This is a genomic window from Mesorhizobium sp. P3_A8 (assembly GCF_056402995.1).
In genome coordinates this window covers 169,478-225,049 of record NZ_JBFUGI010000004.1, presented here as the reverse complement: position 1 = coordinate 225,049, position 55,572 = coordinate 169,478, and the positions used below count along the sequence as shown (strand labels likewise).

57 protein-coding genes (2 of these 57 only partly in view) are annotated in these 55,572 nt (G+C 62.6%); 17 read left to right on the top strand and 40 right to left on the bottom strand.

Annotated elements, in window-relative coordinates; all coding sequences use genetic code 11:
* Positions 1-1,972, bottom strand: the 5' portion of a protein-coding gene (locus AC1DX4_RS11780; protein WP_477220472.1) for a ComEC/Rec2 family competence protein. It extends 479 nt beyond the left edge of the window; 1,972 of the gene's 2,451 nt are visible here — the first part of the coding sequence; the start codon lies at positions 1,970-1,972; its stop codon lies beyond the left edge, outside the window.
* 102 nt (positions 1,973-2,074) lie between these two features.
* Between AC1DX4_RS11780 and gltX the strand changes: the two genes are divergently transcribed.
* Together gltX and gltA are read left to right on the top strand one after the other, a co-directional pair.
* Positions 2,075-3,499: a glutamate--tRNA ligase gene (gene gltX, locus AC1DX4_RS11775; protein WP_477220471.1), complete on the top strand. Its 1,425-nt coding sequence runs from the start codon at positions 2,075-2,077 to the stop codon at positions 3,497-3,499.
* Positions 3,500-3,682: 183 nt separating this feature from the next.
* The gene (gene gltA, locus AC1DX4_RS11770; protein WP_095200166.1) at positions 3,683-5,011 is read left to right on the top strand and encodes a citrate synthase; all 1,329 of its coding nucleotides are present in this window, start codon (positions 3,683-3,685) and stop codon (positions 5,009-5,011) included.
* Positions 5,012-5,043: 32 nt separating this feature from the next.
* Here the strand turns inward: gltA and lpxB are convergent, their stop codons facing one another.
* The 13 genes from lpxB to AC1DX4_RS11705 form a co-directional block, all read right to left on the bottom strand.
* On the bottom strand, positions 5,044-6,216 hold the full coding sequence (gene lpxB / locus AC1DX4_RS11765; RefSeq protein WP_477220470.1) for a lipid-A-disaccharide synthase: 1,173 nt from the start codon (positions 6,214-6,216) through the stop codon (positions 5,044-5,046).
* Positions 6,209-7,123, bottom strand: a complete 915-nt coding sequence (locus AC1DX4_RS11760) for an LpxI family protein (RefSeq protein ID WP_477220469.1) — start codon at positions 7,121-7,123, stop codon at positions 6,209-6,211. Before AC1DX4_RS11760 ends, lpxB begins: the two co-directional genes overlap by 8 nt.
* Entirely contained in the window at positions 7,095-7,928 is an 834-nt protein-coding gene (lpxA, locus tag AC1DX4_RS11755; protein ID WP_477220468.1) for an acyl-ACP--UDP-N-acetylglucosamine O-acyltransferase, read from the bottom strand. Before lpxA ends, AC1DX4_RS11760 begins: the two co-directional genes overlap by 29 nt.
* Positions 7,929-7,941: 13 nt before the next feature.
* The gene (gene fabZ / locus AC1DX4_RS11750; RefSeq protein WP_477220467.1) at positions 7,942-8,409 is read right to left on the bottom strand and encodes a 3-hydroxyacyl-ACP dehydratase FabZ; all 468 of its coding nucleotides are present in this window, start codon (positions 8,407-8,409) and stop codon (positions 7,942-7,944) included.
* Positions 8,402-9,457, bottom strand: a complete 1,056-nt coding sequence (lpxD, locus tag AC1DX4_RS11745) for a UDP-3-O-(3-hydroxymyristoyl)glucosamine N-acyltransferase (protein ID WP_477220466.1) — start codon at positions 9,455-9,457, stop codon at positions 8,402-8,404. The genes fabZ and lpxD overlap by 8 nt, the downstream gene beginning before the upstream one ends.
* A gap of 75 nt (positions 9,458-9,532) precedes the next feature.
* On the bottom strand, positions 9,533-11,911 hold the full coding sequence (gene bamA / locus AC1DX4_RS11740) for an outer membrane protein assembly factor BamA (RefSeq protein WP_477220465.1): 2,379 nt from the start codon (positions 11,909-11,911) through the stop codon (positions 9,533-9,535).
* A 217-nt stretch (positions 11,912-12,128) separates the two neighbouring features.
* Positions 12,129-13,271, bottom strand: coding sequence for an RIP metalloprotease RseP (gene rseP / locus AC1DX4_RS11735; protein ID WP_477220464.1), 1,143 nt, complete (start codon positions 13,269-13,271; stop codon positions 12,129-12,131).
* A 97-nt stretch (positions 13,272-13,368) separates the two neighbouring features.
* Positions 13,369-14,184, bottom strand: a complete 816-nt coding sequence (locus tag AC1DX4_RS11730) for a phosphatidate cytidylyltransferase (RefSeq protein ID WP_477220463.1) — start codon at positions 14,182-14,184, stop codon at positions 13,369-13,371.
* Complete coding sequence (locus AC1DX4_RS11725; protein ID WP_477220462.1) at positions 14,181-14,915, bottom strand: isoprenyl transferase; 735 nt, start codon at positions 14,913-14,915, stop codon at positions 14,181-14,183. The genes AC1DX4_RS11730 and AC1DX4_RS11725 overlap by 4 nt, the downstream gene beginning before the upstream one ends.
* Positions 14,916-14,947: 32 nt before the next feature.
* Complete coding sequence (frr, locus tag AC1DX4_RS11720; protein WP_111546531.1) at positions 14,948-15,502, bottom strand: ribosome recycling factor; 555 nt, start codon at positions 15,500-15,502, stop codon at positions 14,948-14,950.
* 111 nt (positions 15,503-15,613) lie between these two features.
* A complete protein-coding gene (pyrH, locus tag AC1DX4_RS11715; protein WP_115143571.1) occupies positions 15,614-16,336 on the bottom strand; it encodes a UMP kinase in 723 nt (240 codons plus the stop codon).
* Between the two features lie 143 nt (positions 16,337-16,479).
* Entirely contained in the window at positions 16,480-17,589 is a 1,110-nt protein-coding gene (locus AC1DX4_RS11710; RefSeq protein WP_477220461.1) for an aldo/keto reductase, read from the bottom strand.
* Positions 17,590-17,641: 52 nt separating this feature from the next.
* Positions 17,642-18,169 carry a nuclear transport factor 2 family protein gene (locus AC1DX4_RS11705; RefSeq protein WP_477220460.1) on the bottom strand — a complete coding sequence of 176 codons (528 nt, stop codon included), beginning with the start codon at positions 18,167-18,169 and terminating at the stop codon, positions 17,642-17,644.
* Between the two features lie 129 nt (positions 18,170-18,298).
* Between AC1DX4_RS11705 and AC1DX4_RS11700 the strand changes: the two genes are divergently transcribed.
* Positions 18,299-19,234 (top strand): LysR family transcriptional regulator, encoded by a 936-nt coding sequence (locus tag AC1DX4_RS11700; protein WP_477220459.1) that lies wholly within the window; start codon positions 18,299-18,301, stop codon positions 19,232-19,234.
* Positions 19,235-19,247: 13 nt separating this feature from the next.
* Here the strand turns inward: AC1DX4_RS11700 and tsf are convergent, their stop codons facing one another.
* The 5 genes from tsf to AC1DX4_RS11675 all read right to left on the bottom strand — a co-directional run bounded on the left by tsf (position 19,248) and on the right by AC1DX4_RS11675 (position 22,988).
* A complete protein-coding gene (gene tsf / locus AC1DX4_RS11695) occupies positions 19,248-20,168 on the bottom strand; it encodes a translation elongation factor Ts (protein ID WP_027029039.1) in 921 nt (306 codons plus the stop codon).
* A gap of 107 nt (positions 20,169-20,275) precedes the next feature.
* Positions 20,276-21,058: a 30S ribosomal protein S2 gene (rpsB, locus tag AC1DX4_RS11690; protein WP_023777441.1), complete on the bottom strand. Its 783-nt coding sequence runs from the start codon at positions 21,056-21,058 to the stop codon at positions 20,276-20,278.
* A gap of 176 nt (positions 21,059-21,234) precedes the next feature.
* Complete coding sequence (locus tag AC1DX4_RS11685) at positions 21,235-21,846, bottom strand: LysE family translocator (protein WP_477220458.1); 612 nt, start codon at positions 21,844-21,846, stop codon at positions 21,235-21,237.
* Complete coding sequence (locus tag AC1DX4_RS11680; RefSeq protein WP_027044556.1) at positions 21,843-22,121, bottom strand: DUF4031 domain-containing protein; 279 nt, start codon at positions 22,119-22,121, stop codon at positions 21,843-21,845. Before AC1DX4_RS11680 ends, AC1DX4_RS11685 begins: the two co-directional genes overlap by 4 nt.
* A gap of 36 nt (positions 22,122-22,157) precedes the next feature.
* Positions 22,158-22,988: a cell envelope integrity EipB family protein gene (locus AC1DX4_RS11675; protein ID WP_477220457.1), complete on the bottom strand. Its 831-nt coding sequence runs from the start codon at positions 22,986-22,988 to the stop codon at positions 22,158-22,160.
* 138 nt (positions 22,989-23,126) lie between these two features.
* Here AC1DX4_RS11675 and AC1DX4_RS11670 point away from each other — a divergent pair, with 138 nt between their 5' ends.
* From AC1DX4_RS11670 to AC1DX4_RS11645, 6 genes are all read left to right on the top strand, one after another.
* Positions 23,127-23,591: a RidA family protein gene (locus AC1DX4_RS11670; RefSeq protein ID WP_477220456.1), complete on the top strand. Its 465-nt coding sequence runs from the start codon at positions 23,127-23,129 to the stop codon at positions 23,589-23,591.
* A gap of 13 nt (positions 23,592-23,604) precedes the next feature.
* Positions 23,605-24,333 carry a glycerophosphodiester phosphodiesterase gene (locus AC1DX4_RS11665; protein WP_477220455.1) on the top strand — a complete coding sequence of 243 codons (729 nt, stop codon included), beginning with the start codon at positions 23,605-23,607 and terminating at the stop codon, positions 24,331-24,333.
* 55 nt (positions 24,334-24,388) lie between these two features.
* On the top strand, positions 24,389-25,603 hold the full coding sequence (locus AC1DX4_RS11660; protein ID WP_477220454.1) for a GNAT family N-acetyltransferase: 1,215 nt from the start codon (positions 24,389-24,391) through the stop codon (positions 25,601-25,603).
* 97 nt (positions 25,604-25,700) lie between these two features.
* Positions 25,701-26,765: an LTA synthase family protein gene (locus AC1DX4_RS11655; RefSeq protein ID WP_477220453.1), complete on the top strand. Its 1,065-nt coding sequence runs from the start codon at positions 25,701-25,703 to the stop codon at positions 26,763-26,765.
* 93 nt (positions 26,766-26,858) lie between these two features.
* The gene (locus AC1DX4_RS11650) at positions 26,859-27,374 is read left to right on the top strand and encodes a hypothetical protein (protein ID WP_477220452.1); all 516 of its coding nucleotides are present in this window, start codon (positions 26,859-26,861) and stop codon (positions 27,372-27,374) included.
* Between the two features lie 77 nt (positions 27,375-27,451).
* A complete protein-coding gene (locus AC1DX4_RS11645; protein WP_477220451.1) occupies positions 27,452-27,883 on the top strand; it encodes an HIT family protein in 432 nt (143 codons plus the stop codon).
* A gap of 31 nt (positions 27,884-27,914) precedes the next feature.
* Here AC1DX4_RS11645 and AC1DX4_RS11640 read toward each other — a convergent pair whose 3' ends face one another.
* The 4 genes from AC1DX4_RS11640 to AC1DX4_RS11625 form a co-directional block, all read right to left on the bottom strand.
* On the bottom strand, positions 27,915-28,535 hold the full coding sequence (locus AC1DX4_RS11640; protein WP_477220450.1) for a chloramphenicol phosphotransferase CPT family protein: 621 nt from the start codon (positions 28,533-28,535) through the stop codon (positions 27,915-27,917).
* Between the two features lie 62 nt (positions 28,536-28,597).
* Positions 28,598-31,066: an ATP-dependent Clp protease ATP-binding subunit ClpA gene (clpA, locus tag AC1DX4_RS11635; protein ID WP_477220449.1), complete on the bottom strand. Its 2,469-nt coding sequence runs from the start codon at positions 31,064-31,066 to the stop codon at positions 28,598-28,600.
* A gap of 6 nt (positions 31,067-31,072) precedes the next feature.
* Positions 31,073-31,402, bottom strand: a complete 330-nt coding sequence (gene clpS, locus AC1DX4_RS11630; RefSeq protein ID WP_027029050.1) for an ATP-dependent Clp protease adapter ClpS — start codon at positions 31,400-31,402, stop codon at positions 31,073-31,075.
* 296 nt (positions 31,403-31,698) lie between these two features.
* Positions 31,699-32,028, bottom strand: a complete 330-nt coding sequence (locus AC1DX4_RS11625) for a phasin family protein (RefSeq protein WP_172228772.1) — start codon at positions 32,026-32,028, stop codon at positions 31,699-31,701.
* A gap of 288 nt (positions 32,029-32,316) precedes the next feature.
* On the opposite strand from AC1DX4_RS11625, the gene AC1DX4_RS11620 reads away from it, so the two are divergent.
* The gene (locus tag AC1DX4_RS11620; RefSeq protein ID WP_477220448.1) at positions 32,317-33,774 is read left to right on the top strand and encodes an SPOR domain-containing protein; all 1,458 of its coding nucleotides are present in this window, start codon (positions 32,317-32,319) and stop codon (positions 33,772-33,774) included.
* A 46-nt stretch (positions 33,775-33,820) separates the two neighbouring features.
* Here AC1DX4_RS11620 and AC1DX4_RS11615 read toward each other — a convergent pair whose 3' ends face one another.
* The 3 genes from AC1DX4_RS11615 to AC1DX4_RS11605 form a co-directional block, all read right to left on the bottom strand.
* Positions 33,821-34,522 carry a DnaJ domain-containing protein gene (locus tag AC1DX4_RS11615; protein ID WP_477220447.1) on the bottom strand — a complete coding sequence of 234 codons (702 nt, stop codon included), beginning with the start codon at positions 34,520-34,522 and terminating at the stop codon, positions 33,821-33,823.
* A gap of 276 nt (positions 34,523-34,798) precedes the next feature.
* Entirely contained in the window at positions 34,799-35,236 is a 438-nt protein-coding gene (locus tag AC1DX4_RS11610) for a DUF1489 family protein (protein WP_477220446.1), read from the bottom strand.
* Between the two features lie 78 nt (positions 35,237-35,314).
* Positions 35,315-36,718 (bottom strand): L-serine ammonia-lyase, encoded by a 1,404-nt coding sequence (locus tag AC1DX4_RS11605; protein ID WP_477220445.1) that lies wholly within the window; start codon positions 36,716-36,718, stop codon positions 35,315-35,317.
* 173 nt (positions 36,719-36,891) lie between these two features.
* Between AC1DX4_RS11605 and AC1DX4_RS11600 the strand changes: the two genes are divergently transcribed.
* A complete protein-coding gene (locus AC1DX4_RS11600; RefSeq protein ID WP_027044572.1) occupies positions 36,892-37,611 on the top strand; it encodes a DUF599 domain-containing protein in 720 nt (239 codons plus the stop codon).
* Here the strand turns inward: AC1DX4_RS11600 and AC1DX4_RS11595 are convergent.
* The 7 genes from AC1DX4_RS11595 to AC1DX4_RS11565 form a co-directional block, all read right to left on the bottom strand.
* Positions 37,584-38,381, bottom strand: coding sequence for a YdcF family protein (locus AC1DX4_RS11595; RefSeq protein WP_477220444.1), 798 nt, complete (start codon positions 38,379-38,381; stop codon positions 37,584-37,586). The genes AC1DX4_RS11600 and AC1DX4_RS11595 overlap by 28 nt on opposite strands.
* Positions 38,382-38,409: 28 nt before the next feature.
* Positions 38,410-39,975, bottom strand: coding sequence for an amidase (locus tag AC1DX4_RS11590; protein ID WP_477220443.1), 1,566 nt, complete (start codon positions 39,973-39,975; stop codon positions 38,410-38,412).
* The gene (locus AC1DX4_RS11585; RefSeq protein WP_477220442.1) at positions 39,975-40,430 is read right to left on the bottom strand and encodes a GNAT family N-acetyltransferase; all 456 of its coding nucleotides are present in this window, start codon (positions 40,428-40,430) and stop codon (positions 39,975-39,977) included. Before AC1DX4_RS11585 ends, AC1DX4_RS11590 begins: the two co-directional genes overlap by 1 nt.
* 7 nt (positions 40,431-40,437) lie before the next feature.
* Positions 40,438-40,725 (bottom strand): Asp-tRNA(Asn)/Glu-tRNA(Gln) amidotransferase subunit GatC, encoded by a 288-nt coding sequence (gatC, locus tag AC1DX4_RS11580; RefSeq protein WP_477220441.1) that lies wholly within the window; start codon positions 40,723-40,725, stop codon positions 40,438-40,440.
* Positions 40,726-40,800: 75 nt separating this feature from the next.
* The gene (locus AC1DX4_RS11575) at positions 40,801-41,658 is read right to left on the bottom strand and encodes a radical SAM protein (RefSeq protein WP_477220440.1); all 858 of its coding nucleotides are present in this window, start codon (positions 41,656-41,658) and stop codon (positions 40,801-40,803) included.
* The gene (locus AC1DX4_RS11570) at positions 41,655-42,071 is read right to left on the bottom strand and encodes a hypothetical protein (protein ID WP_477220439.1); all 417 of its coding nucleotides are present in this window, start codon (positions 42,069-42,071) and stop codon (positions 41,655-41,657) included. Before AC1DX4_RS11570 ends, AC1DX4_RS11575 begins: the two co-directional genes overlap by 4 nt.
* Before the next feature lie 24 nt (positions 42,072-42,095).
* Positions 42,096-42,803 carry a metal-dependent hydrolase gene (locus AC1DX4_RS11565; protein ID WP_477220438.1) on the bottom strand — a complete coding sequence of 236 codons (708 nt, stop codon included), beginning with the start codon at positions 42,801-42,803 and terminating at the stop codon, positions 42,096-42,098.
* Positions 42,804-42,927: 124 nt separating this feature from the next.
* Here AC1DX4_RS11565 and ruvX point away from each other — a divergent pair, with 124 nt between their 5' ends.
* Complete coding sequence (gene ruvX / locus AC1DX4_RS11560) at positions 42,928-43,434, top strand: Holliday junction resolvase RuvX (protein ID WP_477220437.1); 507 nt, start codon at positions 42,928-42,930, stop codon at positions 43,432-43,434.
* Here ruvX and AC1DX4_RS11555 read toward each other — a convergent pair.
* From AC1DX4_RS11555 to AC1DX4_RS11545, 3 genes are all read right to left on the bottom strand, one after another.
* Entirely contained in the window at positions 43,352-43,693 is a 342-nt protein-coding gene (locus AC1DX4_RS11555) for a DUF6105 family protein (RefSeq protein WP_477220436.1), read from the bottom strand. The two genes, ruvX and AC1DX4_RS11555, sit on opposite strands and share 83 nt — an antisense overlap.
* Complete coding sequence (locus AC1DX4_RS11550; RefSeq protein ID WP_477220435.1) at positions 43,693-44,271, bottom strand: hypothetical protein; 579 nt, start codon at positions 44,269-44,271, stop codon at positions 43,693-43,695. The genes AC1DX4_RS11555 and AC1DX4_RS11550 overlap by 1 nt, the downstream gene beginning before the upstream one ends.
* 161 nt (positions 44,272-44,432) lie before the next feature.
* A complete protein-coding gene (locus AC1DX4_RS11545; protein WP_477220434.1) occupies positions 44,433-46,061 on the bottom strand; it encodes a DNA alkylation response protein in 1,629 nt (542 codons plus the stop codon).
* A gap of 157 nt (positions 46,062-46,218) precedes the next feature.
* Between AC1DX4_RS11545 and AC1DX4_RS11540 the strand changes: the two genes are divergently transcribed.
* Genes AC1DX4_RS11540 through dprA form a run of 5 tightly spaced genes read left to right on the top strand, consistent with a single transcriptional unit; the run spans position 46,219 to position 51,023 of the window.
* The gene (locus AC1DX4_RS11540; protein WP_477220433.1) at positions 46,219-47,184 is read left to right on the top strand and encodes an aspartate carbamoyltransferase catalytic subunit; all 966 of its coding nucleotides are present in this window, start codon (positions 46,219-46,221) and stop codon (positions 47,182-47,184) included.
* On the top strand, positions 47,181-48,467 hold the full coding sequence (locus AC1DX4_RS11535; protein WP_477220432.1) for a dihydroorotase: 1,287 nt from the start codon (positions 47,181-47,183) through the stop codon (positions 48,465-48,467). The genes AC1DX4_RS11540 and AC1DX4_RS11535 overlap by 4 nt, the downstream gene beginning before the upstream one ends.
* Positions 48,468-48,519: 52 nt before the next feature.
* The gene (locus AC1DX4_RS11530; RefSeq protein ID WP_477220431.1) at positions 48,520-49,242 is read left to right on the top strand and encodes a class I SAM-dependent methyltransferase; all 723 of its coding nucleotides are present in this window, start codon (positions 48,520-48,522) and stop codon (positions 49,240-49,242) included.
* A 42-nt stretch (positions 49,243-49,284) separates the two neighbouring features.
* A complete protein-coding gene (gene plsY / locus AC1DX4_RS11525) occupies positions 49,285-49,872 on the top strand; it encodes a glycerol-3-phosphate 1-O-acyltransferase PlsY (RefSeq protein ID WP_477220430.1) in 588 nt (195 codons plus the stop codon).
* Positions 49,873-49,889: 17 nt separating this feature from the next.
* On the top strand, positions 49,890-51,023 hold the full coding sequence (gene dprA, locus AC1DX4_RS11520; protein ID WP_477220698.1) for a DNA-processing protein DprA: 1,134 nt from the start codon (positions 49,890-49,892) through the stop codon (positions 51,021-51,023).
* Positions 51,024-51,032: 9 nt separating this feature from the next.
* Here dprA and AC1DX4_RS11515 read toward each other — a convergent pair whose 3' ends face one another.
* The 4 genes from AC1DX4_RS11515 to AC1DX4_RS11500 all read right to left on the bottom strand — a co-directional run.
* Positions 51,033-51,245, bottom strand: a complete 213-nt coding sequence (locus AC1DX4_RS11515) for a hypothetical protein (RefSeq protein WP_477220429.1) — start codon at positions 51,243-51,245, stop codon at positions 51,033-51,035.
* Between the two features lie 46 nt (positions 51,246-51,291).
* Entirely contained in the window at positions 51,292-52,074 is a 783-nt protein-coding gene (otsB, locus tag AC1DX4_RS11510; RefSeq protein WP_477220428.1) for a trehalose-phosphatase, read from the bottom strand.
* A complete protein-coding gene (locus AC1DX4_RS11505; protein ID WP_477220427.1) occupies positions 52,074-53,840 on the bottom strand; it encodes an alpha,alpha-trehalose-phosphate synthase (UDP-forming) in 1,767 nt (588 codons plus the stop codon). The genes otsB and AC1DX4_RS11505 overlap by 1 nt, the downstream gene beginning before the upstream one ends.
* Before the next feature lie 106 nt (positions 53,841-53,946).
* Positions 53,947-55,572 carry the 3' portion of an amylo-alpha-1,6-glucosidase gene (locus tag AC1DX4_RS11500; protein WP_477220697.1) on the bottom strand. The gene runs 537 nt beyond the window's last position, so 1,626 of the gene's 2,163 nt are visible here — the last part of the coding sequence; its start codon lies off the right edge, out of view — the gene reads right to left on this strand; it ends in the stop codon at positions 53,947-53,949.

Below are 55,572 nucleotides of genomic sequence, written 5' to 3'. Positions count from 1 at the left end.
CGGTGAATTCGTTCGGACGAGCCCGGCTGACCGCGAGTTCTCCACCGCCGATCGGCAGCGCGACCAGCCGCGCATCTTCCGAGATCAGCACATCCGGCGTGCGTGTATCGGACACCGTCAACAGGCCGGCAAGCGCGAATGGCAGCGCTGCAAGCCGCAGCCAGGTCGTCGCCATCGTCGCGATGACCAGGGCGACGGTCACCAGCAGGACGGATTGCTGCGAGATCAGCCCGACCGCATCGACCGGTGAGCGTTCCGATATCCACGCCGATATCGCGATCATCGCCGTGAGACCCTTGCCCATCAGGTAAAGCGATGGCGCATCCAATCCGAACGGCATCAGCAACGCGCTGGCAACGGCCAGGAACATCACGACCGACACGATCGGCATGACGGCCAGATTGGCGAACAGGCTGAGCGGCGACACACGCTGGAAATGCCAGATGGCAAACAGCGCCGTGGCGCAGCCGGCGATGATGGAGGTCATGGCCAATCCGCCCGTCGCCAGCAGGAATTTTCGCGTGAGAAAGCTCGGCAGGGACCGCTTTGGCGGTGGCGGTCTTGCCTTTCCCGCATGGTGATCCGCCCAACCGGCATAGGCGCCAACCAGCGCAGCCGTGGCGGCGAACGACATCTGGAAGCTCGGGCCCACCACTTCGTGCGGCGACACCACGATGACGGCAATCGCCGAGATCGCCAGATTGCGCATGGTCAGCGCCGCGCGATCGAACAGGACGGCAATCAGCATCACCGCAAGCATGATGAAGCTGCGTTCGGCGGCAACGACGACGCCAGAAATGACGAGATAGGCGGCGATCGAGAACAGTGCGGCGGCAGCCGCATATTTCTTCACCGGCCGCCGCGCGGAAAAATCCGGAAACAGCGCGAAGGCGCCGCGCAGCAGCCCCATGATGGTGCCGGCGACCAGCGCCATGTGCAGTCCGGAAATCGAGATAATGTGATAGATGCCGGTGCGCCGCATCGCTTCGTTGATTTCATCGGGAATGCCCGCGCGGACACCGACGATCAGCGCTGCCGCGATCTCACCTTCAGCACCGCCGACAGTGGCCCTGATATGGTCGGCGATGGCTTCACGGGCATTTTCTATCCCTGAAAAAAGACGGGCCGAGAGCGGTATCTCGCCGTCATCGGCGGCGACAAGTTTTGGGTTGCCGAGAAAGAAGCCGCTGCCGCCGATGCCGGCGAAATAGCTGTCGAAGGAGAAATCATAGCTGTCCGGCCGCACCGGACCGGTCGGCGGCAACAGTTTGGCGTAGCCGGTAACCAGGGAGCCGGCAGTCATGTCCGCCGGGATATTGCGCGCCGAAAGCCGGACCCTTTCCGGCGCATAGCGCAGTTTCGGCCGGGCGGTCGACGTCACGTCGATGGTCAGCCGAATGCGGCCGGTCTCCATCTGCTCCAGTGTGACGACGCGGCCGGTCAGTTGCGTCGATATTTCCGAACCCAGTATCTGGGTGCCTACTCGCCATGTCTCGACCTTGGCGGCGAGCAGGCCAAGCGCACACAACAATGCCGCCATAAAGCCCAGATGGGTTTTGGGCCAGGAGCGCGAAACAAGCGCGCAGATCGCCATCAGCACGACGACCGCGACAGGCCTGGCAAAGTCAGGCTCCACTGCCAGCGAATAATAGCCGATCGCTCCCGCGGCCAGACAGACCGGCACCAGCAGGAAGGCGATGCCTCGGTCAAGCTCCAGCTCTGCTGCTGCCGCCACGCTGTGGCGCAGACGAGGCAGTGAAATCCGGCCCAGTTGCCGGCGCACACGCACAATCCTGCCCGAGGCAGGCGACGGAAATGGCGCTGGGATATCCGCCTGCAATGGCGGGCTGCCGGGCACCGGCACAAGAGGCGATGGCAGTGGGGTCGCCAGGGGCGTTGCAAACAGGGATCGTTCGCTGACGCCAACACTGGCGTCCTCGCCCCGTTCCGAGCCCCGGCCTCGTCCAGCCATCGGGTCTGCCCCTTGCACCCCTGACGCCCTATGCTACATGAACGCCGGGCGCGCGAAAGCCCGCGCAGCCGCACCCCGCTTCAGATGGTTTCCGAGAGTTCCATGTCCGACAAGGTCGTCACCCGTTTTGCCCCCTCGCCCACCGGCTATCTGCACATTGGTGGCGCGCGCACGGCGTTGTTCAACTGGCTCTATGCCAAGCACACCGGCGGCACGATGGTGCTGCGCATCGAGGATACCGACCGCGAACGCTTCAACGAGGCGGCTACCCAGGCCATTCTGGACGGGCTGACCTGGCTTGGGCTTTCCTGGGACGGTGAGGCGATATCGCAGTTCGAGCGCGCCCCGCGCCACCGCGAGGTCGCCGAGGAACTCGTGCACCTGGGCAAGGCCTATTACAGCTACGAGACACCTGCCGAGTTGGAGGCCATGCGCGAGGCGGCCCGGGCCAAGGGCCTGCCGCCGCGCTACAATGGCCAGTGGCGCGATCGCGATCCATCCGAGGCACCGCCCGGCGTCAAGGGCGCCATCCGCGTCAAGGCGCCGACCGAAGGCGAAACGGTCGTGCACGACCGCGTCCAGGGCGAGGTGCGCTTCCCCAACAAGGATCTCGACGATTTCATCATCCTGCGTTCGGACGGCAACCCGACCTACATGCATGCCGTCGTCGTCGATGATCACGACATGGGTGTCACGCACATCATCCGCGGCGACGACCACCTGACCAATGCCGCCCGCCAGACCGTGATCTACAACGCCATGAGCTGGGACGTGCCGTCGATGTCGCACATCCCGCTGATCCATGGCGCCGACGGTGCCAAGCTGTCGAAGCGCCACGGCGCGCTCGGCGTCGAGGCCTATCGCGCCATGGGCTACCTGCCGGAAGCGCTGCTCAACTATCTGGCGCGCCTCGGCTGGAGCCATGGCGATGACGAGATCATGTCGATCAAGGACATGGTCTCCTGGTTCGACATCGGCGACGTCAACAAGGGCGCGGCCCGCTTCGACTTCGCCAAGCTGGAGGCGATCAACGGCGCGCATATGCGCCGCATGGCCGATGCCGAACTGTTCGACATCTTCATCGCAACCTTGCCCTATCTCGAAGGTGGCCCGGCAATCGCCGCGCGCCTCGACGACAGGAACAAGGCGCAGTTGCTGGCAGCCCTTCCAGGCCTGAAAGAGCGCGCCAAGACGCTGGTCGAGCTTGTCGATGGCGCCGCCTTCCTGTTTGCCACGCGCCCGCTGCCGATCGACGACAAGGCGGCACTCCTGCTCAATGACGATGCCCGCAAGATCCTGCGTGGCGCTCACGAAGCTTTGAACGCGCTTTCAGGTGACTGGACGGCTGCCGCGGCAGAAGCCGCGATCCGCGACTATGCGTTGGCTGGAGGCCACAAGCTTGGCGCCGTGGCCCAGCCATTGCGGGCCGCGCTCACCGGCAAAAGCACTTCGCCGGGCGTGTTCGACGTGCTTGCCGTGCTTGGGCGCGAGGAGAGCCTGGCGCGCATAGCGGATCAAATCGATTAGGAGCAATCTGGCCCAAGAAGATTGGCATTGAAAGGCGCGTTTCGCAGTGCAACATTAGGCTCTGGCCCAATCTGGCACGCACCTCCTAAAATGCGGTGGCGAATACGCGCATTGCGGTGATTTCGACGTGTCGCTCTGCAGAATTTGCCTTTGCCGGCATGAGGAAACAAGAAGGAGTTTGCAATGACCGAAGCTGCGAAAAAACTGGATGTGGGCGGCGCGAACCAAGAGGCTATCGCCACGCTTGAATTCGCCGGCAAGACCCATGAATTCAAGGTGCGAAGCGGCTCCGTCGGGCCAGACGTCATCGACATCGCCTCGCTCTACAGCACGACCGGCGCCTTCACCTACGACCCCGGCTTCACCTCGACCGCAAGCTGCGAGTCCGAAATCACCTTCATTGACGGCGATGCCGGCATTCTTCTCCACCGCGGCTATCCGATCGACCAGCTGGCCGAACACGGCGACTTCCTCGAAGTCTGCTATCTCCTGCTCTATGGCGAACTGCCGACCAAGGCGCAGAAGGACGATTTCGATTACCGAGTGACGCGCCACACCATGGTGCATGAGCAGATGTCGCGCTTCTTCACCGGTTTCCGCCGCGACGCCCACCCAATGGCCGTGATGTGCGGCGTGGTTGGCGCGCTGTCGGCCTTCTATCACGACTCCACCGACATTTCCGACCCGTACCAGCGCATGGTCGCCTCCATGCGGCTCATCGCCAAGATGCCGACGATCGCAGCCATGGCCTACAAGTACCACATCGGCCAGCCCTTCATTTACCCCAAGAACGATCTCGGTTTCGCGGCAAACTTCCTGCATATGTGCTTCGCCGTGCCGTGCGAGGAGTACAAGATCAACCCGGTGCTGGCGCGCGCCATGGAGCGCATCTTCATCCTGCACGCCGATCACGAGCAGAACGCCTCGACCTCGACCGTTCGTCTCGCCGGCTCCTCGGGCGCCAACCCGTTCGCCTGCATCGCCGCCGGCATCGCTTGCCTGTGGGGCCCGGCCCATGGCGGCGCCAATGAAGCGGCGCTCAACATGCTGGGCGAGATCGGCCATGTCGATCACATCCCGGAGTTCATCGCCCGCGCCAAGGACAAGAACGATCCGTTCCGGCTGATGGGCTTTGGCCACCGCGTCTACAAGAACTACGATCCGCGTGCGAAAATCATGCAGAAGACGGCGCACGAGGTGCTGGGCGAGCTCGGCATCAAGGACGATCCGTTGCTCGACATCGCCATGGAGCTGGAAAAGATCGCGCTAACCGATCCCTATTTCATAGAGAAGAAGCTCTATCCGAATGTCGACTTCTATTCCGGCATCACGCTGAAGGCGCTGGGCTTCCCCACCACCATGTTCACCGTGCTGTTCGCGGTCGCCCGCACCGTCGGCTGGATCGCGCAGTGGAAGGAGATGATCGAGGACCCGCGCCAGAAGATCGGCCGCCCGCGGCAGCTCTACACAGGTGCGCCGGAGCGTGACTACGTGCCGATCGCCAAGCGCTGATCAAAGCTGTCTTGACCGAAAAAAGGCGCCTGTCAGGGCGCCTTTTTTATATGACGCAGCACGACGCCCGCCGCGATCTCGCCCGACGGTTTGCCCGTCGCCATGCGCCGTGCAATCTCGGCAAATCCGTCTTTCTGCCAGGCGCGCATGCCCGTGTCGGCGAACAGCGCTTCCAACTGGCGCGCCAGATTGTTCGGCTTGACGTACTCGTTGTAGAACTCCGGGATCAAAGCGCGATCCGAGATCAGGTTGGGCAGCAGCGCCGACCAGACGGAAACGAAATAGGGCGCAACGGCACGGGCGATTGGATCGAGCCTGTAGCACGAGACCATCGGCACACCGGCCAGCGCCAGTTCCAGCGACACGGTCCCCGACGCGATCAACGCGGCATCGGCCTTGCCGAAAGCCTGCCATTTGCGTTGCGGATCAACGAGGATTTCGGGCTTTTCATCCCACCGGTTGACCGAGGATTTGACGAGGTCGGCGACATGGGGAACCGTCGGCAAAAGCAGCCGCAGGCGATGCCCCCGCGCGCGCAGCATCGACACAGTCTCGCCGAACGTATCAACCAGCCGCCGCACCTCGCTGCGCCGCGAGCCGGGCAGGACAAGCAATGTCTTGATACGGTCCTGGGCAAGATCGCGCGGCAAAGCCTGCGCCTTCCCTGCGGCAAGCACACCCGCATCATGCGTCAGGCGGTGCCCGACATAGGTGCCGGGCGGGCCGCCCAGCCTTTCGAGTTCTTTCACCTCGAACGGCAGGATGCAGAGGATATGGTCGACATAGGGTTTCATCGCCACCGCCCTGCCCGGCCGCCAGGCCCAGACGCTCGGGCAGACATAATGGATGATCGGTATCGACGGATTGGCCGCCCGCACCTTCCTGGCGACGCGCAAGGAGAAGTCCGGACTGTCGATGGTGACCAGGCAATCCGGCTTTTCCTCAGCGATGGTTTTGGCCAGCTGGCCGATTCGCCTGAAAAGGCGCGGCAGATCACGCAGAACGGCACTGAAACCCATCAGCGCGATCTCGCCGGCATCAAAGGGCGACACCAGGCCCAATTCACTGAGATGCCGGCCGCCGAGGCCGACGAGCCGCACCTCGCGGCCGGTTGCCTGGCGGAGCGAACGCACGATGTCGGCGCCAAGCAGATCGCCTGATTCTTCACCGGCAACGATCGCGAATTTCAGCGCCTTGTCAGCCATGCGCCGGCTCCGCTGCGGCCAGACCGATGATGAACAGACCAAGCTCATTGGCGCGCGCCAGGGTTGCGGGACCTTCGAGGATCAGTGAGCGTCCCGCTTCGACGGCAATGCCGGCGAGCCCGGCCGCATGCGCCGATTCGACCGTCTGCGGTCCTATGGACGGAAGGTCCGCGCGCAGTTCCTGGCCCGGCTTGGCGCATTTGACCAGCACGCCGCGGGTCTTGCCTGCGATACGGCCGTGGCCTCGCAACAGTTTTGTACGGTCGAGCAATCCTGCCGTTCCCTCGATGCCTTCCAGCGCGATGACGCGGCCGCCCACCGCTATAGCCGCCTGGCCGATGTCCAGCGCCCCGATGGCCTTCGCCGCCGCAAAGCCTGCTTCGATGTCGCGCCGGTCCGATTTCTGTGGCACGGCCTTGGTCAGGACCCCTTCGGCAGCGACAAGATTCGGCACGATTTCGTGGGCACCCATGACCTTTATCCCCCGGGCCTCGAGACCGCGCGCCAGCACCTTCAACAGGCCATCGTCGCCGCGTGCCAGCGCCATGACGACAAGAGGTATCACGGCGAGCAAGCTCAGGCTTGGGCGCAGATGCGTCAGCCTTGGCCGGCGCTTGATCTCGCCGGCAAGCACCAGATGGGTAATCCGGTGGCGTTTGAGCAATGGAACAAGCGAGCCGATCGCCTCCAGGGCAAGGGTCTCATGCTCATACCGGCACAATTCCGGCAGACGGTCGGCTTCGCCTTCCATGAGGACGATGAAGGGCGCATAACCCTGCCCGGCCGAGCCAGCCGCGACTTCGACCGGAAGACTGCCACCGCCGGCGATGATGCCGACCCTGGCACCTGGCGGGAGATCAAGACCAGCCGTCGCAGCCTCAGTCTTCGTCATCGACATCGTCGCCATCGCCGCCTTTGAGCGATGGCACCGCATAATGCCGCTTGCCGCGACTGGAGATGAAATCGATGATCTTCATGGCGGTCGGCGACGAGCCGAACTCGGCCTTGGCGAGCTCGATGTTCTCGCCGACGGTGCGGGAGCGGTCGAAAATCGTCCTGTAGGCTTTGCGAAGCAGGTAGATTTCCGCGCGTGGCAGACCAGCTCGCTTCAGGCCGATGATGTTCAGGCCGCGCAGGCTGGCTCGGTTGCCGACGGCGATGGCATAGGGGATGACATCGCCGACAAACGCCGAGCATCCGCCGAGGAAAGCGTTGTCGCCAATGCGCACAAATTGATGAACGGCGCTGAGGCCGCCAATATAGACATTGTTGCCGACTTCGCAGTGGCCGCCCAGCGTCGCGCCATTGGCGAAGGTGGCATTGTTGCCGACGACGCAATCATGGGCGATGTGGGCGTAGGCAAGGAAATTGCCGTTATCGCCCACCGTCGTCTCGCCGCGGCTGCTGTCGGTGCCGACATGCATGGTCACGCCTTCACGGATGGTGCAGTTGGCGCCGATGACCAGCGTCGTGCGGCCGCCCTTGTGCTTGGTGTTCTGCGGCGGCGCCCCCAATGTCGCCATCGGATAGACCTTGGTCGAGGCGCCGATAGTGGTCGCGCCCATGACCGAGACATGGCTGACCAGTTCGACACCATCGCCGATCACGGCATCGGCGCTGATATGGCAGAACGGCCCTATGCGCACACCTTGGCCGATTTGAGCGCCTTCTTCCACAACGGAGGAAGGATGGATTGAAGTCTTGATTTTCATAAGCACTCGATCGTCAGTCGCTGGTGACCATCATGGCTGAAATCTCGGCCTCTGCCGCCTTGGCGCCATCGACCAGGGCTTCGCAGGCGAATTTGAGCAGGTTGCCGCGCTTCTTGATTTTCTTGACATGGATTTTCAACTGGTCGCCGGGAACGACCGGTTTGCGGAATTTGGCGTTGTCGATGGTCAGGAAATAGACCAGCGACGGTTTCGACGCCCCAAGGCTGCGGATGCAAATGGCGCCTGCCGTCTGCGCCATGGCCTCGACGATCAGCACGCCCGGCATCACCGGCTGCTCAGGGAAGTGGCCCTGAAAATGCGGCTCATTGATGGTGACGTTCTTGATGCCGACGGCAGAATTGTCACCATCGATGTCGACGATGCGGTCGATCATCAGGAAGGGATAGCGGTGCGGCAGAAGCTTCATCAGCCCCATTATGTCGACCGCTTCCAGCGTCGTCGCCGCCACCATATCAGCCATTGTCCTTGCCCTGCTTGCGTGCCCTGGCCATCGTGCGCAACATGGCTATCTCTCGCATGGCTTCCGCCATCGGCTGTGCCGGATAACCGCCCCATATCTCGCCGGCAGGGACATTGCTCATAAATCCACTTCTGGCGGCAAGCTTGGCTCCTGAGCCGATGGTCAAGTGATCCGCAAGCCCGACACCGCCGCCCATCGTGACATTGTCGCCCACGACCACGGAACCGGAAATACCTGAAAGCCCGGCAACTATGCAATTGCGACCGATGCGGACGTTATGGGCGATCTGCACGAGATTGTCGATCTTGGTGCCCTGGCCGATGATCGTATCCGACATGGCGCCCCGGTCGACGGTGGAATTGGAACCGATCTCGACATCGTCCTGGATGACAACCCGTCCGATCTGGGGAACGCGTTCCGGTCCCTTGGCGCCGCCAACAAAGCCGAAGCCGTCCTGGCCGATCCTGGCGCCGCCATGGATGATGACCCGGTTGCCGATCAACGCATACTGGATACTGGTACCCGGGCCGATATAGCCGTCGCGGCCGATCTGGCAGAACTGTCCAATGACCGCGTTGGGCGCGATGACGGTGCCGCTGCCGATCGAGACGCCCGGCCCGATGACCACGCCGGCCTCGATGATGGCGCCGGCTTCGACATGCGCGGTCGGATCGACATGGGCATGCGGCGAAACACCGGTTTCACCGGTCATTGGCCCCGGCGTGGCGGCTGTGGGGAACAGCAGCCGACCGACCAGTGCGAATGCCTGTTGCGGCCGCGGATGTGTCAGGACAGCAACCCCAGCCGGCGCCTTGTTGGCGAATTCCGCAGGGCAAAGGACCGCGGCGGCCCGCAGCGACGGCATCAGCGCGGAGTTGCGCCTGCCGTCGACGAAGACGAGCGCATTGGCACCGCCTTCGTTGGCCGGTGCCAGTGCCGAGATCGAAACGTCGGAGTGGCCGGAATCGACAAGCACCGAGCCGGTCAGATTCGCGACTTCGGCCGCCGTATACCGGCGTGATGGCGCGAAGAACACCGGATCGGTCATTCCAGAAGCTATATCCAGCTAGGTCGGAACATTTCTCCCGAATCCAAAAAATCCGGGAGCATCGTTGGCCGCCGATCAGAAGCGGGTCGATATGCCGAAGTTGAATTCCTGCACGTCGTCGCTCGCTTCCTTCTTGACCGGGATCGCATAGTCGATACGGATCGGGCCGAACGGCGAAGCCCACATCAGGCCGACACCGACCGAGGCGCGCAACTGCAAGCCGGTCGACGACTGATCGACCAGTGCCTGATCGGCGATCTTGTTGCCGTAGAGCGTCGCCGCGTCGGCGAACACCGCGCCACGCAAGCCGAAGCTCTCCGGAACAACCGGCAGCGGGAACTGCGCTTCCGCCGAAGCGTTGAAATAAGTAGTGCCGCCGAGATGATCGCCGCTGGTGCCGGAAGCGACCGGACCGATACCACCATAAGCAAAGCCGCGGATCATGCGATCGGTGCTCTGGAAGTGATCGAAGATGCGCAGATCGCCGTCATTGCCGTAACCCTCGACATGACCGGCGCCGCCCGAAAGGAGACCGACAAGATCAAGCTGCTCGGACAGCGTCTGATAGATGCTGCCGCGCCCAGTGATCTTCACGAACTTGGCATCGCCACCGAGGCCCGCAACCTCAACGGTCGTGTTGGCATAGATGCCCTCATGCGGGTTCTTCATGTCGTCGATGGTGTTGTAGACCAACCCCAGGCTGACCGAGGACTTGATCCAGGGGCTCTGCGCGATGCCATCCAGAACCGCCTGGGAAATGTTGCAGGTGCCTTGCGGGAGGACATCGGTGGGGTCGCAACTGTCGTCAACCGAATACTTCTCTTGCGAGATATTGTACGCCAGCTGGGTCGTGATGCTGTTGGTGATCGGCAGCCCGAAGCGGATCGTCGCGCCTGTGGTATCGCTATCGTAGTTGTTGTTGTACTCCCGCGTCGACTTGAAGATGTCGAAGCCGGCGGAGATGCGCCGCCCAAGGAAATAAGGCTCGGTGAAGGACAGGCTGTAGTCGCGCGAGTTCTTACCGCCACCGGCCGACAGCTTGATGTACTGGCCACGGCCGAGGAAGTTACGCTCAGTGATCGATCCTTCGACGGACGGGCCCGCCGCATCGCCACCAGTCGAATAGCCGGCGCCAACAGAGAATTCACCCGTCGACTTCTCGACCACGTCGACCACCAGCACGACCTGGTCGGGCTGCGAGCCAGGCACCGTGGAGATGTCGACTTTTTCAAAGTAATTGAGGTCTTCCAGGCGCTTCTTCGCGCGCTGGACGAGCACCTGGTTGAACGCATCGCCTTCGCTGACATCGAATTCGCGGCGGATGACATAGTCGCGCGTACGATCGTTGCCGCGGATTTCGATGCGTTCGATATAGGCCTTGGTGCCCTGATCGACCGTATAGACCACCGAAATCGTATGGTTCTCGAAGTTGCGATCGCCGCGCGGCGTCACCTGCGCGAAGGCGTAACCGGAACCGGCCACCTTCTCGGTCAGGGCAATAATCGAGTCCTCGACATTCTTGGCGTTGTAGACGTCGCCCTTGCGGGTCTCGATCACTGATTCCAGCGATTTCGAATCGACTTCCGGGATTGTGCTTTCGACGCTGATATCGCCGAAATTATAACGCTCACCTTCCTGGACGGTGATGGTGACGGTGTACTTGTTCGTCGCATTGTCGAGTTCGCCAACAGCCGACACGACCTGGAAATCGGCGTAGCCGTGATTGTAGTAGAACCGGCGCAGCAGCTCCTGGTCGGCGCGTAGCTTGTCCTCATCATAGACGTCATCGCGCAGGACGAACGAAATCCAGGACGAGCGCTTGGTGTTGATCACGTCCGACAGGCGGCGGCTCGAATATGCACTGTTGCCGACGAAATTGATCGCCGCGATCTGCGTGCGGTCGCCTTCGGTGATCTTGAAAACCACATTCACGCGGTTGTCACCGAGATCCATGACCTGTGTGGTCACACCGGCATCGTCGCGGCCGATACGCCTGTAGGCAGACTTGATCGCTTCAGCGTCGGAATCGAGCGTCGCTTGTGAAAACGTGCCGCGCGGCTTCAGCTGAAGCCCCATCTGCAGCGCATTGTCCTTGATCTTCTTGTTGCCCTGGAACAGCACCTGGTTGACGACCTTGTATTCGGCAACCTTGACCACCAGCGTCGAGCCGACCTGGTTGATCTGGACATCGGAGAACAGGCCGGTGCCGAACAGCGCCTTGACCGCGGCATCGATATCGGAGCTTGAGAAGGCCTTCCCCGGCTTGATGGTGATGTAGTTACGGATGGTGTCGGCGTCGACACGCTGGTTGCCGCTCACCTCCACCCTGCTTACGACAGCGGCTTCGGCCGCCGATGTGGCAACGAATTGCACTGCGAGAGCACCTGGTACGACCAGAGCCGCGGACAGTGCCGCCGCGGACGCGGCGTTCAGAAACTTGGATGCTGCCTTCATCGGGCTTAATAACCTTTTCTCGTAGTCCCCACGGCGAGAAAACCGGACGTGCGGTAATTTCCCCTACCGTATTAACCGGATTTTCCCTACACGCAAGGCTTCTGGTTAATTTGTATTTACTTAACCCTGGTGCGTGGCTTTCGCGTCACTCATATCCCCGTGCATGGTAAACGGCGTCTCAACATTGACCATGCCCAGGCCGAATTTCTTCATGATTTCAGCACCCAAACAGATCGTTCCAGAACACGAATCCCATGAAGCACAAGACCAGAAGCAGACCGGCCCGATAGGCCATTTCCATCATCCGTTCCGACACCGGCCGGCGGATGACGGCCTCCACCCCGTAGAACAAGAGATGACCGCCGTCGAGGGGGGGAATCGGCAAAAGGTTTAGAAAACCGATGCCCACGGACAGCAGCGCGACGAGCTGCACCAGCCATTCGAAACCCAGTTTGGCCGCCTTGCCAGCCATGTCTGCGATCTTGACGGGACCGCCCAACTGGCACTTGTCCTCGCGCCCGACGGCGAAACGCTGCAAGAACTGGCCGGTGCGCGAGATGACGTGGCCCGTTTCCTCAACCGCCGCAGCAACGGCCCCAACCGGTGTGTAGGTGACAAGACGGGGCTGGCCGAGTTCCTTGTTGTTGACGACGCCGATCACCGCGACCTTGATCTTGTTGCCGAGCGCGTCTTGCTGCTCCATCAACTGCGGGGTCGCGGTCACCGTGACTTCCTTGCCATCGCGCAGCATGACAAAGGTGATGGTATCGCCGGCGCGGCCAGAGACCAGCCGCTGCACATCGCCAAAGGTTTCGACCTTGCTGCCGTCGACGCTGACGAATCGGTCGCCGGGCAGGATGCCTGCCTTCGCCGCCGGACTGTCTGCCGTGACTTCCGCCACCATGGGCTCAGCGACATAACGACCATAGGTGGAAAACAGGACGGCAAAGACGACGATCGCCAGCAGGAAATTGAACAGAGGCCCGGCCGCCACCGTCGCCGCGCGCTTCCAGATAGCCTGGGTGTGGAAGGCAACCTTGCGCTCATCGTCGGTTAGCGTTTCCAGCTCATCCGGCGTCGGCTGGCTGGAGGTGGCGTTCATGTCGCCGACAAATTTGACATAGCCGCCAAGCGGTATGGCGCAGAGCTTCCAACGCGTGCCATGGCTGTCGTTGAAGCCGATGAGTTCGGGGCCGAAGCCGATCGAGAAGGCCTTGACCCCGATGCCGCACCAGCGGCCGACCAGGTAGTGGCCCATTTCGTGGACGAACACCACCACGGTCAGGACGAAGAGGAACGGCACGAGTGTGCCGAGAAGCAAGCCGTCCGTGCTGAAAATCGCGTGAAGAATCCCGTTCAACTCAAGCCCTCAAATTCTTCCGCAGTCGCGCCGTGACTGTGACAGCAATCCAGGCGAATCCAAGGCACGCCCACATCAGATCGTGGAACGACATCATTCAAATCGGAAACAGCCCCTGTGCCGGATGATCAGCGCCCGCCGAAATCCAGCCAATGACGTATAGGGCGAGAGCCGCCGCGACAAGCCCGTCGACACGGTCCATGACGCCACCATGGCCAGGAATGAGCACGCCCGAATCCTTGCGGCCATGCCGCCGTTTGACCCAGGATTCGAACAGGTCGCCGGCCTGGGCGACGATTGAAAGCACAAGCGCCACAAGACCAAGCAAGGCAAGATTGCCGGCACCGGCGGCAGCTGCCAGCATAACCCCGGCGACAACACCACCGACAGCGCCGCCGAGCGCGCCACTGCGCGTCTTGCCCGGCGAAATCGATGGCGCCAGTTTGGGGCCGCCGACGGCGCGCCCGACGAAATAGGCAAAAATGTCGGTCGCCCAGACGACCGCGAACAGGAACAGGATGGCGATGAGGCCCGAATGGTCGCCATCGCGCAGCAGGGCAAGCGACAGGCCGGACACGCTGGCGTAGGCAAGACCGCTCGCCTCCCACTGCCCGGTCTTGCGAACCCGGGCGGCTATCGCCGTTGCGGCAATCAGAATAACGACAAGCAACAGCAGCCAGAAGGCAGGAAACCCGGCAATCAAGGCGCCGATGAAAACGACGACCAGCGCCTCCGGCAGGAAGCCCAGCCCATTGGCAGCAGCCGGCCGCGACATGCGTGTCCACTCGTAAAAGATCATCGCCGACATGGCTGCGCACAGCAGTCGGAAAGGCAGGCCGCCAAGCCAGGTCAGGCCAAGGGCGATGACGGCAAGCACGACCGCTGAAATGACGCGGAGCTGAAGGTTGCTCATCCCGCGGCCGGTCGCGAAGCGACGTCTTGCGGGCCCAATGCGCCAAAGCGGCGCTCGCGACCGGCAAATTCGCGCAGTGCCTCGGCGAGGTGCTCGCGGCTGAAGTCGGGCCAATAGCAAGGCAGGAAGACGAGCTCGCTATAGGCAGCCTGCCACAACAGGAAGTTGGACAGGCGAAGCTCGCCGCTGGTGCGTATGACCAGCTCCGGATCGGGAATGCCTTGCGTGTCGAGACCGCCGGCAAAGCTTTCGGCTGAAATCGATTCGGCGTCGATTTCGCCGCGTGCCACGGCCAAGGCGAGTTTGCGCGCTGTGCGAACGATCTCGTCGCGCCCGCCATAGTTGAAGGCGATGACCAGCGTCAGCGCTTCGTTGCGGGCGGTGAGTGATTCGGCCTCGTCGAGCAGCCCTCTTATGTCGGCCTGCAGCCCTGCCCTGTCGCCGATGATCCTGACCCGCACGCCGCTCTGGTGCAGTTCGGCCAGGTCACGACGGATGAACAGCTTCAGCAGTCCCATCAGGTCGCTGACTTCGGACTTCGGCCGCGACCAGTTTTCCGACGAGAAAGCGTAGACGGTCAGGAAGGAGATGCCGAGATCCGGTGCCGCGCGCACCGTCTTGCGCAAGGCCTCGACGCCGGCGCGATGACCGGCAAGCCTCGGCATGCCGCGCGCTTTGGCCCAGCGTCCATTTCCATCCATGATGATCGCGACATGCGCGGGCGTTGTCATGATCTCGCTTTCGGGTCAGCCGGCGGCCAACCCTAAACCTGCATGATTTCAGCTTCCTTGTCGGAAAGCAGATGATCGATGGTGCTGATCGTTTCGTCGGTAAGCTTCTGGACCTGGTCGGAACGCTTGCGTTGATCGTCTTCGCTGATGTCGCCGTCCTTCTCCGCCTTCTTCAGGAAGTCCATGCCGTCGCGGCGCACATGGCGCGCGGCGACACGAGCGTTCTCGGCGTAGCCATGCGAGATCTTGACCAGTTCCTTGCGGCGCTGCTCGTTGAGCTCAGGCAGTGGGATCCGGAGATTGGTGCCGTCGACGATCGGGTTGAAACCCAGATTGGATTCGCGGATGGCGCGGTCGACGGCGCCGACCATCGACTTGTCCCAGACCGACACCGAGATCATGCGCGGTTCCGGCACCGAGACGTTGGCCACCTGGTTGATCGGCATGGAGGTGCCATAGGCCTGCACCTGGATCGCATCGAGCAGATTGCTGGAGGCGCGACCGGTCCGCAGCGAAGCCAGATCATGCTTGAACGCGGCGATTGCCCCATCCATGCGCCGCTTGAGATCGTCGTACTCACCACTCATCCTAGTCTCCTCGACCCGTCTGACGCGGGTTCACTGCTTTGGGGCAAAGCCCCATCTTCGAGCCCAATTTTCGAAAGCCGGTTTCCCGACTTTTCGGGATCAGGCCCCGGATCAATCGTCCGCAACGACCGTGCAGCGGCCGCCGCCCCTCAGAATATCGCCGAAACCACCTTTTTCGTGGATCGAATAGACGATTATCGGAATGTTGTTTTCGCGCGCAAGTGCAATCGCAGCCGTATCCATGATGGAAAGGCCGCGTTTTATGACTTCACCATGGCTGATGCGCTCGAAACGGGTCGCATTCGGGTCCTTCTTCGGGTCGGCCGAGTAGACACCGTCGACCTGCGTGCCCTTGAACAGCGCATCCGCGCCGATTTCAGCCGCGCGAAGCGCTGCGGCCGAATCAGTGGTGAAGAACGGATTGCCGGTGCCGCCGGCAAAGATCACCACCCTGCCCTGGTTCATGTAAGCGTCTGCCTGGCGTTGCGAAAAGCTCTCGCAGAGTTCTGGCATGGCGATCGCCGACAGCACCACGGCATCGACGCCGATTTTGTGCAGCGAGGTGCGCAGCGCCAGCGAGTTGATGACCGTGGCAAGCATGCCCATGTGGTCGCCGGTGACGCGGTCCCCGCCCTTGGAGGCGACTGCCACGCCGCGGAAGATATTGCCGCCGCCGATGACGACGCCGACCTCGATGCCCAGCGCGCGGGCCTCGGCGATGTCGGCGGCGATGCGATCCACGACCGAGACGTCGATGCCAAAATGCTGTTCGCCCATCAACGCTTCGCCCGACGCTTTCAACAAGACACGTCGGTAGAGGGGCTTCACCGTCATCTGGTCCTCGTCATTTTGCATGTGGTATCCGGGCAGGCATTCACGCAGGCACCATCCCAAAACACTGGGTTCGGATACACGAAGGGCGCCGCGATGTCACGCGGCGCCCGACCGGGAAATTTGTGGCAATCCTGCCCGATCGATCAGTTGGTGGACACACTGGCCGCCACGCCCTCGACAAGCACCGGCGATGCATAGCCGGAGGGCTTGTCGCCGGTTGCAGCACCGCCGGTGACGCGCGCCTGTATCTGCTGCCCGAAATAGGAATAAGGGAACGGCGCCGGAGTTCTGCTGACCTCCTCCAGCCGGTCGCGAAGCCCTGCCGGAATCTCGAAGTCCAGCGCGCCAAGATTGTCCTGCATCTGGCTGAGCGTCGTCGCACCGAGGATGACGGTGGCGATTCCCGGTTGCGTCGCCGCCCAGTTGAGCGCGACCTGCGGCATGCTGCGGCCGAGCTTAGATGCGACCTTCTCGAGCTCGGCCACGATGGCCCAGTTGCGCTCCGTGAACTTCTGAAAGCCCGGATGCGTCGAATTGCGAAAACCGTCGAGCCGGCCCGCATGTCCGGCCTGAGCCGGTCGATACTTGCCGCTGAGCAGCCCGCTGGCCAGCGGGCTCCACACCATGATGCCGGCGCCGTGGCGCGTGCCGAATGGCACGAACTCGTTCTCGATCGCGCGTTCGGCCAGGGAGTATTCGAGCTGCAAGGCCGAAACCGGCTCATATCCGCGCAGCTCGGCGATCGCCTGTGCCCGCCCGGCATACCAGGCCGGCACATCGGACAGGCCGATATGGCGCACCCTGCCCATCCGCACCAAATCATCCAGCGCCCGCATGACCTCTTCGGCCGGCGTCAGCTGGTCCCACACATGCATCAGATAGAGATCGATATAGTCGGTGCCCAACCGCTTCAGCGAAGCATCCACCGCCCGCATGATGTTCTTGCGGCCATTGCCGCCGGCATTCGGATTGCCGGGCTGCATGTTCATGGAGAACTTGCTGGCGATCACCGCGGTGTCGCGCAGGCCCCGCTCGGCGATGAATTCGCCAAGCCAGGCTTCGGCCGTGCCGCCGGTGTAGAGGTCCGCCGTGTCAAAGAAATTGCCGCCTGCCTCGACATAGGCGTCGAACATCGCGCGGGCTGTATCCCTGTCGGCTCCCCAGCCCCATTCCTTGCCGAAAGTCATCGTGCCCAGCGCCAGCCGGCTGACCCTGAGGCCGCTGTTGCCGAGAGTGTAATAGGTCATGGTCATGATCGCTTCCAATGCTCGATGGTGAATGCCGCGGTGTCACTGGCCCAGGGCATCACTGGCCAGGCGTTGCCTTGACCCAAAGGTTGCCGCGCTCATGCGTCTTGCGAAACACGAAGCCGTCGACCCTCCAGCCGGCGGCGGAGCGCGTCAGGTGATGCTCATAGGTGCCCCAGACTTCCCAGAGCGGGTCGCCATTGCCCTCCATCCGGTTCCAGGCATAGCCATTCGACCGGACAGTCGCTGTGTCGGCGGCGAGAACGACTTGATGATTGGTGCGCAGATGCAGGCTTGTCTTGCTGCCCTTGAGGTTGCCGGCCCAGGCGCCGATCAAATCGTCGGAGGCGATGTTGGCCGCAGGCTGGCCGGACAGGCTGCTGAAATCGGCGGTGACCCGATCCGCGAAATAGCTGCGCGCCAGTTTCCAATCCTGGGCGTCGACGGCGCGGTCGATGGCATCGGCAATGCGGATGACCGCGCGTTCGTCTGCGAGCGCTTGCCAGCCGGATGGTTCCGCCCCGCCGGCATCGACCGGCGCCAGCGCCATGCCTGCCGCAAACGTTACGTGCTTCAATGCGTTCATGTCTTTTCTCCTTGATGCCATCAGCGATTGCCGATGTGTGGGCGCCGATGTGTTGGCGACAATGTGGACCGCTGCCCCGGCATCGATAAGATTGCATTGTCCGCAAAGACCATGCGATATCATGCATGAATGGACCGGGATCTGCTTAACCATCTGCCTGTCGTCATTGCCGTTGCCCGGCGCGGCGGCTTTGCGCTTGCCGCAGCCGAACTCGGTATGAGTCCATCAGCCGTCAGCCATGCGGTGCGCCTCGTCGAAGAGCGCATTGGTCAGCCGCTGTTTGCGCGCACGACGCGCAGCGTTTCGCTGACCGAAGCCGGCAAGGCGCTGGTGGAGACGGCGGCCCCTGCCCTTCAGGACATTACCGAGCGGATGGACCGCATCCGCGCCGTCAAGGGCCGGCCCTCGGGCCTGCTCAGGCTCAACGTTCCCAACATCGCCATTCCCCTGGCCGTGACGCCCATGGTCGCGGCGATGGCGGAACGCTATCCGGATGTGACAATTGAACTGCTGACGGACCAGGGGCTGATCGACATTGTCGGCGAAGGTTTCGACGCCGGCATCCGGCTGGGCGAAATGATTGCGCAAGACATGGTCACGGTCCGGCTGACGCCGCCGTTCAAGGCGGTCATCGTCGCCTCTCCCGCCTATATCGGACGGCATGGCCGCCCGCACAGCGTGGCCGATCTCGCCAACCACAATTGCATCGGCTACCGGCTGGTTCGCTCGGGTGCGCTCTATCGCTGGGATCTGACTGAAGACGGCAAGGATGTCGTTGTGGAGACGAAGGGCACGGTCATCGTTACGGATTCACTCACCGCGATTGACCTGGCGCTTGCCGGACTAGGCCTTGCTTACATGTTCGAACCGCTGGCGCGTGCGGATCTTGCAGCCGGCCGGTTGGTGCAGGTTCTGCCGCAATCGGCAATCGAGGAACCTGGCCTGTTCCTCTACTTTCCACGCCGGGCGGCGATGGCGCCGAAACTACGGGCCTTTATCGACACCGCACAAGAAATTGGCCGGACATCCCTGCGGACATCCGGCCGAAAAACGCTGTCGGAATAAAGCGGTAGGAAGCTTACTTCTTGACCGCCGCCGCGACTTCCGCCGCGAAATCGGTCTCTTCCTTCTCGATGCCTTCGCCAAGCGCGAAACGCAAATAGGCGGTGATCTTGGCCGGGGCGCCGATCTCCTTCTCGGCATCCTTCAGCGCCTTCTCGACGGTGATGTCGGGATTGAGCACGAAGGCCTGCTTCAAAAGCACGACTTCCTCATAGAACTTGCGCAGACGACCCTCGACCATCTTCTCGATGATCGCTTCCGGCTTGCCTGACTGGCGGGCCTGGTCGGAGAAGATCGCCTTCTCACGCTCGACCGCGGCAGGATCGATCTGCTCGGCGGTCAACGCCAGCGGATTGGTGGCGGCGACATGCATGGCGACCTGGCGGCCAAAGGCGTTAGCGGCGTGCTCGTTGCCCGTGGTCTCGATCGCAACCAGCACGCCGAGCTTGCCAAGGCCGTCAGCAACCGCGTTGTGGACATAGGTCGCAACCGCGCCATGCGGAACTGTCAGCTTGGCAGAGCGGCGGAAGCCCAGATTCTCGCCAATGGTGCCGACTGCGTCCTTGATGGTGTCAGTGACCGACTTGTCCGAACCCGGATACTTTGCAGCAGCGACAGCCTCCGTCGTGCCGTAGGCGAGAGCAACCTTGGCGACGTTGGCGACGATTTCCTGGAACGCGGCGTTGCGGGCAACGAAGTCAGTCTCGGAATTGACCTCGACGACGGCGGCCTCGCGCACGCCATTGTCGACGCCGATCAGGCCTTCGGCAGCAGTGCGCCCGGCTTTCTTGTCGGCCTTCGAAATGCCCTTCTTGCGCAGCCAGTCGACGGCCTCTTCCATATTGCCGTTGGTCTCGGTCAACGCCGCCTTGCAGTCCATCATGCCCGCGCCGGTCAAGTCGCGGAGTTCTTTGACCTGTGCAGCCGAAATGCTCATTGTCGCCTCTTTGTTTAAATGCACCGACGCACCATCGGTACCGATGGTGCGTCTGTTTAGCGTGCCAAAATATGAGAAAGATGAAGGCCGTTACCGGCCTTCGATTATCAAGCCTCGGGGGCTTCCGATGCCGGAGCCGGATCGAGCGCCGGTTCGACCGGAGCTTCGACCGAAGCGCCGATGTCGACGCCGAGCGCGCCCTGCTGACGGGCGATGCCGTCGATCGCAGCCTTGGCGATCAGGTCGCAATAGAGCTGGATGGCGCGAGCCGCGTCGTCATTGCCGGGGATCGGGAAATCGATCTTGTCCGGGTCGCAGTTCGAATCGATGATGGCGACGACCGGGATGCCGAGACGCTTGGCCTCGAGGATGGCGATCGCTTCCTTGTTGGTGTCGATCACGAACATCAGGTCGGGCGTCGAGCCCATGTCCTTGATGCCGCCCAGCGCCTTGTCGAGCTTCTCGCGCTCGCGGTCGAGGTTCAGGCGCTCCTTCTTGGTGAGGCCCTGGGCCTCGCCGGCCAGCATCTCGTCGAGCTTGCGCAGGCGCTGGATCGAGTTCGAGATTGTCTTCCAGTTGGTCAGCATGCCGCCGAGCCAACGCGAATTGACGTAGTACTGGGCCGAGCGCTGTGCCGCATCGGCGACGATGTCGGACGCCTGGCGCTTGGTGCCGACGAACAGCACGCGGCCGCCCTTGGCGACAGTGTCGGAAACCTGCTTCAGCGCCTGGTGCAGCAAAGGCACCGTCTGCGAGAGGTCGATGATGTGGATGTTGTTGCGGGCGCCATAGATGTAGGGCGCCATCTTCGGGTTCCAGCGATGGGTCTGGTGGCCGAAGTGAATGCCAGCTTCCAAAAGCTGGCGCATGCTGAAATCAGGCAGTGCCATTCTCATTTCCTTTCCGGTTAGCCTCCACGGACACAGGCATTTTTGGACGAAGTCCTCGAACGCCACCGGAGGTTTCAGCCGGATTTCTCCCGGGCAGACACCAAAGTCCGTGTGTGGAATGAGCGGGCATATAGAGGGGAAGTGCGACAAACGCAAGCGCGGCGGCGTTCTACCGCTCAGCGTGCGGCAATCAGCGCTCCGGTGCCGATCATGGCGCTGCCGGCAAACCTGTTCATCAGCCGCATGCGCTTCGGCGTCGTGAACCAGCCCGAAGCCCGGCCAGCAAGGACGGCATAGACACCCATTGTGACGATATTGACGCTGATGACGGTAGCCACCACCAGCAGGCCATCGACAAACGTCAGCGTGTCGAGATCGAGGATCAGCGGCATGATCGAGGCGTGGAACAGGATCGCCTTCGGGTTGCCCAGCGCAATGGACGCAACAAGGAAGAAGGACCGGGACAGTCGCGCCTCGGCCGTCCGCGGCTCATTCGATTGCGTGACCGAGGCCCGCCACATCCTGATGCCAAGAAAGATCAGGTAGGCAGCACCTGCATATTTCAGCAGCAAAAATATCCATTCGAAGGTCTGTGCCAGCGCCACCAACCCGAGCAGCGCCAGAGTGACCAGCACGGCATCGCCGGCGGCGACCCCAACGCCGGCCATGAAGGCACGAACGAACCCGCGCGACACGCCATTGGTGATGACCGCGAACATCGCTGGCCCCGGCGTGGCGGCGGCGAGTGTGACGGCGGCGCAATAGGCGAGAAATGCCGTTGGTGTCATCGCTTGGCCTTTCCATTGGGCACCCGCACGCGACGGAAGATCGCGACGATCTCCTCGCGGCTGCATTCGATGGCGCCGAGCCGCACCGCGCGGTCGCGCTCGAAGCCGGTTATGTCATAATGCGGTGCCGATGTCTTGGGCGGTCCCTGGTAGGACGAGCGCTTGACGCCGAGCGCGGCGGCAAAGCGATGCAACTCGTCGGTGTCGTCGGCCATCAGGTGGCACCAGCGATGGCCAGCCCACTTCCAGATCGCCGCATCGACATAGACTGCCATCAAGCCCGCCGCGGTCAGCTCAATTGCGCAAACCTGTTATTTCGATACCGGGCAAGGCTTAGTCTGGTCGAACAGCGACAGATTGACCAGCTTGCCGGTCATCGAGAAGTCGCCATAGTCCATGGTGAGATCGCGGGTGATGCCGTTCTCATGCAGCTTGAAGCTGATCCGGTACTCCGGCACTTCTTCGCCATTCTGGGCGCTGTCATCGAAATAAGCGATTTCGACCGGCCAGTATTTGTCGGTGGCGAGCTTCGCCAGCGCCGGAGCCTCCGGATCGGTCTTGTCGGCTTCGGTCTTCTTGCCGACGACTACGGTGGTCGCCATCACCTTGTTGGCGTCCTCCGAACCATCGAACAGGTTCGTCTGGTAGAAATTCTCGCCTTTCTCGGCCTTGCCGATCAGCTCTACAAGATGCTGGGTCGGAAACTGGGTGGCTGCGAGTTCCAGGCTGTTCTTTTCGGGCTTGTCGATATCGACCTTGAGCCCCTTCGTGTCTTTCGTGGCGATGCCCTTGACCTCCTTGTCGAGGTTCTGGTCGACAAAGGATTTGGTCACGAACGAAAAGGTCTTGCCTTCGGCGTCCTCGAAAGTCGTCGTTTGCTGGTCGGTCAGTCGCGTATTGTCATTGGTGACGATCTGGGTCACGAAACGGAATTTCACCGTATAGCCTTCGCAGGCCGAGCCGTTGAACTCGTACACCATGCGACCGGATATGCCTGTTATGCCGGAGCGGTCGGAGGCCTTGTTGAGGGTGAGGTCATACACGGCGCGATGCGCCTGCAGCGCCGGCACGGCGAAAGCGGGGACTATCGGCAAGGCCGCCGACAACAGGACGGCGTGGAATGCAAGGCGCGCTGCGCGCATGAGGTACTCCGATCGTCGCGGCTGATGGCAGGCCGCAGGGAAAGATGGTCCAGCTTAAAAAAAGTCGTGGCGGAAGCGAGGCAAAAATAGCAATTTCGGCCCGGCTAGCGCAGCACCTTCCAGCAATAGGGAAAAGCAATGAGTGAAACAATCGAAAAGCGGCTAAGTGATCTCGGCGTGACGCTTCCTGCCGCCGCCGCGCCTGCCGCCAACTACGTGCCCTATTGCAGGTCAGGCAATCTGCTGTTCACCGCCGGGCAACTGCCGCTCAAGGACGGCAAGCTGCAGGCAAGCGGCCTGCTTGGCCGCGATGTCGATACCGCGGCCGGCAAGGACGCGGCAAAATACTGCGCGATCAACATTCTGGCGCAGGCTAAGGCAGCACTCGGCGACCTCGAGAAAATCCGCCGCCTGGTCAAGATCACCGTCTTCGTCGCCTCGGCAACGGACTTTGTCGAACAGCATCTGGTTGCCAACGGCGCCTCCGATTTCCTGGTCGCTGCCCTTGGCGAGCGTGGCAAGCATGCCCGTTCAGCCGTCGGCACCGCCTCCCTGCCGCTTAATGCCGCAGTGGAAATCGAAGCGATCTTCGAAGTCGAATGAACGAAGGCCTGACATGACCGACCTCTCCTGGCTGACTGCCCGGCCCGTTGCCCATCGCGGCTTTCACGACATGAACAAGACGCGCTGGGAAAACACGCTGTCCGCCTTCGCCGCCGCCGCCGAACGCGGCTACGCCATCGAATGCGACGTGCATCTGTCGTCGGACGGCGTTCCCATCATCATCCATGACGACGACCTGAAAAGACTGACCGGACAGGACGGCTTCGTCTGGCAGCGAAGCGCGGCCGAATTGACCGCGCTCAGGGTTGGCGGCACAGCCGACCATTTGCCGACGCTGCAGGAAGCGCTCGATCTCGTCGATGGCCGCGTGCCCATGGTGGTCGAACTGAAAGGGATTCCCGGCCGTGACGACGGCCTTGTGGCGCGCGTCGGCAAGATGCTCAAGCGCTACAAGGGCAAGGCAGCGATCATGTCGTTCGATCACTGGCTGATCCGCGATTTCCCGAAACATGCGCCCGGCATTCCCGCTGGATTGACCGCCTACGGCAAGGACCTCAAGCTGATCGAAGCGCATTTTTCCATGCTGGCGCACGAACTCTCCTTCACCTCCTACGCCGCCGGCGACCTGCCGAACCCGTTCGTCAGCTTCGTGCGTGAAAAGCTCAAAATGCCTGTCATCACCTGGACGGTGCATGATCAACCCGCGATCGACCTGACCTTCAAATATGCCGATCAGATGACATTCGAAGGGTTCGAACCCGACCTGGTCAAAGTCGCCTAAGCGGTGTGTCTGAAACGTGACTTGTAGCGGCCCGGATGGAGCTTAAATAAGCCTCATGGATCAGGGCGACGATGGTGACGGGCAAACAGCAAATGCGGACTATTCGATCCGCATCGCCGCGGGCATCGGCGCATTCACCAGCGACGAGTGGAACGGCTTTGCCGGCACCACGCGCGGCGATGCGGAAAATGGCTATAACCCGCTCGTTTCATTCGCTTTTTTAAGCGCACTGGAAGATTCCGGCTGCGCCGTGCGGCGCACCGGCTGGCAGGGACATCATTTGCGGCTGGAGACAGCGCAAGGCAGGCTGCTGGGCGCCATCCCATGCTATCTCAAATCGCACAGCCAGGGCGAATATGTGTTCGATCACGGCTGGTCGGATGCCTTCGAGCGCGCCGGCGGCCGCTATTACCCGAAACTGCAATGCGCTGTGCCGTTCACGCCGGTCACCGGCCCTCGCCTGCTGGTCGGCAAGGGCGAGGATCCGGATGCGGTGAAGGCCGGGCTTGCCGCCGGCCTCAAAATGGTGACCGACAAGCTCGGCGTGTCCTCGGCGCATGTCACTTTCGCCAGGGAAAGCGACGTCGCGACGCTCGAGGCCGCAGGCTTCCTGCATCGCACCGACCAGCAATTCCACTTCTTCAACGAAGGCTTTTCGACCTATGACGACTTCCTCGCCACGCTTGCCTCGCGCAAGCGCAAGGCAATGAAGAAGGAACGCCGCGAGGCGCTCGCCCCGGGCATCACGATCGATTGGCTGACCGGCAAGGACCTGACCGAAAAGGCCTGGGATGATTTCTACGCCTTTTACACGGACACCGGCAGCCGCAAATGGGGCCGCCCCTATCTGAACCGCCAGTTCTTCTCGCTGATCGGCGAGCGCATGGCGGACGACATCCTGCTGGTGATGGCCAAACGCAACGGGCGCTACGTGGCCGGCGCCATCAATTTCATCGGCTCCGACGCGCTCTACGGCCGCAACTGGGGTTGCATCGAGGATCACCCCTTCCTGCATTTCGAGGTCTGCTACCACCAGGCCATCGACTTCGCCATCGAACGCAAGCTGAAGGTGGTCGAGGCGGGTGCGCAGGGAGAGCACAAGCTGGCGCGCGGCTACCGGCCGGTGGCCATGCATTCCGCCCACTACATTTCGCACCCCGGCCTGCGCAATGCGGTGGCCGACTACCTCAAGCGCGAGCGGCGCGAGGTGGAGCGAATGGGCGAATATCTGGAAGAACATACCCCGTTTCGCAAGGATCTCGAGGAATAGCAGGCTTTTGGCATGCCTGCTGACGCTGTTTACCGTCCGGCCGGAATCCGCTAAACAATGCCCCGGGACATGGGTGCGCAAGCACCCTGGGGGGAACATGCAGGGTTTGGCATCTCTGGGTGTCGGGCAATGGCTCGGTGCGGCGGGGCTCGTGGCTGCGCCGACTTTGGTTGCCTGGCTTGAAGGCAGGCGCACGGCCTGGCCTCTCGGCTTCGCGACCTTCTTTCTCCTTTTCGGCCTCGCGCATCTCCTGTTTCCAGGCAACATCGTCGCCTTGTGGGCGGCACTGATGCTGACGGCGATCATCGGCATCGTCTCCAAACTGAAGCATCGCTATCTCGGCTTCAATTTCCTCGCCGGTGACATCTATCATCTCGCGGCAAGCAGCTTTCGCGGCGTGCTGGCCGATCATGCGCGCATGACGATCCCTGCCCTCTCGGCCATGATCTCCATCGTCCTGGGGATGATTGTCCTGGCGCGGATGCTCGCCGAACCGGCGATACCGCTGCCACAGCGCCTTGCGGTGTTCAGCACGGCAGCCTTTGTCTATCTGTGCGTTCTCTGGGGAAGCGGCGGCCCGAAGCGATTTCGCTTTCACCATCTGACCGACGGCCGGTTTCACCTATCCGCCTTCGTCGCCTCATGGTTCGGCGCCGGGCCGTCGCGGCGCCCGGTTTTCGTCGACATCGATCCGGAGCCGTTGCCGCTCTTGCCGCCGGTGCCGGCAAGCCGACCGGCGCATGAACGACCGCCACACATCATCATGATCCTGCATGAATCGACATTCGACCCGAGGCGGCTCGGCATAGCGATCGATGACCTGTCTAAGCGCTTCTTCACGCCACCGGACGCTCTCTCAGGCGTGCTGCATGTCGACGTCTTCGGCGGCAGTACGCTGCAGACCGAGTTTTCGGTGCTGACGGGCCTCTCTTCGCTCTCGTTCGGCAATGACAGCCGCTACGTCTATCATCTTCTGAGCGGACGCGTGCGGCACACACTTCCGTCCGTACTGAGCGGCATCGGCTACACCGTGTCCCATATCAGCTGCGACCGGCCTTCCTTCGTCAATTGTGGCCGGTTCTACCAATCGGTTGGGTTTGACGAGGTCAACTATGCCGAGACCTTGCCGCCACCGTTCGACGCCGAACGCTGGAAGCGGTAAAACCACGACGAACAACTCTACGATCACGCACTCGACCAGCTTTCGGGCCGCGTCGCCTCCGGCAGACCGTGCTTCCTTTCGATCGCGACCCTGATGAACCATGGCGACCACCGCCGCCGTATCTTTCCCATCGAGCGTCATGCGCAAGTCCGCCGCGAGGCCGTCGCGGCAACCGGCATTCCCTCCTATGGCGAATATGCCGTGCGGCTGGCCGAGAGCGTCGCAGCCTATGCCGCCTTTCACAGACGGCTCGAAATCTTGTTGAACGGCCAGCCGGCGATAATCGTCCGCTATGGCGACCATCAGCCGTCCTTCACCACGGCGCTTACCGGACTGCGGCCTTCCGACCCGGCGTTGCGCCAGACATTCTATGCCGTCGAGGCCGTGAACTGCAGGCTGCCGGACGATCTTGCGGCTCCGCCGATGCTGGATTGCGCTTTCCTGTCGACGCTGACCTTGCTGGCCGCCGGGCTTCCACTCGATCCGGTGTCCGCCACGCGAGCCGCCTTGTTGAACGACTGCGCCGCACCTTATTTCGACGCTGCGTCGCCGCGCAAAAGACGCTTCCATCGCGCGCTGGTCGAAGCTGGCATGGTCGATCTCGCCTGATCACCCGCCACATCGTCTTGCCGCTCCGGGAGAGCTTCGCTACACGAGACGGCGAGGCACAATCCGGAGTGTTCGCCATGGCTGAAACCGCCTATGACACCGACAACATCTTCGCCAAGATCCTGCGTGGAGAAATTCCGTCGCACCGCGTTTACGAAGACGACGCCGTCGTTGCCTTCATGGATGTGATGCCGCAGGGACCGGGCCACACGCTCGTGGTACCAAAAGCGCCGTCGCGCAACCTGCTCGATGCCGATCCATCGACCTTCGGTCTACTTTTCACGGTCGTCCAGAAAGTGGCGCTGGCCGTCAAGAAGGCGCTCGATGCCGACGGCGTCACAATCTTGCAGTTCAACGAGCCGGCCTCCGGGCAGACCGTCTATCACCTGCACGTCCATGTCATCCCGCGCTTCGAGGGCGTGCCGCTGAAGCCGCATAGCGGTGGGATGGAGAAGCCCGAAGTGCTGGCCGGGAACGCCGAAAAGATACGGGCTGTGCTCGGAAGCTGACCCGCACCTCGTTTCGCGGATGGAAGAAGGTTTAGGCGGCGGCTTGAGCCAGCCGGTCGATCGCGCTTGGCTGAGCGCCATCTCGCAGGCGCTGGCGGATTGCATCCGCGCACTTCTCAGGGCTGAGGACCGAGGTGTCGACCTCAAGATCGTATAGGCCCGGCTGGTGCACCGCCTCCTGCCACAGGCGCACCGGCAAAGGCACAGGATCGTCTGAAGAGCCGGTGACATAACCCCTGCCCGCCTCGCTGGCAGCTCGCCTTTCCATAATGATTTCAATCGGACAGCGCACGCCGACCAGCAGTGCCGGCAGGCCGGCGAGCAGACGCGCGCAGTCGGTGAGACAATCGAGGGGCTTCGAATAGGCATCGTGATGGCCGACATCCGTCACGACGTTCAGCCCCAGTCGGCTATGCGCCGCGATCGATTCGTAGAGGGCGGCGTACAAACGCGGCACAAAAACTTCGAGGTCCGGGCGTTCGCCGCCAGGACGCAACCCTATTCCCGGACGAAGTTGCGGCGGCGTGATCTGCTCATAGCTGTCGACACCCAGAGTCGCCCACGGGCCATCGAAGCTTTCCTGGATGGCTCGAGCGATGCTCGACTTTCCTGACCTCGGCGCGCCGTTGAGGATGATGATCTGGCCTGCCATAGCCACCCTATTGTCCAAATGAAAAAAGCCCCGTTGCCGGGGCTTTTTCGAGTGAGTTCGGATCAACCCTTGCGGGGCAGTTGCGGAACCAGGCTGCGCTTGCCGCCATCCTTGCCCTTGGGCTCCGGCTTCTGCGCCACGAGCTTCTTTGCGGCAGGCTTCTTGGCCACGGCCTTGGGCGGCTTCGGCGCCTCTTCCGGCTCTTCCTTCTTCGGCTTCACCGGAGCCTCGTCGGCCAGCGATTCGAGCTTCAGGCCGGTCTCGCCGGTTTCCTTCTTCTCGACGGTTACGCGCACCGTGCCGCCCTTCTTGAGCTTACCGAACAGCACCTCGTCGGCCAGCGGCTTCTTGATGTGCTCCTGGATCACACGGCCGAGCGGCCGCGCACCCATGCGCTCGTCATAGCCCTTGTCGGCAAGCCAGGCGATCGCGTCCGGCGACAGGTCGAAGGTGACGCCACGCTCGGAGAGCTGCGCCTCGAGCTGCATGACGAACTTCTGCACCACCTGATGGATGACCGGCACCGGCAGCGAGCCGAACGGGATGATCGCATCCAGACGGTTGCGGAACTCCGGCGTGAACAGCCGGTTGATCGCCTCGACATCGTCGCCTTCGCGCTTGGTCGACCCGAAACCGATCGCCGCCCGCTGCGCATCGGATGCGCCCGCATTGGTGGTCATGATCAGGATGACATTGCGGAAGTCGATCTGCTTGCCGTTATGGTCGGTCAGCTTGCCGTGGTCCATCACCTGCAACAGGATGTTGAACAGGTCCGGATGTGCCTTCTCGACCTCGTCCAGCAACAGCACGCAGTGCGGATGCTGGTCGACACCGTCGGTCAACAGGCCGCCCTGGTCAAAGCCGACATAGCCGGGAGGCGCGCCGATCAGCCGCGAAACGGTGTGGCGTTCCATATATTCCGACATGTCGAAGCGGATCAGTTCGACGCCGAGCGAGGCAGCCAATTGCTTGGCGACTTCGGTCTTGCCGACGCCGGTCGGACCCGAGAACAGGTAGGAGCCGATGGGCTTCTCCGGTTCGCGCAGGCCGGCACGGGCCAGCTTGATCGCCGAGGTCAGCGCGCTGATGGCGGTGTCCTGGCCATAGACGACGCGCTTCAGCTCGATATCGAGGCCTTGCAGCACCTTCTCGTCATCGGCCGAAACCGTCTTCGGCGGAATGCGCGCCATGGTGGCGATCGTGGCTTCGATCTCCTTGATACCAATGGTCTTCTTGCGCTTGGCTTCCGGCACCAGCATCTGCGAGGCGCCGGTCTCGTCGATCACGTCGATCGCCTTATCCGGCAGCTTGCGGTCGTTGATATAGCGCGCCGACAGCTCCACCGAAGCCTTGATCGCCTCGTTGGTGAACTTCACCTTGTGGAATTCCTCATAGTAGGGCTTGAGGCCCTTCATGATCTCGATGGCGTCCTCGATGGTCGGCTCGTTGACGTCGATCTTCTGGAAGCGCCGCACCAGAGCGCGGTCCTTCTCGAAGAACTGGCGGAATTCCTTGTAGGTGGTCGAGCCGATGCAGCGGATCGCACCGGACGACAAAGCCGGCTTCAACAGGTTCGACGCATCCATGGCGCCGCCTGACGTGGCACCCGCACCAATCACGGTGTGGATCTCGTCGATGAACAGCACGGCGCCCGGATAATCCTCGAGTTCCTTGACGACCTGCTTCAGCCGTTCCTCGAAATCGCCGCGGTAGCGCGTGCCGGCCAGCAGCGTGCCCATGTCGAGCGCGAAGATGGTGGCGTTGTGCAGCACTTCGGGAACGTCGCCCTCGACGATGCGCTTGGCGAGGCCCTCGGCGATCGCCGTCTTGCCGACGCCGGGATCACCGACATAGAGCGGGTTGTTCTTGGAGCGGCGGCACAGCACCTGGATGGTGCGGTTGATCTCCGACTCACGGCCGATCAGCGGGTCGATCTTGCCGGCCTTGGCCTTGTTGTTGAGGTTGACGCAGTAAGCCGTCAGCGCGTCCTGCTGCTGCTTCTTCTTGCCGCCTTCCTCCTGTGGCTCGGCGCCGTTCTGGCCGCCCTGCTCGTCATCGGCGCCGCGCGGCGAGCGCGTTTCCGATGCGCCGGGGCGCTTGGCGATGCCGTGCGAGATGTAGTTGACCGCGTCGTAGCGGGTCATCTGCTGTTCCTGCAGGAAATAGGCGGCATGGCTCTCGCGCTCGGCGAAGATGGCGACGAGCACATTGGCGCCCGACACTTCCTCGCGGCCCGACGACTGCACATGGATCACCGCGCGCTGTATGACGCGTTGGAAGCCGGCGGTCGGCTTGGAATCCTCGTCGTATCCGGTGACCAGATTGTCGAGCTCGGTGTCGATATAGGTGAGAACAGTGTGCTTGAGCTCGTCGAGATCGACGTTGCAGGCGCGCATGACGGCGGCCGCCTCGGTGTCGTCGATGAGCGCGAGCAGCAGATGTTCAAGGGTTGCGTATTCGTGGTGCCGCTCATTGGCGAGCGTCAGCGCCTGGTGAAGCGCCTTTTCCAGGCCTTGGGAGAAAGCCGGCATGTTACCTCACTTCTTCTCCATCACGCATTGCAGCGGATGCTGATTCTGTCGGGCGAAATCCATGACCTGAGACACTTTGGTCTCGGCCACCTCGAATGTATAGACCCCGCACTCGCCCACTCCATGATTGTGAACATGAAGCATGATGCGTGTGGCGGCTTCGCGGTCCTTCTGGAAAAAACGCTCCAGCACGTGAACCACGAACTCCATCGGAGTGTAGTCGTCGTTGAGGATGAGGACCCGGTAGAGGCTGGGCTTCTTGGTTTTGGTTTTGGTGCGCGTGATTACAGCGGTCCCACGGCCGGCCTCATTGCCGTCGCCGCCGCCGTTTGCCATCCGCGCCACTTGTGTCGTGGCAGTCAAACCGATCGTCACGTAATCCTGCCTCTTTCGAATCCCCATGCGAGTTCGACATGTAGGTGTTCGATGGACGATTTTAAGCCCTTCTGGTTAGCTGACAATATGGCTAGGTGCCCAAACTTGGCTGATTTTCGCAATCGTGAAGCGCTACGCCGTCGCGAACCCGAAATTGACATGAAAAAACCCGGCCGCGCTTCCGCGACCGGGTTTGTCCGGCCCCCAAGAGGCCGGATTTGAAATTGTCAGGCGAAGATCACTTCGCCTAGGCGAAATTACTTCGCCTTGGCAACGATCGATTCGAACGGCTTGTAGGCTTCCTTGGCGAGTTCGGCATAGAGGTCGCCAATCTTGGTGGCCTCGGCGACGAACGCCTCGTAGGACTGCTTGGCGTAGTCGGACTGGATCTCGATCGCCTTGTCCAGCGACTTGGCCGAAAACAGCTTCTCGACGGCGGCGCTGCCGGCCTCAAAGCTCTTCTTGGTGTATTCGCCGGCTTCGGTGGCGATGGCCTGAGCGCCCTTGGACAGCGAAGCGAAGCTCTTCAAACCGGTGTCGGCGAAGTCCTTGCCGTATTTGCTGAAGTCCTCATAGGTCTGGGTCATTTCACGATTCCCTTGACGGTTGAGGCGTCCTTCTTCGGGGGCGCCCTTGTGCAATGCACCTTAATATATTGTGCGCCGCACAAAAGTCAATATTTCGCCGGCGTGCGGAGCCCGCCTGCGCAGGCAATGGCTAAAAATCAAATAAAGTGCGTTTCAAGCCCGAAGAAAATGGTGAACGCGGCGGTTACCATAAACGGATTGGTAACGCTGCCCGGCTAGCTTGGCTGGAAGTGAGGCAGGACCCCTTTGCCGCCTCCGGAGCAACGAGAAATTTCAAAGGAACTACCAGTGCGTCAGGCGTTGTCGGGCATCGTTTCCAAATCCGCGTCCCATCTCAAAACGATCATGATCATCGCCATGGCGATGACATTCGTTGTTGCCGATGCCGCTTCGTCGCTGGCAGCGCGGCAGGCAGCCATTGTCGTGGACGCCAAGACCGGCAAGGTGCTGTATTCCGCGGATGCCAACGGCAGGCGTTATCCGGCGTCGCTGACCAAGATGATGACACTTTACCTGACATTCGAAGCTCTGGCGAAGGGCAGGATCAGCAGGAACAGCCAGGTCGTGTTTTCGGCCCATGCATCGGCCGAAGCGCCGACGAAACTGGGCGTGAAGCCGGGCGGTTCGGTCACGGTCGACACCGCCATTCTGTCGATTGTCACCAAGTCGGCCAACGACTCGGCGACCGCGCTTGGCGAAATGCTCGGCGGCAATGAATCCAACTTCGCCCGCATGATGACCGCCAAAGCACGCGCGCTGGGCATGAACGGCACCGTCTTCCGCAACGCCAACGGCCTGCCTGATCCCGGCCAGTTCACCACCGCGCGGGACATGGCCACGCTCGGCATCGCGCTACGGGAGCATTTTCCCCAGTACTACGGCTATTTCTCGCAGCGCTCCTTTCTCTATGGCCGCCAGCGCATCAACGGCCATAACCGGCTGCTCGGACGCATCAAGGGCGTCGACGGCATCAAGACCGGTTACACCCGCGCCTCGGGATTCAATCTCGTCTCGTCGGTTAATGACGGCAACCGCCGGCTCGTCGCCGTTGTCATGGGCGGCACCTCGGGCGGCAGCCGCGACAACCAGATGGCGAACCTGATCAACACCTACATGCCGAGGGCCTCGACCCGCGGTGGTGGCGATCTGGTTGCCAGGGCAGACAGCAGCAGCAATCCGATCAAGGCGCTTGCCAAGGTTCTCCTGCCCAAGCACGACGCGCCGACCCCGGACGACAAGCCGGTGGCGGTGGCCAGCGCCGACGACACAGCCGTCGCCGAAGACGCGACTGTCGCGCAGGGTGATGATCAAGGTGATGATGAAGAGAGCGCCGAGGCCGAAGCACCCAAGCTGGTTGTCCCGGCAAAGAAGGTGAAGACCGTCATCGTCGCTGCGCCGAAGGTGGCCACCGCACAGGTCGTGGCTGCCTATGCCGAGCCGACGCCGACGGCTGTCGAGCCGACGCCAACTGTCGATCCGGTCAACACCGCGTCGGTGCCGTCGGGCTGGGCCATCCAGGTAGCCTCCTCGCCGAAGCAGTCGGAAGCCCAGGCATTCCTCGACAAGACCACCAAGCAGGCGCCCAAGGTGCTGGCGGATGCCTCAGGCTTCACCGTCGCCTTCGACAAGGATGGGGTCACCTATTACCGCGCCCGCTTCGGCGGCTTCGGTTCGAAGGACGCCGCCTGGAAGGCCTGTACCGCTTTGAAGAAGAAGAAAATCGAGTGCTACGCCGTCCAGCAATAGGACGACGTGGAAGCGATCTCCCGGAAATTTTTTGCGTCGAAGGAGACTAGTTGTGATTGGAGAGCAAGACGTCCTTGGCTTCGTTGATTCGCGCCGCCAGGAAAGACGTGCCGCCGATATCGGGGTGCAGGCGCTGCATCAGGCGGCGGTGCGCCTTGCGGACATCCGCCGCGGCGGCCCCCGCTTCAAGACCAAGGACCTTGTAGGCCTCCTCCTTAGTCATGGCGCCCGGACCTGGCGCAACACCCAGCCCTTCGCCACCGTTCGTCTCAGTGTTTTTGCGCCAGACGGGAAATCTGCCGTCAAGATACGTCTCTAGCAGTTGGCGGCTCTCCGCATCGCCGGAGAGTTCGCGGTAAAGATGCTGCAACTCCGCAAGGCCCATCGCGCCAAGCATCTTGCCGTCATGGCGGCCGGCCAGAACCAGCCCTTCGAGGCCGCCCGTATTGTGATCCAGCTCCATTTCGAGCGCTGCCGTCCGCACCGTTGAGCGTTTTCCCGGCGCCAAGCTGACATCAGGCCGGTTCGTGCGCGTGGCGAAATACCAGCCGATTGCCACGAACAGGATGACACCGCCTATTCCGCTGCGCCCGACCAGAAGCACGGCGCCGCCCACCAGCGCCAGCAGGATCGGCCCCAACGTTCTGGTTGTGCTCGCGAGACTGGCCGGATCGGCGCGAAGAAACGCCGTGGCTGCGATCAGCAGCACCAGCAGCGATGCGACCAGGACGATAATTGCGCCTAACATTTCCCACCGCCCCGCGGATTCTCTGCCCGCCTGGACAGCCGCGTCATTTCATCAAACACTTTTTCTGCGCCGGAATCATGGCCTTCGCTTGGACAGCAAGAGGTCTGCCATGCGAGCTGGCTCCGCCAACGCCGCGATTCCTGTCGAGTTCGACAGCTTTCATCGCGCATGAATTTCAAGATGTGGCGTTGCCGTGCTGCTTGCAAGTCCAGTGCGAAGCAAGATGGAGGGCCAGGAAAGCCCGAACCGGAACAAGCAACGCTTCTGAGCGATGGCCTACAGCAAGCCCAGATCGGCAAGCTCGCGCCTGAGTTTCGGCGGCATCTCGACCAGCCCGGCCTTGCCCTTGCCGAGATCAACTGGGGCATCCGATGGTTTCAGGTAGCGCCAGCCCTGAAAAGCCCGGCGTGGCTGCCAGTCGGTGCGCACGACCAGCGGATCGAGCATCAGATGGCAACGGCCGATGCCTTCGTCATCGGTGAAGGGCCGGATCTCGGTGATCAACTGGCGGCATTGCACATTGCCCTTGACCACCCAGTAGAGCGAACCGCCATCGGTGATTTCTGCGCCACGCGTCGGCACCATGCGGGTGGTGTGCCAGTGTTCGGCCGGTTCACCGGCCCGGCGCCGTTCGTCGAGACGGAACTCGATCCATTCCTCGAGATCCTCGACGCTGTCGCAGCCGACGCACAGTTTTAAGAGATTGAGAGCCATCAGCTAAGGTTAGTCCGGAGCGCCGCGACGTCAACGGGCTGACGGACTTCTCCACAGTGCCGGGTTGGGCCAGCCCCCTCAGCACTCCACGACATTAACGGCGAGCCCGCCAAGGCTGGTTTCCTTGTACTTCTCGTTCATGTCGAGGCCGGTCTGGCGCATGGTCTCGATTGCCGCGTCGAGCGGTACGAAGTGGACGCCGTCGCCCTTGATCGCCAGTGACGCGGCCGTCACCGCCTTGACCGCGCCAAGCGCATTGCGCTCGATGCACGGCACCTGGACCAGCCCGCCGACCGGATCACAGGTCATGCCGAGATGGTGTTCGAGGGCGATCTCGGCGGCATTCTCGACCTGCATGGGCGTGCCGCCCATGACGGCGCAGAGGCCTGCCGCGGCCATCGCCGAAGCGGAACCGACTTCGCCCTGGCAGCCAACCTCGGCGCCCGAGATCGAGGCATTGGTCTTGATGATGCCGCCGACGGCGGCGGCCGTCAGCAGGAAGTCGCGGATGCTCAGCTGATCGGCCTCGGGATGAAAATGCAGCCAGTAGCGCAGCACTGCCGGCAGCGTGCCGGCTGCCCCGTTGGTCGGCGCGGTGACGACACGGCCGCCGGCGGCATTCTCTTCGTTGACAGCCATGGCGTAGATCGACAGCCAGTCATTGGCGAGCAACGGATTGGGTTTGTTCTGCTGCCACTGCTCCTGCAGCTTGTCATGCAGCATGCGCGCACGGCGGCGCACCTTCAGCCCGCCCGGCATGATGCCGTCCTGCGACAGGCCGCGGTCGATGCAGCTCTTCATCGCACCCCAGATGGCGTCGAGGCCGGAGTCGAGCTCCTCGCGCGACATCTGCGTTTCCTCGTTGATGCGCTTCATCTCGGCAATGGAAAGGCCGCTCTTGGCCGCCATCTTCAACATCTCGACGGCGTTCTTGAAGGGATAAGGCACTTTCTTGCCTTCGGTCGTGACCGAGCCCTTGGCCTTCATCCGCTGCAGCTCTTCTTCCGAAACCACGAAGCCGCCGCCGATCGAATAGTAGATGCGCTTGAGCAGCAGGCGGTCGCCGGCATCGTAGGCATAGAACGCCAGGCCGTTGGCGTGACCGGTGAGCGGCGTCTTGCGGTCGAGCACCAGATCGGTGGCCGGGTCGAAGCGATAGGAGGGATGGCCGGGAGGCGAAATGCGCTTTTCAGCAGCAATGCGACCGGCAATCCCCTCAGCCTGATCCGGGTCGACGGTCTGCGGTGTCAGGCCGGCAAGACCAAGCACCACCGCGCGGTCCGAGCCATGGCCAATGCCGGTATAGGCGAGCGACCCGTGCAGGCTGGCGCCCACGCGATCCACCGCGACACCGGCCGGTCGCGGCCAGTCGCCATTGAGGATCTCGTCGAGGAAGCGGGCAGCGGCCGTCATCGGCCCCATCGTGTGCGAGCTGGAGGGGCCGATGCCGATCTTGAACAGGTCGAAAACCGAAAGGAACACGTTGTCTCCTGGAGTCGCGTCGGGGACTACATATAGGAATTCCCCGGATGTTTCCGCTCTTTTGGCAATCGCGGCGCAGCACCTGCCGACCTTGTTTGCTCCGGCAGCGACATTGCTGTCGTTCGCGGGAGCCGGCATCGAAGCGACCGCGCTGGATGTGGTAAATTCAGCCCATGGGTGATTCCTCCTATCTATCCACGGCCGATCTCGGGGCGTTGGCGCTCTTCCTGATCGCGTGGCTGCTGCACACGCTCGCTTCCGACGGCAGGCTGGTCAGCCGCGTGTCGCTGACGACGGCGATGAATGCGCAGCGCGAGGCCTGGATGCGCACCATGGCCGAGCGCGAAATCCGCATCGTCGACACCGCCATCATGAGCGGCCTGCAGCAGGGAACCGCCTTCTTCGCCTCGAGTTCACTGATCGCGCTCGGCGGCTGCTTTGCCTTGCTCGGGGCGTCCGACCGGGTGCTTGAAGTGCTGAGCAACCTGCCGCTCGGCGGCGCGCCGTCGCGCTCGGCCTTTCAGATCAAGGTGCTGGGGCTGGTGCTGATCCTGGCCTTTTCCTTCTTCAAATTCGGCTGGGCCTACCGGCTGTTCAACTATTGCTCGATCCTGATTGGCGCCGTGCCGATCCCGCATGGCGAAGCCTCGCGCAATCCGGTCACGCAAACGGCTGTCTGGCGCGCGACGCAGATGAACATGCTGGCCGGCAAGCATTTCAACTCCGGCCTGCGCGGCGTGTTCTTCTCGATCGGCTATCTCGGCTGGTTCGTCGATCCGGTGGTGTTCGTGCTGTCGACGCTTCTGCTGCTGGCCGTGCTGGTGCGGCGCCAGTTCTTCTCGGCGGCGCGGCGCGCCGTCATCGGTCAGCCGCCAGGTGCTGGAAAAGGTTGATCGATCCGGCCCGAAAGCCAATAGGCGAAAAGCCCGATCCATTCGCGGATCGCCGTGGTCGTATTCTCCAGTGAATCGGCCGCATTGTCGCGAAACAAGCCGACACCTTCCTTGCCGGAGGTTCGATAATCGACCGGCCATGGAACGGTTGGAAACCCAGCCTTGTCGAACAGCGCCTTGGCCCGCGGCATATGGAAGGCGGAGGTCACCAGCAGCCAGGTCTCGCCCGGCTTCGGTTCGACAAGTTGGCGACTAAAGACCGCGTTTTCATAGGTGTTGCGAGACTTGTCCTCGAGGATAAGTCGATCGGCCGATACACCGAGTGGGCCAAGCAGGCGGGGTGCGGTGTCGGCGTCGCCCTCGCCATCAAGGAAAAGCGAGCCGTTACCGCCTGATACAACCACCTTGGCTTGCGGGAAGCGCCGGGCCAGGATTGCGGTCTCGACCATGCGATCGCCGCCGCTGCTCAATTCATAGCCGCCCCGCACGAGGTTGATGGCGCCCTCGAAGCCACCGCCGAGCACGACAATACCATCGACCTTTTGCGGCAGCGGCGGTCGTTGAAAGCGCTCCTCCAGCGGATTGAGCATCATTGCGCCGAGCGAGGTCCAGGCCGAGAGCGCAAGGATCAGAAACGCCAAGGCACTGCCGGTGACGGCAAGCCGCCGCCGGCCGATCATCCCGGCAATCAGCCCCGCCAGAAGCAGGAAGATCGTCAGGTTGAGCGGCTGGATGAAGAACCCGAATATCTTGGAAAGATAGTAGAACATCGCTCACCCATTCAGACGAGCGATACCCTTACCACCACTTTTCCGGCTGAAATGTGCCGGCCGCCTGTTCGATGACGGCGGCTGTCTGGAACAGCGTTTCTTCCTCGAACGGCCTGCCGATGAGCTGCAGGCCGAGCGGCAAGCCCTTGGGGTCGAGGCCGGCGGGCACGGCGATGCCCGGCAGGCCGGCCATGTTCACGGTAACGGTGAAAATGTCGTTGAGGTACATCTTCACCGGATCGGCGGCCATATCCTCGTCGGCAATGCCGAAGGCGGCGGACGGTGTCGCCGGCGTCAGGATGACGTCGACGCCGGCGGCAAAGACATTCTCGAAGTCGCGCTTGATCAGGTTGCGCACCTTCTGCGCCTGCAGATAGTAGGCGTCGTAATAGCCGGCCGACAGCACATAGGTGCCGATCATGATGCGGCGCTTGACCTCGCGGCCGAAACCGGCGGCACGGGTCTTCTCATACATGTCGACGATATCCTTGCCCGGCACGCGCAAGCCGTAGCGAACGCCGTCATAGCGAGCGAGGTTGGATGAAGCTTCGGCGGGCGCCACGATATAATAGGCCGGCAGCGCGTATTTGGTGTGCGGCAGCGAAATGTCGACGATCTCGGCACCGGCGTCCCTGAGCCAGGCAATGCCCTTCTGCCACAGAGCCTCGATCTCTTCGGGCATGCCGTCGACGCGGTACTCCTTGGGAATGCCGACCTTCATGCCCTTGATCGGCTTGCCGATCGCCGCCTCATAGTCCGGCACCGGCCGGTCGACCGAGGTCGTGTCCTTCGGATCGACCGACGCCATCGACCTGAGCATGATGGCGGCGTCGCGCACGTCGCGTGCGATCGGTCCGGCCTGGTCGAGCGACGAGGCGAAGGCGACGATGCCCCAACGCGAGCAGCGGCCATAGGTCGGCTTGATGCCGACAGTCCCGGTGAAAGCGGCTGGCTGGCGGATCGAGCCGCCAGTGTCCGTCGCTGTCGCGCCGGCGCACAGGAACGCCGAGACGGCGGTGGCCGAGCCGCCGGAAGAACCGCCCGGCACCAGCTGTGCATTGTCCAGGCTGCGTTGGGTCCTGGTACCGCCGGACGAGACGAAGCCGCCGTCGCCCTGATGCGTCGTCGGCATCACCACCGTGTCGAGGCGCGAACGGCGCCACGGGTTGATGACTGGGCCGTAATAGGACGTTTCGTTGGACGAGCCCATGGCGAACTCGTCCATGTTGAGCTTGCCGAGCATGACGGCGCCGTCGGCCCACAGATTGGCGGTAACGGTCGATTCGTAGCGCGGCTTGAAGCCGTCGAGCACATGGCTGCAAGCCTGAGTGTGGACGCCTTCGGTGCCGAACAGGTCCTTGATCCCCAGCGGAATGCCTTCCAGCGCCCCACCCTCGCCCTTGACCAGCCTGGCGTCGGACGCCTTGGCCATGTCGCGCGCCCTGTCGCCGGTCACCGCGACATAGGCATTGAGCGCCGGATTGGCGCGATCGATCGCCGAGAGATAGGCCTCGGTGATCTCGGTCGCGGTGATTTCCTTGCCGCGCAGCTTGGCGCGGGCCTGCGAAATCGTCAGTCGGGTCAGGTCGCTCATCAAAGGCTCTTTTCGTAAAAAACCGACCACTCGGAATCGGGATAATCCAGCACCGGTCCGCAGCGCGAGAAGCCGGCACGTTCGTAGACGGCCCAGGCGGCGGGATGACGATCGCCCGTCTCCAGCACCAGCCGCTTCAGCCCGTCCTGCCGCGCCAGCGCCTCGACTCGCTCGACGATGCTGGCGCCGATCTTGCGTCCGCGATGCGAAGGCCGTGTGTACATGCGCTTGACCTCGCCAATGGCATCGCCATGGCGCTTCAGCGCGCCACAACCAATGGCGATGCCGTTGTCGCGGGCGATGAAAACGGTCGTGTCCTGGCCGGCCATCTGCTCGACCGTCAGGTGATAACAATGCTCCGGCGGCGTCAGTTCCAGCAAGGTCTCGTTGAGTTCCTTGACCAGGCCGCGTACGTCGTCCTGCAGCGGCGTTTCGATGGCGATCTCGATTGCCATCGGCCCGCTACTCCACGACCTTCGGCACGAGGAAGAAATTCTCGTCGGTCGCCGGTGCGTTGGCGACGATGTCGGCCGCCTTGTTGCCGTCGGTGACGACATCCCTGCGCTTCTTCATCTCCATCGGCGTCACCGAGGTCATCGGCTCGACGCCGGAGACATCGACCTCGTTCAACTGCTCGACAAAGCCCAGTATGGCGTTCAGCTCGCCGGTCATGCGTTCTGCATCTTCTTCGCTCACCGCGATGCGGGCGAGACGCGCGACGCGCTTCACAGTCTTGACATCAACGGACATGTATTTGCCTCGGGGAAAAACCAATCCGGGCTATAGCGGCGCCGCGCGCGGTGCGCAACATGCATCATAGCAAGCCTATACAGCGATGCTGGCCCGGTCCTTGGGGCGGCGCAACGGGTTGGGCAACTCGAACAATCGCTTGCTTGACGAACACATGCTGCATGCGCCCTCGTCTTCCAGCGCGGCAAAGGCCCGCAATTTCGCCGTGGAACAGCCTGGCTCAAGCGGTCGATATGCCAGATAGGGATCCCACTTGTCGGAGAGGCGGTATTTTGCCTTCTGCATCGGCAGATAGGCGAGAGGCGCGCACTTCCAGATCTGCCCGGCATGGAGTTGCTTACATTCGCGAGCCGGACAGACTTCCCAACTGGCGCGCGGATCGCCATCCTCGAACGGCAACATGGCGTCGCCGAAGCCTTCGTAGCGACGGGTCCAATTCTTGTCTGATGGGCGGATCTGAACAAATATCCCGTGTTCCCGGCGCCACGCCTCCAGGAGAGCGAAGACCGGTTTCAACTTTTCCTGGTACTCCTCGGAGGCGTGATGAACCGAGACACTCAATTGGGTGTTGCCGTCAGCAGCGAGAATCGCCGGCAATGTCGGATGACGGTGCAGGAAAAAGCCGTTGCTGACGATCTCTATGCGGGCACGGGGCCAGTGCCGACGGACCAGCCCGACGAAGGACGGCAGCTCCGGATGGATGGTGGGCTCTCCGCCCAGGATGGAGAACCAGACAACATCTATGCGCCGGCTCCACAGCCCCATCCAGCGGTCTGCCTCCTCAAGCGAGACGGTGCCGGAATGGCCGTGATTGGAGTAGTGCGAACAGCTGTCGCAAGACAGATTGCAGCCATGTGCGACATGCAGTTCCAGTTTTGGGAACACCAGCCGCTCACGGCGGAAAAGCGACCTGATGCGCTGCATCATCGTCATGGCAAGGCAACGCCCTCGCACAAATAGTAGCTGCCGCTGTTGCCGCTTGCTTCGCTTTCGTCATCGATCGGCCGGACCGACACGAGATCGATCTGCCTCGCGTTCATTTGCGTCACCGAGAGGACATCGGGAAAGACATAGCCCGGCTCCTGGCAGATCGCCGTCACCGCCCAGCTCGGCGAGCGCTTCGCCTTGCTGATTTGAACGAACTCGCAATTGTATTCAACGCCTTGCAGGCCATGCGCCGACAACACAATGTTGCCGGCGTCGATCAGCGTCTGCAGCGTATCCTTCTTGGCCTGCGCACAAAGCTCCTCGGACTGCAGGTAGACGCCTTCGATGAAGTCATCCGCGGCGAGCGCGGGCGACGCCGCGGCAAACATCGAAATGAAAAGAGTTTGCCGCAACGCCATGCATTTGTTCCGCTTTAGCTATTTCTAGATCGTAATGGTCTCGCCAATCCTAGGCAATGCCACCTGAACACCGGATCCTTCCAGGCCGGCCTCGAATTTCTCAGCCGTCGGATCGATCATCGGAAACGTGCCGAAGTGGCAGGGGACGACCGTGTCGAACTTGAAAAAGCGGCGGCAGGCGAGTGCGGCCACCGCACCGCCCATGGTGAAGCGGTCGCCGATAGGCACGATGCCGATCTTCGGCTCATGCAATTCGTTGATCAGCGCCATGTCGGAAAAAATGTCGGTGTCGCCCATATGGTAGAGCGTCTTGTCTTCCGGGAAATGCAGGACCAGCCCGCCCGGATTGCCGAGATAGACGTTCTTGCCGCCCTCTTCGCCGAACGAGGAGGAGTGCAGCGCCTGGACGAAGGTGGTGGTGAAGCCGCCGCAATCGACCGTGCCGCCGATGTTGCCGGGATTGATCTTGTTACCGTCGGCGCCCTTGCCAACCAGATACATGCAGATCTCGAAATTGGCGACCAGCTGGGCGCCGCTTTTGCCGAGCACTTCCAGTGCGCCGCTGATGTGATCGTTGTGCCCGTGCGTCAGCAGAACATGCGTGATCCCTTCGGCCGGCCCTTCCCAGCCACCCGTCCAGGACGGATTGCCAATCAGATAAGGGTCGATAAGGATTTTGGCGTCGCCGGTTTCGATACGGAAGGCCGAATGGCCGTACCAGGTCAGTTTCATGAATGCATTTCCTCGATTTTTGTCGGGCCAGAGGATAGAACGCCGATGGTCCCGAGATCAAAGGGTTACTGTGTCCGTTGCGCGTTTGACAAAACACGTGGTGGTGAAAGGCGAAGGACGGCCGTTGAGTATTATCACGATCGAGGAATTGCCGACGCGGCTTGCCGGCGGCAAGACACTGGCCGGGCTCGATCTCGGCGACAAGACGATCGGCGTCGCGGTTTCCGACCGGGGATTCTCCTTTGCTCATCCACGCCCGGTCATCATGCGAAGGAAATTCTCGCTCGACGCCGCCGTGCTTTTGGCCTTGCTGGCGAAGGAGAATGCCGGCGCGGTGGTGATCGGGCTGCCGATCAACATGGATGGGTCGGAAGGTCCGCGCGCCCAGAAATCACGCGCCTTCGTGCGCAACATGGCGCAGCTGAGCGACCTGCCCTTCGTGTTCTGGGATGAAAGGCTGTCGACGGTAGCGGCCGAAAGGACGCTGATCGAGATGGACTTCTCGCGCGCCAAACGCGCCGGCAAGATCGATTCGGCGGCCGCCGCCTTTATTCTGCAGGGAGTTTTGGACCGGCTTCAGTCGCTCGCTGCATCCGCTCGAAGGGAACCGGACCCTCCCAGCGCTGTTTAAGCCAGCCGGCGATTTCGCGGCGACGGCGGAACGCCCACAGCGCCATCAGCAGAAATCCATCGAAGATGCAGGTCTTCGCCACCAAGCCGGGGATGATCGTTGGATCGACGCCTAGCATCTGGCCATAGAGCTGGAAGAAGAAGTCATGCATCTGCCGGGTGAGCATCACATAGCCGAAATTCATGTCATTGGCAGACAGATAGAACCAGCCCCAGAACAGCGCCATCGGAGCCGCCCAAAATGCGAAGATGTAGCGCATCAGCGGCCTCCCTTCGCTTTAGGGCCAGTCCGGTTGGGGCTGGTCCGGCTGGGGCTGGTCCGGCCTGATATTAGAGACAGCAACGAATTGTGCGCCGCCGCCTTCGCCATGTTGTGCGCCGTGGCGTGGAAAGCGGCGTCATCAGACACCGCAGCCGAGCGCCGCTCGGCCAGCATCGCGACATAGGAGGCGAGAAGCGCGGCGAGTTGCACCGCGACGACCATGAAGAGCCCGTTGATGCCTTGCGCGGCGCCACCGATCAAGATCATCGACAGCACACCTGAAGCGGAAATGAAGGCGATACGAACGACGCTGTCGGCGCCCGGGCTGGTCGCATCGTTGATCAGGGAATCGACAAAGGCCCAGAAGAACAGCACCGAGACGACCAGCAAGGCGGTGGCCAGCGGCGCAACCACGACGATGTTGTCCAGATTGACGAAGCGGGCACTCTCGACGGTCACACCAAGCACGCCGAGGGCTGCCGTCACACCGCGGTCTCCGTCGATGCAGATCAGCGCCAGCAAGGCGAAGACAATTGCCCAGTGCACAGACAGAAAGGAGGTCAGTACGTGTCGCATCGTGGTTCCTGCTTCGGCAGAAATGACAGTGGGCTTTGCCGCCCGTCGCCGCAACGGAAACCATTTGTTAAGGTTAACGGCGATTCACAGCGCGCGCTACGATGCCCTCAAATGCGTTCAACTGGTCGGAGAACCCAGCGCCGCGCCGCGCCGCGCCAGGTTCAGTTCACCGGCGGATAGAGCGTGTCGATGATCATGCGCGCGTCGTGGCGCGCATCGAGCATGCCATAGGTGTTGCGCCACTGGCCGGCCAGGCGCGTTTCGACGAAGGCATCGGCAATCCGCCCGGCCCCCAGCCGGCGAAGCTCCGCCGCCGCCGCCGATAGTGCCAACTGTTCGGTCAGCAGGCGTGCCGAGCCCTCATCGGTCGAAGCCACCTGCATCGCCGCCTTCAGCACACCGATCGTGCCGCGCCCGCCGGCGCCGAGGTCACGGTCGATGCCGGCCAGCACCTCTTCGAACAGGCCAGGCGCGCGGCCGAGCACGCGCAGCACATCGAGCGCCATGACATTGCCCGACCCTTCCCAGATCGCGTTGACGGGGGCTTCGCGGTAATAACGGGCGACCGGCGCCTCCTCGACATAGCCATTGCCGCCGAGGCATTCCATCGCCTCGTAGAGCAGCGGCGGCGCGATCTTGCACACCCAGTATTTGACCACCGGCGTCATGGCGCGGGCAAACGCCGCCTCGCCGCGATCGCTCGCCGCCTCATCAAAGGAGCGCGCCAGCCGGAACGACAGCGCAGTGGCGGCGGCGACATCCAGCGCCATATCGGCCAGCACGCGCTGCATCAGCGGCTGCTCGATCAAGGTCGAGCCAAACACCTGGCGATGGCGGGCATGATGAACCGCTTCCGCCAGCCCTGCCCGCATGATCGCCGAGGACGCCACCGCGCAGTCGAGCCGGGTCAGGGTCACCATGTCCATGATCGTCTTCACGCCGGCGCCGGGTTCGCCGACCATCTCGCCGATGGCGTTGACGAATTCGACCTCGGAAGACGCGTTGGAGCGGTTGCCGAGCTTGTCCTTCAGCCGCTGGAAGCGGAAACCATTGCCCGATCCGTCGCCGAGAACGCGCGGCACGAGGAAACACGACAGTCCCTCCGGCGCCTGCGCTAGCACCAGGAAGGCGTCCGACATCGGCGCCGACATGAACCATTTGTGGCCGGTCAGGCGATAAAAGCCGCTGCCGGCACGCTCTGCCCTCGTGACATTGGCGCGCACATCGGTGCCGCCCTGTTTCTCGGTCATGCCCATACCAAGCGTCAGCCCGGTCTTTTCGACCGGCGGCTTCTGGCTCTGGTCGTATTTGCGCGTCGTCACGCGTGGCGCCCATTCGCGGAACAGTTTTGGGCTGGCCATCAGCGCCGCCAGCGAGGCACTGGTCATGGTGATGGGGCAGAGATGCCCGGTCTCGAGCTCGGCGGTCAGGTAGAAACGCGCGGCGCGCACCTGATGGCGGCGGCCGATCTCGGCATCGCCGTTTTCCCAAACCGAGGAATGCAGCCCGTTGGCCACCGAACGGCGCATCAAGGCGTGATAGGCGGGATGGAATTCGACCAGGTCGAGGCGCCGTCCCTGGCGATCATGCGTCCTGAGTTTCGGCGTCTCGACATTGGCCAGGCGCGCCAGCTCCTGCGCCTCCTGCGTCAGGACGAAACGGCCGAGCCCGTCGAGGTCCTTGCGCACCGGGTCGGAAAAACGCTCGGCAAGCTGGATCAGCAACGGATCGCCTCGCCAGGCGTTGCCGCCCGTCAGCGGCGGCGGCTGGTTCGTCACGTCGTCGGTCACGCTTCTTCCTTATCGTGCGAAAGCCACGAATCCGAGGCCATCGGCTAGATATAGCCAAGCGTTGCGGCGCGCGCGACGAAAATACCGGGGAGAACGGCGCCAATCCAAAGCTGGTGCTTGCAGGCGTAAAATCCGCACCCTATAGCACCCCCTTGAGATGACCGACGCTTCGTCCCTGCCACTCTACCCTCACCGCCATCTTCTGGGCATCAGCGATCTTTCGCCTGCCGACATCGAGCTTTTGCTCGACAGGGCGGATCGGGCCGTCGCGATTTCGCGGCAGTCCGAGAAGAAAACCTCGACGCTGCGCGGCCGCACCCAGATCAACCTCTTCTACGAAGCCTCGACCCGCACGCAGTCCTCGTTCGAGCTGGCCGGCAAGCGGCTCGGCGCCGATGTCATGAACATGTCGGTGGCAAGTTCGTCGGTGAAGAAGGGCGAGACGCTCATCGACACGGCGATGACGCTGAACGCCATGCGGCCCGATATATTGATCATCCGCCACCAATCGGCGGGTGCCGCAGCCCTTCTGGCCCAAAAAGTCGGCTGCTCCGTCGTCAATGCCGGCGACGGCGCGCACGAGCATCCGACACAGGCGCTGCTCGACGCGCTGACCATCCGCCGTGCCAAGGGTCCGCTGTCGAAGCTGATTGTCGCGATCTGCGGCGACATCCTGCATTCACGCGTGGCGCGCTCCAACATCATGCTGCTCAACGCACTCGGCGCACAGGTTCGGGTCGTCGCGCCTTCAACGCTGCTGCCGTCCGGCATCGAGAAAATGGGCGTCATCGTCACGCGGTCGATGGCCGAGGGCCTCAAGGACGCCGACGTGGTGATGATGCTGCGCCTGCAGCGCGAGCGGATGGAAGGCGCTTTCGTGCCATCGGTGCGCGAATATTTCCGCTATTTCGGCCTCGATGCCGAAAAGCTGAAGGCCGCCAAGGACGACGCGATGGTGATGCATCCCGGCCCGATGAACCGCGGCGTCGAGATCGCCTCGGAAATCGCCGACGGTCCGCAAAGCGTCATCCAGGAGCAAGTGGAAATGGGCGTCGCCGTGCGCATGGCGGTGATGGAAGCGCTGCTCGACCCCCGCCGTAATCAAGAGGGCAGCGGCGCATGAGCACGACGGTCTTTGAGCGCGTCCGCATCGTCGACCCCTCGCGCGGCATCGACGAAGTCGGCGCCGTCATTGTCGATGGCAAGAAAATCGTTGCGGCCGGCAAAGCGGCGCTGAACCAGGGCATCCCCGAGGGCGCAACTGTTGTCGACTGCGCTGGCAAGGCGATCATTCCCGGCCTGATCGATGGCCGCGTCTTCATCGGCGAGCCGGGCGGCGAGCATCGCGAAACCATCGCTTCCGCGAGTGTCGCGGCAGCGGCCGGCGGCGTCACCTCCGTCGTCATGATGCCCGATACCGACCCGGTGATCGACAATGTGGCGCTGGTCGAGTTCGTGCTGCGCACCGCCAAGGACACCGCGATCGTCAACATCTTCCCGGCGGCGGCGATCACCAAGGGCCTCGATGGCCGCGAGATGACCGAGTTCGGCCTGTTGCGCGAGGCCGGCGCCGTCGCCTTCACCGATGGCCGCCACACAATTTCAAGCGCACTGGTGATGCGCCGCGCGCTGACCTATGCCCGCGATTTCGGCGCCATCATCGTTCATGAAACGCAGGATGCCGACCTCGGCTCATCCGGCGTCATGAACGAGGGCCTGTACGCCAGCTGGCTCGGCCTCTCCGGCATTCCGCGTGAAGCCGAATCGATCCCGCTGGAGCGCGATCTGGCTTTGGCGCGGCTGACGCGCGGCTCCTACCACGCGGCAAAAATCTCGACGGCGATGGCGGCAAGCGCAGTGACGCGCGCGAAAGCCGATGGTGCGGCCGTGACTTCAGGCGTGTCGATCCACAATCTGTCGCTCAATGAAAACGATGTCGGCGAATACCGCACCTTCTTCCGGCTGACGCCGCCGTTGCGCGCCGAGGAAGACCGGCTGGCGATGATCGAGGCGGTCAGGGACGGCACGGTCGATATCATCGTCTCCTCGCACGATCCGCAGGATGTCGACACCAAGCGCCTGCCCTTCGCCGACGCAGCCGCCGGGGCCATCGGGCTGGAGACGTTGCTGGGTGCGGCCTTGCGGCTCTACCATAATGGCGATGTGCCGCTGCTGCGGCTGATCGAAACGCTCTCCACCGCGCCGGCAAAACTGTTCGGCTTGCCCGGCGGCACGCTGAAACCTGGCGCTGTCGCCGACCTTGCACTTGTCGACCTCGACGAACCCTGGATCGTCAGCGAGAGCGGCATTCGCTCACGCTCGAAAAACACCTGTTTCGAAGGCGCACGCCTGCAAGGCAAGGTCTTGCAAACGCTGGTGGCGGGTCGCACAGTATTTTCAGCTTAACCCCGACCAGCCAATCTTCCGTCATCCATCGCCTCTTCCAAGAGCCTTTGCCATGAGATCGCATCATCCTTCCTGGTTGCAGTCGATCTGGCATCGCATGCGTCCCGCGCCGAAGATCATCGTCACGCAGAAGTTCAACCGGAATTCCCAGAAGGTGAGTTCCCTGATGCCGCCGGAGGATAGCGGTGCCTGGCTGCTGGAGAGGATGCGGCAGCAGATCGGATTGAAGACCCTCGCAGCCAGCCGGCTCCTCGACTTCGGCTGTGGCGTCCGGTTCACCCAGGCGATCCTAAATCGCAGGATTCCGATCCGATCCTACACCGGTGTCGACTGCTTCGCGGAGATGATCGACTTCCTGCGCTCCACCGTGAGCGATCCCCGTTTCTCCTATGTCCTTCTGGACGCGCACCACCCGCTCTATAATCCGAACGGGCGCCCACTCTCCTATGAGACGGAACTGCCGCTGCCCTTGCACGCCTTTGACGTCGTCTCGCTGTTTTCCGTGATCACCCACCAGAGCCCGGACGACGCGGCATTCATCTTCACCCTCCTGCGCCGCCACACGGCGGCCCAGGGCCGGCTTCTTTTCACGTGCTTTCTGGATGCCGGGATCGCCGAGTTCGAAGACAGGAGCCCGGACAGGAACGGCGGCATGTGCTTTTACAATCCTGATTTCCTTGCCCGTCTGGTGGAGGGCTGCGGCTGGCGAATCGTCCAAAGGGCGCCGGGCGAAGGCCCCCTGATCGGTGACTCGTTCGTCTGCGCGCTGGCTTGAACGCAGGCCAAGGCGATGACATAAGAAAATACGGGGGAAACAATGAATTACGGCATCATCGCAGCACTTGTCTTCGGCTATCTGCTCGGCTCGATTCCCTTTGGGCTGCTGCTTACCCGTGCCGCCGGCCTTGGTGATGTGCGCAAGATCGGCTCCGGCAATATCGGCGCCACCAACGTGCTGCGCACCGGCAACAAGGGCCTGGCCGCCGCGACCTTGCTGCTCGATGCGCTGAAGGGCACCGCCGCCGTGCTGATTGCTGGCCATTTCGCGCCGGAAACGGCGGTCTGGGCCGGCCTCGGCGCCTTTCTCGGCCATCTCTTCCCGGCCTGGCTTGGCTTCAAGGGCGGCAAAGGCGTCGCCACCTATCTTGGCGTCCTGATCGGCCTTGCCTGGCAGGTGGCGCTGATCTTCGCCGTCGTTTGGCTGGTCATGGCATACCTGTTTCGCTTCTCATCTCTGGCAGCACTGACGGCGGCCGTCGTCGTGCCGATCGCCCTGTATTTTATGAGCACACCCCAGATTGCCGTTCTGTTCGTGGTGATGAGCATCATCGTCTTCATCAAGCATAGGGCGAACATTTCGCGGCTGCTTGCGGGCACCGAGGGCAAGATCGGAGCCAAGGGGTGAGCGAGCACGCCACCGCGGTGAGCGAACCGACCGCCGGGCCGCGCCTCAGCGACCGGCAGCGGCTGAGCTGGCTGCGGCTGATCCGCACCCAGAATGTCGGCCCAGCCTCGTTTCGCGACCTGATCAACCGCTTCGGATCCGCCGAAGTCGCGCTCGAAATCCTGCCGGAACTGATGATTTCGGGCGGCGCCAGCCGGATCGCCCGCATTCCGTCGATCGCTGAAGCCGAGGCCGAACTCGAGGCAGCCCGCAAGGCTGGCGCGCGTTTTGTCGGCATCGGCGAGCCAGACTACCCGCCGCTTTTGCGCAGCATGGATAATCCGCCACCGCTGCTGGCGGTGAAGGGCAATGCCGCTGTGTTCCGGCTGCCGGGCGTTGCCATCGTCGGCGCCCGCAACGCATCGCTGGCCGGCATCAAGATGGCGCGCATGTTGGCGGCCGATCTGGGCGGCGACGGCTATGGCGTCGTCTCCGGCTTGGCGCGCGGCATCGACACGGCGGCACACCAGGGCAGCCTGGCAACCGGCACCATCGGCGTGCTGGCCGGAGGCCTCGACCTGCCCTACCCGCCCGAAAATGCCGGCCTGTGCGCGGAAATCGCCGAGCGCGGCGCCATCATCTCGGAAATGCCGTTCGGCTGGCAGCCGCGCGCCCAGGATTTTCCGCGCCGTAACCGCCTTGTCGCGGGTGCGGCCCTTGGGCTGGTGGTGGTCGAGGCGGCACAACGTTCGGGCTCGCTGATCAGCGCCAGGCTCGCCGGCGAAATGGGCCGGCTGGTCTTCGCCGTACCGGGATCGCCACTTGACCCAGGCGCGGCCGGCACCAACGGCCTGCTCAAGGACGGCGCCACGCTGGTTACCGAGGCTTCGGATGTTTCCAGGGCGATCGCCCCGCTGACCGGCATGAGGGCGCCTGATGTGCCGCCGTTTGAGGACCCGCCCGACTTTGCGGCCACACCGCCGCCCGGCGAGAGCGACCGCGCCAAGGTCATCGAGGCGCTCGGACCGACGCCGGTGTCGGTCGACGAAATCATCCGCCACACCGGCCTGCACCCAGCCCAGGTTTTCATGGTGCTTTTGGAACTCGACCTTGCCGGCCGGCTCGAACGCCATGCCGGCGGCAATGTCTCGCTGGTTTTCGGGAACGGCTGAGCGCGACCGTCAATGGCGATTGCGGCCCTTCCCACCGGTCTCGGCATAATCCCTTGTGTTGGCTCCAAACAGATCGTTCTCGACAGCCTTGCGCCAGACTGTATCGGCGTCTTCGGGACGCAATGGCTCAGCTGCCGTCTTGGCATTACCGCTTTGCGGCTCGGCGCGCCGTTGCAGCCAGGCGGGCATGATTTCCCGGATGAAGCTGGTCAGTTGGGTCATTCGCACACTCCTTCCATGCGCGTGAACGGCTTGGGTGCAATCCGGTTCATTTGGCCGTTGCGGCCAGCGTGGCCGCAGTCTCGCGTCTGCTCATCCCGTCCAGCCAGGCCAAGGCCGCATCCACGCCGGCCAGCGCAAAAGGTGCCGCTGTCGATCCGTGCGGCTTTATGCGAACCGAGATGCCGTCCAATTCGTTGACGACCTCGAACCCGTTCTCGTCTGAAGTATCATCACCGAGAAATACCGGTCGGCGTCCCCTGAAGGCCGGAATTTGCATGAAGCGTCGGATGGCTGCTCCCTTCGCCGCCTCCAGCGGCATCAGTTCCACACCGGCATTTCCGGCCAAGACCCGATATCCCGCGGGTAATTTGTCCAGTGCCTGTTCGACCAGCTCCGTCGCCCGCTGCAGCAAATGCGGGGCCGCGCGTGTATGAATGGCCAGGATTGGTCCCTTGCGTTCGATGTAGACGTCCGCATTGTCCAGTTCCGTCGCGATTTCGTTGGCAAGCGCTGCAATGTCGGCCGGTTCCACGGCCGCTTCGACCGGACCGTCGCGTGCCAGCCTGTGCTCGAGGCCATAGAGCCCGGCGGCGCGCAATCTGAGGGGCTGGAAGAGATGGTCGACGGCGGCGATCGACCGTCCCGTGATGAACGCCAAAGCTCCGTCCAATTGCGATTCAAGCCGTGTCAACAGCATGCGCAACTCCGCACTGACAACCACCGCATCGGGATGCGCGGCGTGTTCGAGAAGCGTGCCATCGATATCGAGGAACAGGCTCCATGGCCCTTGTGGGACGACGGGTTCCGGCGGGTTTGGCAATATCGACATCACAGCGCCGCCACGCGTCTGCGATCGAGCAGCGATATCACATTGGCTGGGGCCGCCGGAGCAGCACCCACTGCACGATCGACTGCATCACGCTTGCGCAAACGCGCAGCATCGAGAAGCATGCTGCCCGCCCACCGATAGACATTGTTTTCGCGCACGATCTCGCGCATGCGTCGCATGCGCTGAAGTTGCTCTTCCTCGGACATGGTCAAGGCCTGCAGCAAGGCGTCGCCCATCATCGCCGCGTCATAGGGATTGACGATCAGGGCTTCCAGCAGCTCCTTGGAGGCGCCGGCAAACATGCTGAGCAGCAGCACACCCTGTTCATCCTCGCGCGCCGCGACAAACTCCTTGGCAACCAGGTTCATGCCGTCATGCAGGCTGGTAACCATGCAGACGTCAGCGGCACGGTAGATTTCGTAGACCTGCAGCTGCGAGTGATGTTCCGTCACCATCAGGACGGGCGTGTAGCCTTCGCGGCCATAGCGCTGGTTGAGATCCTCGGCATGGCGCAGGCATTCGTCGTACAATTGTTGATAGGCGGGCAGGGTGCCACGGCTGGGCGCCGCGATCTGCAGGAACGCCACCTTGCCGATCCATTCCGGATGAAGCGTCAGCAGTTCATCGAGTGCGTTGAAGCGATCGAGGATGCCCTTGGTGTAGTCGAGACGTTCAACGCCAACGCACAGTTTGACATGTTCGGCCAGGCCGAATTTCTCGCGAACCTGCCGACGGCATTGCGCGACGTCGGGCAGTTTATCCAGGTGCGGCGGCGACCACTCGATTGAAATCGGATAGGCGTGAATCAGGCTGATCTCGCCGCCATAGGAGATGGCCGAATCCTCGCGCTCGATCCGGCTTTCCAGGAAACGGTCGACGCTGTCGATGAAGTTGTTGCAATGGAACTGGGTGTGAAAGCCGACAATCGAACTTCCGAGCAGGCCGTCGAGAATCTTCTCGCGCCACGGGCAGATGCTGAACACTTCCGAATTCGGCCATGGAATGTGCCAGAAGGTGATGATGATCGCCTCCGGCAGGCGCTCCCGGATCATGCGCGGCAGCAGCGCGAAATGGTAGTCCTGGACCAGCACGATCGGCCGCTCGTTGCGGGCTTCCGCGACAACGGTGTCGGCGAATTTGCGGTTGACCGCCTCATAGGCTTCCCAATCCGAGGCACGGAATATCGGCCGGGTGAAGGCGATATGGCATAGCGGCCAGAGGCCTTCATTGGCAAAGCCGAGGTAATAGCCTTGCTGCTCCTCCTCGCTCAGCCAGACCCGGCGCAGCGTGTAGGAAGGATTGTCCGGCGGCACCTCGATACGGTCGTTCTTGTCGACCACGAGCGCATCGGCCGAACCGCCGCCATAGGCGATCCACGTGCCCGCACAGGCTCGCGTGATCGGCTCTAGGGCGGAGACGAGCCCGCTGGCGGGTACGACCAGCTGGATGGAGTCGCCCTCGCGATTGTGGATGTACGGCTCACGATTGGAGACGACGATCACCTGGGCATCGGGAAGTTCGGTCGCCAGGATGTGACGCAGTGTCTCGGGCGACCATTGCACCAGCGAGGCGACAGCAGACTTCCCGTCCTTGTCGAATTCCGGCAATAGGCCACGAGCCGGTTCAGCCTGCACAGTGGCCAACTTGCCCTTGCGCGCCCGCAACATCATCGTCACCAGCACAATGGCCAGGATACCGACAGCTGCAAGGGTGAAGAGCCACAATGCGAATAGAGGAACGACCAGGTACGAACTGTTGTCAGGCATTTAAATAGATGACCTTTCAATGGGATACCGAAGCGGCTCAATCTGCTGGAGTTTCGGCGCCCATAGTGGTGGTCCAACGCCCGTGGCGCGGGATAGTTCCGATTTTTCAACTCCTGACCACCAGAGGCACCAGCCCCTCATGCGGTTCTGCAAGGAAGGCGCCGACACGATCGCCCACGCGCTGGAATGTCAGATCGACCGCCGCTTGCCCCACCGACAGATGGCGGATGACGAGGCTGTCGATGCCGATCGGCAGGCGCGGCCGGGTCACATGGATCTCGCCTGCCCAGCCATCGATCTGAAGGCCGAGACACGATTGCATGAGCATGAAGGCCGAGCCCGCGGACCAGGCTTGCGGCAGGCAAGCCACCGGATAGGCAATCGGCGCCTCGCCGGCCGCGCGTGTGAAGCCGCAAAATAGTTCGGGCAACCGCATGTTGAAATGGACGGCGGATTCGAAGGTTCCGCTCATCAGCCGCACCACGCTGTCGCGCCTGCCGTACCGCGCCAGCCCGGCCGCGCAGATCGCGGTGTCGTGCGGCCAGATGGACCCATTGTGATAGGACATCGGATTGAAGAAGATCGCATCGTCCGCCAGCGTCCGCAGCCCCCAGCCGGAATGGAACGAGGCCGACAGCAACTGGTCGGCGACCATGCGCGCGCGATCCGGGCTGGGAAGGCCGACATAAAGCAGGTGACCGGCATTGGACGTGCGCACCTTGCACGGCTGGCCCTCGCCATCCAGTGCCAGCGCATAATAGCCCAAGTCTTCGATCCAGAAATGGCGCTCGACCTGCTGGCGAAGTGTGTCCGCGCGTATTTCCCAACTCTCCGCCCGCTCCGTTTCGCCGCGCAGCCGTGCCAGTTTCGCCAATCCCTGGAATGCCGCGAAGACGTAACCCTGCACCTCGACCAGCGCGATCGGCCCCTTCGGAATGCGGCCATCGGCGTGAAAGACGGAATCGAAACTGTCCTTCCATCCCTGGTTGGCAAGGCCGGATGCTGCCGCGCGCTGGTAGGTGAGAAAACCCGTCGAACGGCTCGCCGTTTCGATCCACTCGGCCGCCGCGCACAGCGATGGCCACAGCGTGTCGATGAACGCTATGTCCCCCGTGCGGTCCGCATAGGCGCAGGCAAGGTGAATATAGAGCGGCGTCGTGTCGACACCGCCATAGTAGCGGCCGAACGGCAGTTCGCTCAGCGCCACCATCTCGCCCTTGCGGGTCTCGTGCATGATCTTGCCGGGTTCGGAATCGCTGAAAGGCGAGGTCTCGGTCGCCTGGTGCTGGGCGAGAAAAGCCAGGACGCCACGCGCCAGCCCAGGATTGAGCCAAAGCATCTGCAAGGCCGAAATCACGCCATCCCGGCCGAAAGCCGTGGAGAACCACGGAATGCCGGCATAGGGATATGGCCCGGTCGGCAGTTCCGTCGTCAGCAGCGCGACATCGGCCCGAGCCCGCGCCATCCAGTCGTTGAAAACGCGGCCCGAACTGTGCAGCGTCGCGCCATGCCGGCGTTTGGCGCGCATGCCGAAACGGGCACGGGCAGCAGCAGCGCGAAACCGATGGCTTTCGGGGCGATCATCTGTCTGGTTGCCCACTTCCACGTAAAGCGTCTGGCTGCTGCGCTTGGTGACGGCGATGACGAAATCCGCCCGCTCGGAGGTCAGTTGATCGGGCGTCTGCGAAAACGATATCGCCGATGTCCGCACCACCTTGTCCAGGCCTTCGTA

Bases quoted from the DNA above. Each gene is read 5' to 3' on its own strand.
- AC1DX4_RS11555 (WP_477220436.1), bottom strand. From the start codon at position 43,693: ATGCGCTACATCTTCGCATTTTGGGCGGCTCCGATGGCGCTGTTCTGG.
- clpS (WP_027029050.1), bottom strand. From the start codon at position 31,402: ATGGCAAACGGCGGCGGCGACGGCAATGAGGCCGGCCGTGGGACCGCT.
- AC1DX4_RS11575 (WP_477220440.1), bottom strand. From the start codon at position 41,658: ATGACGATGATGCAGCGCATCAGGTCGCTTTTCCGCCGTGAGCGGCTG.
- AC1DX4_RS11595 (WP_477220444.1), bottom strand. From the start codon at position 38,381: ATGTTCTACTATCTTTCCAAGATATTCGGGTTCTTCATCCAGCCGCTC.
- AC1DX4_RS11585 (WP_477220442.1), bottom strand. From the start codon at position 40,430: ATGGCAATCGAGATCGCCATCGAAACGCCGCTGCAGGACGACGTACGC.
- AC1DX4_RS11535 (WP_477220432.1), top strand. From the start codon at position 47,181: ATGAGCACGACGGTCTTTGAGCGCGTCCGCATCGTCGACCCCTCGCGC.
- AC1DX4_RS11615 (WP_477220447.1), bottom strand. From the start codon at position 34,522: ATGTTAGGCGCAATTATCGTCCTGGTCGCATCGCTGCTGGTGCTGCTG.
- AC1DX4_RS11680 (WP_027044556.1), bottom strand. From the start codon at position 22,121: ATGGCAGTCTATGTCGATGCGGCGATCTGGAAGTGGGCTGGCCATCGC.
- otsB (WP_477220428.1), bottom strand. From the start codon at position 52,074: ATGTCGATATTGCCAAACCCGCCGGAACCCGTCGTCCCACAAGGGCCA.
- AC1DX4_RS11665 (WP_477220455.1), top strand. From the start codon at position 23,605: ATGACCGACCTCTCCTGGCTGACTGCCCGGCCCGTTGCCCATCGCGGC.
- bamA (WP_477220465.1), bottom strand. From the start codon at position 11,911: ATGAAGGCAGCATCCAAGTTTCTGAACGCCGCGTCCGCGGCGGCACTG.
- AC1DX4_RS11625 (WP_172228772.1), bottom strand. From the start codon at position 32,028: ATGACCCAGACCTATGAGGACTTCAGCAAATACGGCAAGGACTTCGCC.
- AC1DX4_RS11725 (WP_477220462.1), bottom strand. From the start codon at position 14,915: ATGACAACGCCCGCGCATGTCGCGATCATCATGGATGGAAATGGACGC.
- AC1DX4_RS11590 (WP_477220443.1), bottom strand. From the start codon at position 39,975: ATGAGCGACCTGACCCGACTGACGATTTCGCAGGCCCGCGCCAAGCTG.
- AC1DX4_RS11540 (WP_477220433.1), top strand. From the start codon at position 46,219: ATGACCGACGCTTCGTCCCTGCCACTCTACCCTCACCGCCATCTTCTG.
- AC1DX4_RS11645 (WP_477220451.1), top strand. From the start codon at position 27,452: ATGGCTGAAACCGCCTATGACACCGACAACATCTTCGCCAAGATCCTG.
- lpxB (WP_477220470.1), bottom strand. From the start codon at position 6,216: ATGGCTGACAAGGCGCTGAAATTCGCGATCGTTGCCGGTGAAGAATCA.
- AC1DX4_RS11710 (WP_477220461.1), bottom strand. From the start codon at position 17,589: ATGACCATGACCTATTACACTCTCGGCAACAGCGGCCTCAGGGTCAGC.
- AC1DX4_RS11610 (WP_477220446.1), bottom strand. From the start codon at position 35,236: ATGGCTCTCAATCTCTTAAAACTGTGCGTCGGCTGCGACAGCGTCGAG.
- AC1DX4_RS11505 (WP_477220427.1), bottom strand. From the start codon at position 53,840: ATGCCTGACAACAGTTCGTACCTGGTCGTTCCTCTATTCGCATTGTGG.
- AC1DX4_RS11650 (WP_477220452.1), top strand. From the start codon at position 26,859: ATGAACCATGGCGACCACCGCCGCCGTATCTTTCCCATCGAGCGTCAT.
- AC1DX4_RS11565 (WP_477220438.1), bottom strand. From the start codon at position 42,803: ATGAAACTGACCTGGTACGGCCATTCGGCCTTCCGTATCGAAACCGGC.
- AC1DX4_RS11675 (WP_477220457.1), bottom strand. From the start codon at position 22,988: ATGCGCGCAGCGCGCCTTGCATTCCACGCCGTCCTGTTGTCGGCGGCC.
- clpA (WP_477220449.1), bottom strand. From the start codon at position 31,066: ATGCCGGCTTTCTCCCAAGGCCTGGAAAAGGCGCTTCACCAGGCGCTG.
- AC1DX4_RS11705 (WP_477220460.1), bottom strand. From the start codon at position 18,169: ATGAACGCATTGAAGCACGTAACGTTTGCGGCAGGCATGGCGCTGGCG.
- AC1DX4_RS11530 (WP_477220431.1), top strand. From the start codon at position 48,520: ATGAGATCGCATCATCCTTCCTGGTTGCAGTCGATCTGGCATCGCATG.
- gltA (WP_095200166.1), top strand. From the start codon at position 3,683: ATGACCGAAGCTGCGAAAAAACTGGATGTGGGCGGCGCGAACCAAGAG.
- frr (WP_111546531.1), bottom strand. From the start codon at position 15,502: ATGAGTGGTGAGTACGACGATCTCAAGCGGCGCATGGATGGGGCAATC.
- AC1DX4_RS11550 (WP_477220435.1), bottom strand. From the start codon at position 44,271: ATGCGACACGTACTGACCTCCTTTCTGTCTGTGCACTGGGCAATTGTC.
- plsY (WP_477220430.1), top strand. From the start codon at position 49,285: ATGAATTACGGCATCATCGCAGCACTTGTCTTCGGCTATCTGCTCGGC.
- AC1DX4_RS11730 (WP_477220463.1), bottom strand. From the start codon at position 14,184: ATGAGCAACCTTCAGCTCCGCGTCATTTCAGCGGTCGTGCTTGCCGTC.
- rpsB (WP_023777441.1), bottom strand. From the start codon at position 21,058: ATGGCACTGCCTGATTTCAGCATGCGCCAGCTTTTGGAAGCTGGCATT.
- AC1DX4_RS11660 (WP_477220454.1), top strand. From the start codon at position 24,389: ATGGATCAGGGCGACGATGGTGACGGGCAAACAGCAAATGCGGACTAT.
- AC1DX4_RS11570 (WP_477220439.1), bottom strand. From the start codon at position 42,071: ATGGCGTTGCGGCAAACTCTTTTCATTTCGATGTTTGCCGCGGCGTCG.
- AC1DX4_RS11655 (WP_477220453.1), top strand. From the start codon at position 25,701: ATGCAGGGTTTGGCATCTCTGGGTGTCGGGCAATGGCTCGGTGCGGCG.
- gltX (WP_477220471.1), top strand. From the start codon at position 2,075: ATGTCCGACAAGGTCGTCACCCGTTTTGCCCCCTCGCCCACCGGCTAT.
- AC1DX4_RS11600 (WP_027044572.1), top strand. From the start codon at position 36,892: ATGGGTGATTCCTCCTATCTATCCACGGCCGATCTCGGGGCGTTGGCG.
- tsf (WP_027029039.1), bottom strand. From the start codon at position 20,168: ATGAGCATTTCGGCTGCACAGGTCAAAGAACTCCGCGACTTGACCGGC.
- AC1DX4_RS11700 (WP_477220459.1), top strand. From the start codon at position 18,299: ATGGACCGGGATCTGCTTAACCATCTGCCTGTCGTCATTGCCGTTGCC.
- gatC (WP_477220441.1), bottom strand. From the start codon at position 40,725: ATGTCCGTTGATGTCAAGACTGTGAAGCGCGTCGCGCGTCTCGCCCGC.
- AC1DX4_RS11685 (WP_477220458.1), bottom strand. From the start codon at position 21,846: ATGACACCAACGGCATTTCTCGCCTATTGCGCCGCCGTCACACTCGCC.
- AC1DX4_RS11640 (WP_477220450.1), bottom strand. From the start codon at position 28,535: ATGGCAGGCCAGATCATCATCCTCAACGGCGCGCCGAGGTCAGGAAAG.
- AC1DX4_RS11515 (WP_477220429.1), bottom strand. From the start codon at position 51,245: ATGACCCAACTGACCAGCTTCATCCGGGAAATCATGCCCGCCTGGCTG.
- AC1DX4_RS11760 (WP_477220469.1), bottom strand. From the start codon at position 7,123: ATGGCGACGATGTCGATGACGAAGACTGAGGCTGCGACGGCTGGTCTT.
- AC1DX4_RS11670 (WP_477220456.1), top strand. From the start codon at position 23,127: ATGAGTGAAACAATCGAAAAGCGGCTAAGTGATCTCGGCGTGACGCTT.
- pyrH (WP_115143571.1), bottom strand. From the start codon at position 16,336: ATGACGGTGAAGCCCCTCTACCGACGTGTCTTGTTGAAAGCGTCGGGC.
- lpxA (WP_477220468.1), bottom strand. From the start codon at position 7,928: ATGAAAATCAAGACTTCAATCCATCCTTCCTCCGTTGTGGAAGAAGGC.
- lpxD (WP_477220466.1), bottom strand. From the start codon at position 9,457: ATGACCGATCCGGTGTTCTTCGCGCCATCACGCCGGTATACGGCGGCC.
- fabZ (WP_477220467.1), bottom strand. From the start codon at position 8,409: ATGGCTGATATGGTGGCGGCGACGACGCTGGAAGCGGTCGACATAATG.